Below are 55,177 nucleotides of genomic sequence, written 5' to 3' on the forward strand. Positions count from 1 at the left end.
GCGCGCGAACTCGCGGTCGATCGCGTAGTTGGTGTTCCCGCCGAGGAAGTAGTCGTAGACCCGGGCGGCGGACGGCCGGTCGAGGCTGCTTTCCACCGCGCGTAGCGCTTCGTCGTGGCCGATCAACTGGGGCCTCCTCCCGTGTTGATCTTGATCATAGCGTCAGCTCGGGGTGGGGACGGCGACCGGGCGCCGCCGGGCCCGTATCCGCGAGTAGGCCCAGATTCCGAGACCCACCACGGGAAGCACCGCGCCGAACAGGCTCGAACCCGCCCATCCGGCCGCGTCGTAGAGCAAGCCCGTGACGGCCGACGCGATCGCGCCGCCGACGAAGATGGTGGCCATGAACACCGTGTTGATCCGCGCCCGCGCGTCCGCCCGCAGACCGTAGATCTCCTGCTGGCTGAGCACCTGGTGCCCCTGCACCGCCAGGTCCAAGAGCACCCCGGCGATCGCGAGCACCACCAGGCTGTGCGCCCCGAGGTCCGCGACGACCATCGCGATCGCGCCCAGCGCGAGCGCCAGGCCGCTCCCAAGCTGCCCGTAGCCGCGGTCGCCGAGCCGCCCGGCCACCGGCGCGGCGGCCGCCCCCGCGGCACCGACGAGCGCGAACACCCCGATCCCGCTCTGGCTTAGCCCGTGCACCCGCGCGAGTTCGAACGCGACGGCCGTCCAGAACGCGCTGAAGGCGCCGAACATCAGCGCCTGGCACACCGCCCGCCGCCGCAGCGCGGGTTCCTCGCGGGCGAGGGTGACCACCGACCGCATCAGGTGCGGGTAACGCACGCGGTGCTCCGGATCGCGGCGGGGCAGCAGTTGCCGGATCGCGAACGCGACGACGATCATCAGCATCGCCGACACGAGGTAGATCGTGCGCCAGCCCCACGCGCTCGCGACGAAGCTGGACACCGTCCGCGCCAGGAGAATCCCCAGCAGCAGCCCGGTCATCACGGTCCCCACGAACCGCCCGCGCTGCTCCTCCGGCGCCAGATGCGCGGCGAACGGGATCAGGATCTGCGCGACCACCGAGGTCAGCCCGATCAGCACGGAAGCGCCGAGGAACAGCCCGAAATCGGGGGACAGGCCGGCGACGGCGAGCGCGACCGCGGTGAACACCAGCGTGCGCGTGGCGAGCTTGCGGTTCTCCAGCAGGTCGCCGAGCGGCATCAGCAGCACGATCCCGGCCGCGTAGCCGAGTTGCGTCAGCGTGACCACGAGCGCCGCGCTGCCCTGGCTCACCGAAAACGCGGAGGAGATCTCGCCGAGCAGCGGCTGCGGGTAGTACAGGTTCGCGACGGTCGCACCGCAGGAGAACGCGAGCACGACCATCACGAGCCGGAGACTCCGGCCCGGCTGAGCGTCGGACATGACCCTCCTCGAAACGTCGACGCCCAGTCAAAGTCTTCTGCGGCTACACCTCATTCCCGCACGGACACCCACCGTAACGCTCGTCACGCGGAAACCGGACCAACCGGGATCTACCGATCGGCGGTGACGATGCCGTACTCGTGGATCTTCCGGTAGATCGTGGCGCGTGAGATGCCCAGCAGCTTCGCGGCCCGCACCTTGTTGCCGTCGGCGTCTTCGAGGCTGCGCACGATCGCGTCCCGCTCGACGGTTTCGAACCGGTTGAGCGGGCGCCTGGTGAGCGCGTGGTACTCGGCGGGCAGATCGGTCGGCAGGATCGTGCCGGTGCGGCGGCGTGTGGTGATCTGCTTGAGCACGCGGTAAAGCTGCGTGACATTGCCCGGCCAGTTCGCGCGCATCAGCAGGTGCAGCGCCGCCGGCGAGCACGTCAGCTGCCCGCCGCCGGCCAGCCGGCTCAGCAGCAGCGGCACCAGTTCGGCCACGTCCTCGGGATGCCGCCGCAGCGGTGGCACGGTCAGCGTGCGCGGGAACAGCGCGAGCAGGCTCGGATCCGCCTCCGCGTCGGCAGGTATGGTCGCCGTGACCCAGGTCGTGCCGGCCGTGGCTTCGCGTAGGACCGACACCAGCGTGCGCACGTCCGCGCCCGCGAGGCGGTCGGCATGGCGGATCACGAGCGTGTCCACCGGGTCGTCGACCAGATCACGGTGCAGATCCTCGTGCCAGCCCGCGGTCATCCGCGCCGCGTCGAGCACCCGCAGCCGCCCCGCCGGATTGCGCCGCTGGTGCACCCCGCGCGCGAGGGTGTACTTGCCGGCGCCCGGTTCCCCGGCGAGCATGAGCCATTCGCGGCGGCTGAAGCTGGTGTCCACGTCGTGGCTCACCCGCAGCCACGGCGCCGCCGAACCGACGACTCCGGGCAGGAACATGGGCAGCATCGGGGACGCCGAGGGGCCGCGTTCGCCTTCATCGGGCTCGATCAGTTTCATCGACAGCACGCCGCCGGCGATATCTCCGTCGCGATGCCCCTTGACCTGGCGGCAGTGCACGCGCACCTTGCTGCCGCTGGAGAGCGTGACCGTCGTGGTCGCGCGGCGGTTGTCGGACAGTTCCTGCTTCGCCCGCGACAGCAGCACCGTCTGGTCGGCGGGGGCGAGCAGCTGGCGCGCGGTGTCGTTCATCATCACGATGTCCTCGTTGAAGGCCATCACGATGCCGGTCGTGCGGCGGCACGCCTGCAGGTAGGACTGGAACAGCACGAGCTCGCGCAGGTTGCTGTGGGTCAGCAGCGCCTGGCGTACCTGCTCGGCCGTGGTCCGCGCGAGCGCCACGAGCAGGCCGCCGGCGTCCTTGCGCCAGCAGGTCAGATCGACCGCGCCGATCGTCTTGCCGCTGATCGGATGCTGGATCGGCACGCCGGCGCAGGCGAGGTTCTCCAGGTGCTCGGCGTAGTGCTCGTGACCGAACACGTGCGTGGGGCGGCCGTCTTCGAGGGCGGTGCCGATGCCGTTGGTCCCGACGAACCGTTCGCCGTAGCTGTAGCCGGGAACGAGCTCGACGCGCTCGAGGTGGCGGTGCAGATCGGTGTCCCCGGTGTGCTGGCTGAGCACGACCCCCGCGGGATCGGTGAGGATGAGGCTGATCGGCTGCCCCTCGAGCTGTTCGCCGAGCCGCTCCAGGACCGGTGTGGCACCGCGGATGAGCGGGGTGTCGAGGTTCTGGTCGGTGGTGTAGGGCAGGTCGATCCGGTCGGCGGGGACCTGGAACTCGCGCGAGCGCCACCACGAGGCCAGGATCGCCTCGCGCACCTGGTCCGGTCCCACGGCCTCGGCTGTCAGGAATCGTTCGCGGGTGCGGGCCAGGCCCTCGTCGTCGGGCCGGATCGCTATCGCACGGTCCACCTGGGCCTCCCCGGCACATCGATGTGTCGCCAATCACAGCGTAGGCCAAACGGCCGCTTGACCGTGTCTCAAATTGAGACACTCACCTACCTCGCGGAAGCGGTCTCATGGACTCATGGCCGACGAGACGTACAACCCCTGGACCGTCGTCAACGTGGTCTTTCACCACTTGGTCGAGCAAGGGCTGCATCCCGAGCTCGGAGAGGGCGGCCATCCGGGTGACCCCGCCGCCGCGCTCCTGCGCGCGCTCGGCATCCAGCCACAGATCGAAGGCGACGAGCGCGCGCACGACCACGTGCGGGCACAGCTGGCGGAGCTGCGGGAGCGGATGTTCGGCGAACCCTGACCGGCGCCGGCTCGCACTGTCTCATATTGAGACCCGCGTCACGTCGCGGGGGCCTTGTAATCATCGGCGTAGGACGTGCGCCCACGCACCCTGAACGCGCCCGCACAGGGGTAAGGAGCCGATATGAGCCGCCAGAGCGTGGCGAAAGCCCACCAGAAAATCCAGGAACTCTCGTGGGAACCGGCCTATCACGAGCCGGTGTCCCAGTACGGGACCGACTACACCTTCCGCAAGGCCAAGAAGAAGGACCCGCTCAAGCAGGTCCTGCGGTCCTACTTCCCGATGCAGGAAGAGAAGGACCACCGCGTCTACGGAGCCGAGGACGGCGCGATCCGCGGCAACATGTTCCGGCAGGTGCAGGAGCGGTGGCTGGAATGGCAGAAGCTGTTCCTGTCCATCATCCCGCTGCCGGAGATCTCCGCGGCACGGGCGATGCCGCTGCTGTTCCGCACGGTGCCGAACCCGGAACTGCACAACGGCCAGGCGATCCAGATGATCGACGAGGTCCGCCACTCGACGATCCAGCAGAACCTCAAGCGCCTGTACATGAACAACTACATCGACCCCGCCGGGTTCAACTCGAGCCTGCGGAACTTCCACAACGACTACTGCGGCACCATCGGCCGCCAGTTCGCCGAAGGGTTCATCACCGGTGACGCGATCACCGCGGCGAGCATCTACCTGACCATCGTCGCGGAGACGGCGTTCACGAACACGCTGTTCGTGGCCATGCCGGCGGAGGCCGCGGCGAACGGCGACTACCTGCTGCCGACGGTGTTCCACTCGGTGCAGTCCGACGAGTCCCGCCACATCTCCAACGGATACGCGACGCTGCTGATGGCGCTGTCCGACGAGAGCAACCACCAGTTGCTCGGCCGCGACCTGCGCTACGCGTGGTGGAACAACCACGCCGTCGTCGACGCCGCGATCGGCACCTTCATCGAGTACGGCACGAAGGACCGCCGCAAGGACCGCGAGTCCTACGCGGAGATGTGGCGCCGCTGGATCTACGACGACTACTACCGCAGCTACCTGGTGCCACTGGAGAAGTACGGCCTGGAGATCCCGCACGACCTCATCGAGGAGGCATGGAACCGGATCTGGAACAAGGGTTACGTGCACGAGGTGGCGCAGTTCTTCGCCACCGGGTGGCTCGCCAACTACTGGCGTATCGACCCGATGACCGACGAGGACTTCGAGTGGTTCGAGTTCAAGTACCCCGGCTGGTACGACAAGTACGGCAAGTGGTGGGAGAACTACAACCGCCTGTCGACGCCGAACGGGCATCACCCGATCGTCGCCGAGAACGTGGACTACGTGTACCCGCACCGGTGCTGGACGTGCATGGTGCCGTGCCTCATCCGCGAGGACATGGTCATGGACAAGGTCGACGGTCAGTGGCGCACGTACTGCTCGGAGACCTGCCGGTGGACCGACGCCGAGGCGTTCCGGCCGACCTACCAGGGCCGCAACACCCCGAACATGGGCAAGCTCATCGGCGCCCGCGAGTGGGAGACCCTGTACCACGGCTGGAACTGGGCCGATGTGGTGAGCGACATGGGCTTCGTCCGCGACGACGGCAAGACCATGGTCGCGCAGCCGCATCTGAACCTCGACCCGAAGAAGATGTGGACGCTGGACCACCTGCGCCGCATGCCCGAGGTGCAGAGCCCGAACGTGCTGCTCAACCAGATGACCGACGAGGAGCGGGCCGCCTTCGCCGCCGACTACAACCGCCAGGGCCCGGCGGGACGCCCGGCTCCGGCGCAGAGCTGAGCAGGGCAGCGGCGGTGCCGTGAGGGACCCCCTCATGCCCATATCTGCCGTGAGGGACCCCCTCACGGCACCGCAGCGACGAAGGAGTCCGATGGCGGACAAGCACGTGGTCCGGTTCGAGCCGGTCGGCATCGAGATCGAGGTGGCCGAGGACCAGACGATCCTGAGGGCCGCGGCCGAGCAGGGTGTCATGCTCATGCACGGCTGCAAGGAGGGGCAGTGCGCCTCCTGCAAGTCCTTCATCCTCGAGGGCGAGGACGTCGAGCACGACCGGTACTCCACGTTCGCGCTGCCCGACTTCGAGAAGGACGAGGGCTACACCCTGCTGTGCCGGGCACACGCGTACGAGGACCTGACCATCGAACTGCTCAACTACGACGAGGAGATGATCCACTCCGGACTGCCGATCCAGGAGGCCGTCGTCGAGGTGGTCGCCAACGACCACGTCACGCACGACATGCGGCATCTGGTCGTACGGCTGGTGGAACCGGAGACGCTGAAGTTCTTCCCCGGCCAGTATCTCGACTTCGCGGTGCCTGGCACCGAGGAGACGCGCTCGTTCTCCATGGCCAACACCTCCAGCAAGGAGGGCGGGCGCCTCGAGTTCGTCATCAAGGTCTACCCCGACGGGCTGTTCTCGGAGTTCCTCGACACCCGGCTGGCCGTCGGGGACCGGCTCGAGGTGACCGGGCCGTTCGGGGTGTTTACCTTGCGGGACAACCCCGGCGCTCCGCTGGTCTTCGTCGGCGGGGGTGCCGGGATGGCGCCGATCCTGGCGCTGCTGCGCTCGATGGCCGAGCGGGGTATCGACCGCAAGACGACCTTCTACTACGGCGCGCGCCGCCGCAGGGACCTCTGCTTCGAAGAGGAGCTGCGCGCGCTCGAAGAGAAGCTGGCCGATTTCCGTTATGTGCCAGCGCTGTCCGAACCGGACGGTGAGGACTGGGACGGCGAGACCGGGCTGATCACCGACGTGCTGCGGCGGTCCGAAACCGGTCTCGACGGCGCCGACGCGTACGTGTGCGGTCCGCCGCCGATGGTGGAGGCCGCTCTTGAACTGCTGCCCGCTCTGGGTGTGGCGGAGAAACGCGTCTTCTACGACAAGTTCACGACGACGGGCGAAGGATAACGAAATGTCAGCTCCGACAACTGGGTCGACCACCACGCAGGTACGCAGCGTGCCGAAGCCTGTTTTCACCGACGCCGAAGCCGGCGCCAAGGAATTCCCGGACTCGCACCTGCGGCGGTTCAACTACTTCAACCCGGCCAAGCGCAAGCAGAGCCACTACGAGGACGTGACCGTCGAGGTCCAGCCCGACCCGCGGCACTACCTGTCGCAGGGCTGGCTGTACGGCTTCGCGAACGGCAAGGGCGGCTACCCGCTGGAGTGGACACAGCTGAAGGCCTGGGGCTCGGACCGGCCGATTCCCCAGCGGGGACCGGGTTCCGGCGGCAAGGGCTACGACTGGCCGGCGCTGGGCTGGCACGAGTTCCGTGACCCCAACGAGGAATGGGAGCTCACGCTCTACCGCTACAACGCCAACGTGGTCCGCCAGCTCAACCAGAACATCGATTCGGCGCGGCAGTCCAAGGCCTTCGACCAGTGGAACCGCAACTGGACGCATTTCGTGGCGCAGCACGTCGGCGCGTGGATGCACGTGGACCACGGGCTCGGGCTGTACCTGTTCGCCAACGCCAACCGGCGCGCCCCCACCAACATGCACAACAACGCGATCTCGGTGAACAGCATGCACCGGATCCGTGCGGCGCAGGACCTCGCGCTGTACAACCTGACGCTGACCGAGGAGATCAGCCACTTCGACGGCACCGCGCACATCGTGACGTGGAACGACGACCCGGCGTGGCAGGGCGTGCGGGAGCTCGCCGAGCAGCTGACCGGGATCGACGACTGGTGCGAGGCGATCTTCGCCGCGAACGTCGTGTTCGAACCGCTTGTGGGCGAGCTGTTCCGCAGCAACCTGGTCCAGCAGGCGGCACCGGCCAACGGCGACTTCGTCACGCCGACCCTGATCGGCGCGGAGGAGTTCGACTTCGCCGAGCGGGACCTGCGCTACACCCGCGCGATGTTCCAGTTGCTGGTGGGCGACAAGGAGTTCGCCGACCACAACCGGCAGCTGCTGCACCAGTGGCTGGTCGACTGGGTGCCGCGCTGCCTCCACGCCGCGCGGACGCTGCAACCGCTGTGGTCGCAGCCCGACGCCAAGCCCCCGCGCTTCGAAGACGGTCTCGACCGTGTGAAGAGCCGCTTCAGCGGCATCCTGTCCGACCTCGGCCTGCAGGCACCGAAGGAGCTGAACCAGTGACCACCACAAGCGCCCGGACGGCGGAGAGCCCGTTCAAGTCCGACAGCACCGCGTCCAACATGTGCGGCTTCACCCTGATGAACAACCAGGTCGGCGTGATCATCGCGGAGGTGCTCGAGCACCTGCCGAACGTCACCATCACGCACCTGCCGTCGATGATCCGGGTGGACGGCAAGAACCGGTTCGACGTCGTCTACTCCGACGTCGACGAGGCGGCCGGCGAAGAGGAGGGCTGGTTCAACTCCGCGGAGTTCGAGGAGAGCATGTCGACCCACTACGGCCGGATGGTGCACCAGGACGACCGCACGATCATGTTCGCCAACCCCGAGGACGCCGCCGAATACCTCGACTTCGACCTCAAGCCGATCCGCTAAGGGGACCGAGATGTACGAAAAGGACGGTGAGAAGTACTTCGTGGTCGACGGGCACACGCATTTCTGGGACGCGAGCCCGGAGAACTGGGTGCCGGGCCAGGAGGAGTTCGCCAAGGGCTGGATCGAATGCTTCCACGCCTACCAGGGCCTCGGCCCGGCGGAGACGCACTGGCCGATCGACCGGTTCCAGAAGTACTCCGAAGAGCTGATGATGCACGACCTGTTCGAGGTCGGGCATGTGGACAAGGCGATCTTCCAGCCCACGAACCTGCGGCAGTGGTACGTCAACGGGTTCAACACCACGGAGTCCGACGGCGCGATGGCCGAGCGGCATCCCGGGAAGTTCCTGGTGAACACCACGTTCGACCCGCGAGAGGGTGACGCGGGGATGCGGGCTTTCGAGGAGCGGGTGAAGCGGTTCGGCTGCAAGGGCGTCAAGCTCTACACGGCCGAATGGCGGGGCGACTCGCGGGGCTGGAGCCTGAAGGACCCGGAGTCCGCGCGGTACCTGGAGAAGTGTGAGGAACTGGGCGTCAAGAACATCCACGTCCACAAGGGACCGACGATCTGGCCGCTGGACAAGGACGCCTTCGACGTGTCCGATGTGGACTACGTGGCGACGAACTTCCAGGGGCTCAACTTCATCGTCGAGCACGTCGGGCTGCCGCGGATCGAGGACTTCTGCTTCATGGCGACGCAGGAGCGCAACGTGTACGCGGGCTTGGCGGTGGTGGTCGGCGGGCTGATGCACGCCAGGCCGAAGTTCTTCGCGAAGGTCATGGGCGAGCTGATGTTCTGGCTCGGCGAGGACAAGCTGATCTTCGGCGCCGACTACGCGATCTGGGAACCGAAGTGGCAGGTCGAGGGCTTCGTCGACTGGAACATGCCCGAAGACGAGGAGCTGAGCGACTTCCCGCCGCTGACCGTGGCACAGAAGAAGAAGATACTCGGGCTCAACGCGGCGCGGCTGTACGACATCGAAGTGCCCGAAGAGCTGCGGCTCGCGGCGCCGAAGGTGGCCGAACCGGTCGGCGTGCCGAACCCATGACGGCGATTCGTGCGACGGACGTCCGCGCCGGCCACGCTGCGGTGTGGTCGGCGCTGGGCACCGTACGGGATCCCGAACTGGACGAACCGCTGACCGATCTCGGCTTCGTCGCGCGGTGCGAGGTCGAGGCGGGGCGGGCGCGTGTCGAGCTGCGCCTGCCCACCTACTTCTGCGCGCCGAACTTCGCGTTCCTGATGGTCGCCGACGCCTTCGACGCCGTGGCCGCGGTGCCGGGCGTCGAGGCGGCGGAAGTGGTGCTGCAGGACCACTTCGCGGCCGAAGCCATCAACCGGGGCGTGGCGGCGCGCTCCGGTTTCGTCGCTTCGTTCGAGGGCGAGGCGGCCGCCGAACTCGACGACCTGCGCGCGGACTTCCTGCGCAAGGCGGTGCTCGCCGGCACCGACCGGGTGTGCCGCGCGCTGGTGTCCGCGGGGGTGGAAGCCGCTCGCCTGCCGGAGCTCACGCTCGGCGACGTTCCCGGCGGCGCTGACCGGGAACGGTTGCGCGCCCGCCGCCGTGAGCTCGGCCTGCCGGCAGGCGACGGGGATCCGCTGCTGATCGACCCCGACAGCGGCGGGCGGGTCGAGCCGGGGAACGTCAAGCGGCATCTGGCGTTCGCCCGGCTCACCCGTACCAGCATGGAGGCGAACTCAGGCGTGTGCCGCGGGATGTTGCGCGTGCGCTATCCGGAGACTTCAGGACAGGAGGGTGCGGGATGAAAGCCGTCCGGCTGCACGAGTACCACCGGCAGCCCGTGATCGAACAGGTGCCGGAGCCCACCGCGAAGGGCCCGTTCGACGTGGTCGTCAAGATCGGGGGCGCCGGGGTGTGCCGCACCGATCTGCACATCATCGAGGGCCAGTGGGCGGAGAAGTCCGGAGTGGGCCTGCCCTATACGATCGGGCACGAGAACGCGGGCTGGGTGCAGGAGGTCGGCTCCGCGGTGTCCAATGTGGAGGTCGGGGACACGGTCATCCTGCACCCGACGCCGACCTGCGGGCTGTGCCACGCCTGCCGTGCGGGCAACGACATGCACTGCGAGAACAGCGTGTTCCCCGGTATCGACTCCGACGGCGGGATGGCCGAGTACCTGCTGACGTCGGCGCGGGCGTGCATCAAGCTCGACCCGGCGACCCGGCCGGAAGACGTCGCCGCCCTCGCGGACGCGGGCATCACCGCCTACCACGCGGTGCGCAAGGCGGTGCCGCTGCTGTACCCGGGCACGGTGTGCGTCGTGAACGGGGCCGGGGGGCTGGGGCATATCGGCATCCAGTCGCTGAAAGCGCTTACCGCGACGAAGGTCGTGGTGGTGGACCGCAACGCGGAAGCCCTCAAGCTCGCCGAGGAGCTGGGCGCGGACGAGACGGTGCTGGCCGACGGCAAGCAGGTCGAGTCCGTGCTGGAGCTGACCGGCGGCAACGGCGCCGAGGTCGTGCTCGACTTCGTCGCCGAGCAGGGCGCGCAGCAGGACGCGTTCGCGATGACCCGCCGGAACGGCTCGCAGTTCGTGATCGGCTACGGCAGCAACATCGACATCCCCACCATCGACATCATCTCGACGGAGCGGAACGTGGTGGGGAACCTCGTCGGCACCTACAACGACCTCGTCGAGCTGATGGTGCTGGCACAGACCGGCCAGGTCACCCTGCACACGAAGAAGTACCCACTGGAAGCGGCGCTGGACGCGCTGGCCGATCTCGACGCCGGCCGTGTCCGCGGCCGCGCCATCCTGACCCCGTGAGCTTGAGGAGCACCTGATGGCCAAGGAACTGCGTTTCGGCTCTGACGCCCGCGAGATGCTGCTGTCCGGTGTGGACAAGCTCGCGGAGGCCGTCAAGTCCACGCTGGGCCCCAAGGGGCGCAACGTGATCATCGAGAAGATCACCGGCTCGCCCGTGGTGACCAACGACGGCGTCACCATCGCGCGCGAGATCCACCTGAAGAACCAGTTCGAGAACATGGGCGCGCAACTGGTCAAGGAAGCGGCGATCAAGACCAACGACGTGGTCGGCGACGGCACCACCACGGCGACGGTGATCGCGCAGGCCATCGTGCGTGAAGGGATGAAGGCGATCGGCCGCGGCGGAAACCCCGTACTCGTCAAGCGCGGCATCGACCACGCGGTCGGCAGGCTGGTGGAGTACCTGGAGAAGGCGGCGCATCCCGTGGTGTCCGAACAGGACTACGCGCGGGTCGCCGCGATCTCGGCCAACGACGACGACGCGGTCGGCGCGGTGATCGCCAAGGCGCTGCACACCGTCGGCGACGGCGGCGTGGTGACCGTCGAGGAGTCGCCACAGATCGGGATGACGGTCGATTTCGTGGAGGGCTTCGAGTTCGACAACGGCTACCTCTCGCCGTATCTGGTGACCGATCCGGGGCGGCTGGAGGCGGTGCTCGACGATCCGTACATCCTGATGTGCGCGGAGAAGGTGACGAACGTCCAGCAGCTGATGCCGGTCCTGGACAAGATCATGCGGTCGCCGCGGCCGCTGGTGCTCATCGCCGAGACCGTCGAGGGATCCGCGCTGAGCATGCTGGTGCACAACCAGGTCAACGGCACCTTCCGGTCGGTGGCGGTGCGCGCGCCCGGGTTCGGCGACCGGCGGCTGCACAAACTGGAAGACCTCGCGGCGGTCGTGGGCGGTTCGGTGCTGTCCCGGCAGTCCGGGTTCTCGCTGGAGACGATGACGCTCGAGCACCTCGGCCGCGCCAAGCAGGTCCGGGTGACCGAGAACATGACGACGATCGTCGGCGGCGCCGGATCGCAGGCGGACGTCGAGTTCCGGGTGAACCAGCTGCGCGCGGAACTGGAGCGGGCGCAGTTCGGGATCGACGAGGACGTGCTGACCGAGCGGATCGGCGCCCTGACCGGGAAGGTCGCGATGATCCGCGTCGGCGCCGCGACTCCCGCGGAGCTCAAGGAGCTGCAGCACCGCGTGGAGGACGCCCTCTCGGCGACCCGCGCGGCGATGGCGGAGGGCATCGTCGCGGGCGGCGGCGCGGCGCTGCTGCACGCGGAGAAGGTCCTCGAAGGCCTCGGTCTCGACGGCGACTACGCGACCGGCGCGGACATCGTGCGGCGCGCGCTGGCCGAGCCCGCGTTCCTCATCGCGAGCAATGCCGGGTATCCGGCGCACGAGATCGTCGAGCACGTCCGCGGCCTCGGCGACGACGACGGGTTCGACGCGCTGCTCGAGCGCTACGGGAACATGATCGACATGGGCATCATCGACCCGCTGCGCGTGTGCCGGTCGGCGCTCCAGAACGGCGCCTCGGTCGCCGGGCTCCTGCTCACGACGAACTCCCTGATCGCCGAGGAGCAGACCCCGTGGGGCGGCAGCCCCGCGCTGATGACCGAGTACGGGCCGCTCGACGAGGGCCTGCACCAGCCCTCACCCGACGCGAGCACACCGCAGTCGCTCGGGCTGGGGCCGTCGGTCGGCTGACCGGCGTGCGGCGTGCTGGCCTCGGGCGGGGTGAACCCGCATGATGGGGTGCATGTATCGCATGACGGTCGTCTACGACCACCCCGAGGATCCGGAGAAGTTCCTGAAGCACTATCGCGAAGTGCACGCGCCGCTGGTCGAGAAGCTGCCCGAGCTGCGGTCGTTCGGCTGGGGTGTGAGCGAGAGCCCCGGCGGGGAGAAGCCCGGCTTCTTCGTCGTGGCGGTGCTCGACTGGGAGTCGAAGGAGCATGCGCAGGCGGCGCTGGCGTCGGCGGCCGGGGGCGCGGCCGTCGGGGATGTAGCGAACTTCGCCCGGCCGGGCCAGTTCCACGTCCTGTTCGCCGAGGTGGAGAAGGTGGTCTAAGGCTGGGCTGTCGGCGTGGGCGCCGGCTGTGAACCGGCGGGGGGCAGCGCCTGCTGGCCTACCACGAGCACGATCGCGATGACGGCGGCCGCGGCCAGCAGCAGCCCCAGGCGGTCCGGCCAGGTGAGCCGGGGGTGGTCGGGCTCGACGTTCATGCCCGCACTCTAACCGGTGACGGCGCGAGCCGATGCCGGGTATCGGACGGTAGCCGCGGGGCGGGGGCCAGGTCGCGGCGACCGCCGCGCTCCTGGCCTCCGGCCTCGCCGGGGCGATCAACGTGACCAGCGGGATGTTCCCGAGCCGAGCAGGCCGCCCAGCGCGCGCCGGCCCGGTCCCGCGACCGCGATCAGCAGGAAGATCCAGGCGTAGAGGGCGGCAGGCTCGCCCATGTTCTGCAGCGGCAGCAGGCCCATCGGCTGGTGCACGGTGAAGTACGCGTAGGCCATCGTCCCCGAGCACAGCACGGCGGCGGCACGGGTCCCGAGGCCGGTGCACACGAGCGCGCCGGCCACCAGTTCGATGACGCTCGCCCACCAGCCGGGCCACATCCCGAACTGCACCCCGGTGCCCTGGCCGTCGATCCCGCCGAAGGCGCCGAAACCCTGCGCGCCGTGGCAGGCGAACAGGAATCCGGAAACGACGCGCAGCGCGGTGAGCACGTATTCGGCGGGCTTGACGGCGGGCTTGCGGGTCGCGGGGGCGGTCGTGGTGGTCATGGCGGTTCCTCTCTCCAGTGGTTGCCTTCACCCCCACGTCGAACCGGGCCCGCCCCGGATCGACACGAGTTTTCAAGATTTTTTTCGCGGACTTCACCGCGATCCTGGACTACCCGGACGTGTTCGCCCGGTACGCGGGGTGCACGGGAGCCGGCTATCTGTCCATTGTGGACACTTTACGGTCGCGCGACCGGCGGTCGGGCGGATAGGATTATGGCATTGTCCGACCAGAAGGCGAGGTGCACGATGGCAGGCAACAAAGGCGTGGCGTACGTCGGCAAGGGCACCGTCGAGATCCAGGACATCGCCTACCCGGAGTTCGTCCTGCGGGACGGGCCCGGCGTCAACAAGGCGAACGTGGGCCGCGAGACACCCCACGGCGTGATCCTGAAGAACGTCGCGACCAACATCTGCGGCAGTGACCAGCATATGGTCCGCGGCCGCACGACGGCGCCGGAAGGGCTCATCCTCGGCCACGAGATCACCGGCGAGGTGGTCGAGGTCGGCCGGGACGTCGAGTTCGTCAAGCGGGGCGACCTGGTCTCGGTGCCGTTCAACATCGCGTGCGGGCGGTGCCGCAACTGCAAGGAGGGCAAGACCGGGATCTGCCTCAACGTCAACCCGGACCGGCCCGGTTCCGCCTACGGGTACGTGGACATGGGCGGCTGGGTCGGCGGCCAGGCCGAGTACGTGCTGGTGCCGTACGCGGACTGGAACGTGCTGAAGTTCCCCGACCGGGACCAGGCGATGGAGAAGATCCTCGATCTCACGATGCTTTCGGACATCTTCCCGACCGGGTTCCACGGCTGCGTCACGGCCGGGGTCACGGTCGGCTCGACCGTGTACATCGCGGGCGCGGGCCCCGTCGGGCTCGCCGCCGCCGCGTCGGCGCAGCTGCTCGGCGCCGCGGTGGTCATCGTCGGTGACCTCAACGCCGACCGGCTCGCGCAGGCACGGTCGTTCGGCTGCGAAACCGTCGACGTGTCGCGGGGCGATCCGAAGGACCAGATCGTGGAGATCCTCGGCGTGCCGGAGGTCGACTGCGGCGTGGACGCGGTCGGGTTCGAAGCGCGGGGCCACGGCCACGACGCGGGAACGGAGAAACCGGCCACGGTGCTCAACTCGATGATGGATGTCACGCGAGCCGGTGGCGGCCTTGGCATTCCGGGCCTGTACGTCACCGGGGACCCGGGTGCGGCGGACGCGGCGGCCCGCGAGGGCTCCCTGTCGATCCGGATCGGGCTCGGCTGGGCGAAATCGCATACCTTCGCGACCGGCCAGTGCCCGGTGATGCGGTACCACCGGCGGTTGATGATGGCGATCCTGCACGACAGGGTCCAGATCGCGAAGGCGGTCAACGCGACGCCGATCGCGCTCGCCGACGCGCCGCGGGGTTACCAGGAGTTCGACAGCGGGGCGGCCCGCAAGTACGTGCTCGACCCGCACGGGCTGCTTTCGCACGCCTGACACGACCATCGGCATACTGGGTTCCGCTCGCCCTTTAGAGTGACGGGCGGAACTCGGCGTGCCGCCCGAACCAACCCGCCGGCAGCCGCGTGTGACAGTGCGGAGGTCGACTCGTGGACAACGGCGGAGCTCATCGCAACGTGCCCTCTCACGCGGCGAGACGGCCGGACCCCCGCCGCCGCAAGGTGTGGCGGCGGGTGCGCCGGTCGTTGTATGTGCTGGTGGGGTTGGGGATGTTCGTGCCGGTGGCGGCGTTCGTGATCGGGTATTTCCTGGTGGAGGTGCCCGATCCGAATGCGCTGGCGGCGAGCCTGAACCAGCCGGTGACGCTGTTCTACGCGGACGGCTCGACGCTGTACACGAAGTCGACGGAGGACAGCCACCGCCTGGTGACCTGGGATCAGATCCCGCAGACGATGCGGGACGCGCAGATGGCGGCCGAGGACGAGACGTTCATGTCGAACGCAGGCTTCGATCTCAAGGCGATTCTGCGGACGGTGTGGAACCGGTTGACCGGTGGTACGGGCGGCGGGTCGACGATCGGCCAGGAGTACGTGAAGAAGGCGACGGGCAACGACGAGGCGACGTTGTCCCGGAAGTTCGTGGAGATGGTGCAGTCGTACAAGATGACGCGCACCTATTCGAAGCAGGACATTCTGACCGCGTATCTGAACACGGTGTATTTCGGGCGCGGAGCGTACGGGGTCGCCGCGGCGGCGAAGGCCTACTACAACGAGGATGTCTCGAAGCTGTCCACGGAGCAGGCGGCTTTGCTCGCGGGGCTGGTGCAGCTGCCGGGGCAGGCGGACAGCACCGCGTACCAGCATCGCCGGTACTCGTATGTGATGGGCCGGTTGCTGGCGAATCACTGGGTTTCGCAGGCCGAGTATCAGGCGGCGCCGTTCCCGGCCCCGGTGCCGGTGGCGGCGAAGGACGGCGGGTCGGCGTTGGGGGACCGGCAATACATCGTGTCGCAGGCGTTCGCGGAGCTGGCCGCGAAGGGGTATTCGGAGCAGGCGCTGAGCGCGCGCGGGGCGAAGGTGTACTTGACGATCCAGCCGGCGGCGCAGCAGGCCGCCGAGCAGGCGGTGACAACGGTGATGGCCGCGGACAAGGAGTATCCGGACGAGGGCAGTGCGCTGGTGTCGGCCGACCCGCAGTCGGGGGAGATCCTGGCGTACTACGGGGGCGACGGGTCCACGTCGTATGACCTGGCGACCACGCCGCAGCAGCCGGGGTCCTCGTTCAAACCGTACGTGCTGGCGGCGGGGGTGCGGGCGCAACCGGACCGGATCGGGCTGAACACGGTCTACGACGGCAGCGACAACCAGACGATCGCCGGGCAGCTGGTGCACAACTCCGACGGGGAAGGCGCGCCACAGATCACCGTGAAGGACGCGATGACCAAGTCGGTGAACACGGTGTTCTACCGGATGGGGGCCGACGTCGGGGTGAGCGCGGTGCGGCAGGCCGCGTGGGACGCGGGCATCCCGAAAAAGATCACCACCTCGCTGGGGGCGTCGTTCGATTCGTTGCAGAACGACAACCCGGACGGGTCGGGGACGGGCACGACGGAACTGGGGATTTCGATCGGGCAGTACGCGGTGCGCCCGCTGGATCAGGCCCAGGGGTATGCCACGTTCGCCGCCGGCGGGCAGTATGTGCCGTTACATCTGGTGGCGCGGGTGACCGATGACAACGGCAGCCCGGTGTACGGGTTCACCACGGCCCCGAAACCAGCCTTCTCCAGCGATCCCGTGACGAATTCGGCGATCGCGTCGATCGTGACCCAGTCGATGACCTCGGTCGCCGACTCGTCCGGCGACGGGCTCGCGGGCGGGCGGCCGAACGCGGCCAAGACCGGCACCGCCCAGTTCCAGGACACCGGCCACAACTCCGAAGCCTGGATGGTCGGCTACACGCCCCACGTCGTTACCGCCGTCTGGTTCGGCAACAAGAAACAGCCCGCCCCCATCTACGGCAACTACCACAACGGCATCGGCAAGGAACACCACTACGACGTCTACGGCCGCGAAGAGCCCGGCTACATCTGGCAGGCGTACATGAACCAGTACCTCAACGGCAAACCCGCGGAGGCCTTCCCGCAGGCGCCGGACCTGACCACGCCCACCACCGTGCCCCCGCCCAGTACCGTCCCGCAGACGTCGATGCCCCCGTCGGAACCCCCGAGCCCGACCCTCCCGCGGCAGCGCCCGCCCAAGCACAGCCTTACTCCGCCGAGCTGCTTCCCGTACGGCTGCACCACCGGCACGACCACCCCGACGTCGAGTTCCCGGCATCGCCCGGCGCTGGGCTAGGAGCCGGAACCTAGCTCGCCGGCGTCGCCTGGTGCAGTGACAACTGGCCGTCCGGGGGGCCGCTGGCGGACCAGGCGCCGTCCGAGGCCGTCCAGGTGCGGCCGTCGAAGGTGACGCGGTCCACGGCGAACCGGTTCGCGTTCGCGACCAGCCAGGTGGCCAGCGCCCAGCCGCGGGTGGCGTCGTGCGGGCCGGTGAACACCGCCGTGCCCAGTTCGGCGTCCGCGGTCGTCACCAGGTCCGCCGCCGGCGCGCCTGGCACCAGATCGTGGCAGGTGAAGACGCCCGGGGTCTCACCGGTGAGCGCGCCCGCGAGCGCCCGGGCTTCGGACTCCCAGCGCGCGTACCCGTCCGGCGCGGCCGACCGCTGCACCAGCTGGGCCGCCTGCGTCACCGTCAGGTTCATCCAGTTCGGCTGGGCCCGCAGCCGCTCGTAGAACGCCGTCGCCGCGTGGATCGGGTCCGTGACCTGCTGGTAGGTGCCCCAGCCCTGGCTCGGCCGCTGCTGGAACAGGCCCGCCGAGTCCCGGTCGCCGCCGGTGAGGTTGCGCAGCTTCGACTCCTGCATCGCGGTCGCGAGCGCGACGGTCACCGCGTGGTCCGGCATCCCGAGCCGCATGCCGACCGCCGCGATCGTCGCGGCGTTCTGCGCCTGCTCCGGGGCGACGCTGTAGTCGGCGAACGAGCAGGCCGGGGGCGGCGGCTTCCGGGACGCGAGCACCAGCCACGTCACGCCGCCCGCGACCACGGCGAGGACGAGCACCAGACATCCCCACCGGCCGACCCGCACGATTACTTATAGCAAGGAAGGCCGGTCAGGTGGCGTCGGGCTGCCAGGTGAGCAGCCGCACGTGGCGGACCGTTTCGAGATGCGCGCGCATCGCACCGGCCGCGGCGGCCGGGTCACGCGCGCGGATCGCCTCGGCGATCTTCGTATGCTGCGCGAGCGACTGGGGCGGCCGGGCGGGTTGCCGCAGCGACTCCTGGCGGGTTTCCGCGATCTGGTCGGCGATCTTGGCCATGAAATCGGCCAGCAGTTCGCTGTGCGCGGCGGCGGTCACGGCGGCGTGGAAGCGGCGATCGCCGTCCTCGCCGAAGGCACCGCTCTCGATCTCGGCGCGCATCGCGGTGAGCGCGGCTTCGATCTCGTCGAGGTCGGCTTCGGTCCGCCGCGTCGCGGCGAGTTCGGCGAGTTTCGTCTCCATCGCCTCGCGGGCGTCGAGCACGTCGGGCAGGCGACGGCGGCGCTCGACCAGCTTCTCGACCGGCTCCGGATGCAGGCTGTCGGTGCGGAGATAGGTACCGCCGCCGTGGCGGATCTCCACGAGTCCCTGCACTTCGAGCACGACGATGGCCTGTTTCAGCGAGGCGCGGCTGACTCGCAGGCGTTCGGCGAGATCCCGTTCGGACGGCAGCCGGTCGCCGGTCCTGAGGCCGGCGGCGTCGGCGTACGCGCGTAGCTGGCTCACCACCTGTTCGTAGAGGCGGGGCCGCGCGACCGGGCGTAGCGGATCGGACACGCGCTTCAGCCTAGTGGATAGGTGGCTCAGCCAGCCGCCCGCGCAGGAAGGCCCGCTCCGCCGCGTTGTCCGTACGGGCGATGGCTTCTTCGTACGCTTCGGCGGCCTCGGTCTCGCGGCCGAGCCTCCGCAGCAGATCGGCCCGAATCGCGTGGAACAGGTGATAGTGCCCGAGATCCAGGCCCTCGACGAGGCGTAGGGCCGCGGCGGGCCCGTCGACCTCCGCGACCGCGACCGCGCGGTTGAGCGCCACCACCGGCGTGGGGCTCACGGTGAGGAGGTGGTCGTACAGCGCCACGATCTGCGGCCACTCGGTCTCGGCCGCGGACGGCGCGTCGCCGTGCACGGCGTTGATGGCCGCCTGGATCTGGTACGGCCCGGGCCGCCCGCGCCGCAGGCACCGCCGCACGAGCCCCTGCCCTTCGCTGATGAGTTCGCGATCCCACCGCGCGCGATCCTGCTCGGCCAGCGGGATCAGCTCACCGGCCGGACCGGTGCGGGCGCCGCGCCGTGACTCGGTCAGCAGCATCAGCGCGAGCAGGCCGAGCACCTCGGGTTCGTCGGGCATCAACTCGGCGAGTACCCGGCCCAGCCGGATCGCCTCGGCGCACAGGTCCTCCCGCACGAGCCGGCCGCCCGAACTCGCGGTGTGGCCCTCGGTGAAGATCAGGTACACGACCGCGAGCACGGCGCGCAGCCGGTCGGGCAGGTCGGCTTCGCGCGGCACCCGGTAGGGGATGCGAGCCTGCCGGATCTTGGCCTTGGCCCGCACGATCCGTTGCGCCATGGTGGTTTCCGGTACCAGGAACGCCCGCGCGATCTCGGCGGTGGTGAGCCCGCCGAGCAGCCGCAGGGTCAGCGCGACGCGCGCGGCCGGGGCGAGCGCCGGATGGCAGCAGGTGAAGATGAGACGCAGCCGTTCGTCACGCACCGGGCCCTCCGGTATCTCGTCGTCGCCCGCGTGCAGCAGCGCGGCCCGGGCGTGGCGGTCCTCCCTGGACGCCTCACGCCGCAGCCGGTCGATGGTGCGGTTGCGCGCGGTCGTGATGATCCAGCCGGCCGGGCTCGGCGGAAGCCCGGCCGACGGCCAGTTCGCGAGCGCGGCGGCGAAGGCGTCCTGGACCGCCTCTTCGGCGAGGTCGATGTCGCCGAAGACGCGGACCAGGACCGAGACCGCGCGCCCGTACTCGGCCCGGAAGATCTCCTCGATCCGGGTCTTCACGGCTCGTCGACGAAGGGGCGCACCTCGATGGGGAGCGTCGTCGCGAGGGCGGCCTTGCGGCCCCACTCGAGCGCGGCGTCCAGGTCCGGCGCGTCGATGATGCTGAGCCCGCCGATGTACTCCTTGCCTTCGGCGAACGGCCCGTCGGTCATCAGCGCTTCGCCGTCGCGCGGGCGCAGCACGGTCGCCGTGTCAGGCGCGTGGAGGCCGCCGCTGAAGACCCAGGCCCCGGCCTCCTGCACCTCTTCGCGCCAGGCCTCGACGTTCCTCATGATGCCGGCCAGCACGTCGGGCGCGGGGCGCTCGGCTCCGGCCGGCTGGACGACGCTGAGCAGGTACTTCGTCATCGGATTCTCCTTGTCTCGTCGTTCGCTTGGCACCACCTATACGAACGGCCCCGGCCCGGATTCGACAGTAGCCCCGGTGGTGTCTCAGATTGAGACGCGCGTCACAGTCTGGCTGGTCTCTAATCGGTCCGATAGGGACTGCCGACGGGGATAGGTGGATCGTCATGTCACAGCTGCAGAGCAATCAGGCTCCGGCCACTCCAACACATCACGAGGTCCGCGAGATGGTCGAGCGGCAGGGACCGACCGACATCGTGGTCGGCGCGGGCGGGGACCCGCTCATCGTCGGTCTGCCGATCTTCGCGGTCGGCTCGCTGGCGCTCGGCATGGCGCTGATCGGCGTCGTGCCGGCGACCGCGCTCGGCGCCGTCATCCCGATCGTGCTGCTCGGCACCGGGCTCTTCCTGACGATCGTGACGGTCTGGGCGGCGCTGCTGGCGCAGACCATGGTCGCGGGTATCACCGGGACGTTCGCCGGGTTCTGGCTCAGCTTCGGCGCGCTGCTGCTCGGGCTCGGCCACAACTGGTACGGGATCGGCGCCGCCGACGTGGCCGCGACCCAGACGCTGTTCTTCATCGCCTGGGGCTCCCTGTTCCTGTTCCTGCTGGTGCCGTGCCTGCGCCTGCCCATGGTCTACCCGGCGGTGGTGGCACTGGTGGTGGTGACGCTCGCGCTCGCCGCGGCCGGCGCGCGCACCGGTGACGCCAACCTGATGAAGACCGCCGGTTACGTCGTGCTGGTGTTCACGCTCCTCGGTTTCGGCGCGTTCGTGAACGTCGCGCTGACCGCGATGGGTGCCAAGCGGCCGTTCCCGCCGCTGGGCCGCCCATTGATCGGCTAACCGCGGAACGCGGTCAGCACGGCTCCGGCCGCGCGGTCGATGTCGGCTTCGGTGGTGCGCCAGCTGGACACCGAGATCCGCATGTACTCGCGGCCGTGGAAGGTCGTGCCGCCCATCCAGCATTCGCCGGAACGCTGCACGGCGGCCAGCACGTGCCGGGTGCGCTCGTCGTCGCCGAACGCGGCGAGCACCTGGTTGAGCACGACGTCGTTGCCGATCGTGACGCCGTTCCGGCGCAACTGGCCGGCGAACCGGCCGGCGAGCGCGCAGCACCGGTCGACGAGGTCGGCGAGCCCGGACCGGCCGAGCTCGCGCAGCGCCGCCCAGGTCGCGAACCCGCGGGCGCGGCGGGACGACTCGAGGGCGAACGCGCTGGGCGCGCGGAACCCGTCCTGGCCGGTGAGGTACGCGGCGGTCAGCGCGGTCGCGGCGGCGTGCGCTTCGGGGTGGGCGCAGAAGGCGTACCCGCTGTCATAGGGGACGTTGAGCCATTTGTGACCGTCGGTGGACCACGAGTCGGCGGCGGCGACCCCGGCCGTGAGATGGCGCAGGGCCGGGCTCGCCGCCGCCCACAGCCCGACCGCGCCGTCGACGTGCACCCAGGCGCCGTGCGCGTGCGCGGCTTCGATCGCGGCGGGGAAGTCGTCGAACGCCCCGGTGTTGACGTCCCCGGCCTGCAGGCACACGATCTTCGGGCCTTCGGCGTCGCGCAGCAGGGTGGCGAGCGCGGCGGTGTCGGCGCGGCCCTGGTCGTCGGTGGGCACGGGCAGCGTCGCGGCGGTGCCCAGTCCGAGCAGGCGCAGCGCGCGGTCGATCGTCGCGTGGCGGTCTTCGCTCACGACCACCCGGACCGGCGGGGCGCCCTGGAGCCCGAAACGCTCGACGTCCCAGCCGGCGCGGGCGAGCACGTGGTGCCGCGCGGCGGCGAGGCACACGGTGTTGGCCGCCTGCCCGCCGGTCACGAATCCGGACGACGCGTGCGGCGGCAGGCCCAGCAGCTCCTTGAGCCAGGAGGCGGCGACGTCCTCGACGGCCGCGGCGGCGGGGGAGGTGACCGCGTTGAACCCGTTCTGGTCCCAGCCGGAGGCCAGGATGTCGGCCGCGGTCGCCGCGTCGAGGGAGCCGCCGGTCACGAACCCGAAGTACCGCGGACCGGTGCTGGCGACGAGCGCCGGCTCGGCGGCCTTCACCAGCTCGTCGACGACGTCCGCCGCGGGAGACGGATCCTCCGGCAGGGCGCCGAGGGCGTCTCGCACCGATTCCGGGCTGGTGTCGGGGAAAACACGGCTCTCGGCGGCTCGCTCGCGGTAGTCGGCGGCGCGGGCGGCGGCGGTGACGAGTAACTCGCGTAGCTCCATGACTAGACCCTAACCAGCGGTAATCTCGGCCGGGTGAGCGTTTCGGTGCTGGAACTGGTGCGCGCACGGGCGGCGGACGGCAGCGTCCCGGGGGCGCGCCATGACCCGTACCGGCTCGCACTGGCGATCGAGGGCGGCGGCAGCCGGGGGACCTATTCGAGCGGGATGGCCGTGGAGCTGGAGCGGCGCGGCCTGACGCAGGTGTTCGACGACGTGTACGGCTCGTCGATGGGGGCGATCACCGGGGCGTGGCTGCTGTCGGGGAAGGCCCAGCACGGCGCGTCGTTCTGGTGGCATCCCGACGTCATGCCCACCGTCATCCGGCCGCGCGCCGCGTTGCGCCGCAAACCGGTGGTGGATCTGGAGTTCCTGATGAACGAGGTCTACCAGCGCTGGGCCGGGCTCGACTTCGACGGGGTGCTCGCCGGCCCTGGCCGCCTGCACCCCATCGCCACGGACGCCGACACCGGTGAGGTCGTCGATCTCGCGGAGTACCTCACCGGCGCCGAGTCCCTCAAGCTCGCGTTGCGGGGTTCGGCGGGGCTGCCGCTGCTCGCGGGGCCGCTGATCCGGCTCGGCGGCCGGCGGCTGCTCGACGGCGGGCTGACCGAGACGATCCCCTTCCACTCGGCGCTCCGCGACGGCTGCACGCATGTGCTGGTCCTGCGCTCCCGCCGGGTGGACGAGCGCCCCCTGCCCCCGCCGCGGGTGGAGAACCTCGCGGTGACCGCGTTCCTGCGCCGTACCGCGCCCGCCACGCTCGGCGCGTGGCGCGGTCGCACGGAACGCCGCCGCGCCGACGACGAACGGCTGGCCGCCGCCGGTGGGCTCGCGCAGGTCCTCGTCCCGCCCGGGTCGCCGGAGGTCTCACGGCTCGCGGTCGATCCGGCGTTGCTGCGCCGCGCGTTCGATCTCGGCGCCGAAGCCATGGCCACGGCCTTGGACATCGGAGTGTAGTTACCTGCTGTCAGCGGGTTTCGCCGAGCTTGCGAATCGGGCATTCTGGGCGGTCCGGGGAAGGCACGGGAGGGCGCGATGCGAGTCGTCATCATCGGCGCGGGGATCGGCGGGCTGTTCACCGCGCTGAGACTGCACAACGACGGGATCGACTGCGAGGTCCACGAGCAGAGCGACCTCGTCCACGAACTGGGCGTGGGCATCAACGCACTCCCGCACGCGGTCAAGGAGATGGCCGAACTGGGGCTGCTCGACCGGCTCGACGAGGTCGCGATCCGGACCCACGAGCTGGTCTACGCGCACCGGCTCGGCCAGGAGATCATGCGGCGGCCGTGCGGTCTCGCCGCCGGGTTCACGTTGCCGCAGTTCAGCGTGCATCGCGGGCGGTTGCAGGGAGTCCTGTTGCGGGCGGTGCGGGAACGCCTTGGTCCGGACGCGGTCCGGACGGGGCACCGGATGGCCGGGTTCGAGCAGGACGCCGACGGGGTCGAGGCGCGGTTCGCGGGCGGGGACTCGGCCCGCGGCGACGTGCTCGTGGGCGCCGACGGCATTCACTCGACGGTGCGGGCGGCGCTGTTCCCGGACGAGGGCCCGCCGCGCTGGAACGGCGTGATGATGTGGCGTGGCGCGGCGGAATGGCCGCGGTACGGCGACGGGCATCAGATGGTCATCGCGGGCGGGAACACCGCGAAGCTCGTGCTCTACCCGATCGCGCCCGGGCGGACCCCGGACACGCGCCTGACGAACTGGGCGATCTGCCTGCAGACCGGGAACCCCGGCGATCCGCCGCCGCAGCGCCAGGACTGGTCGCGCCGCGTCGATCCGGCTCAGCTGGCCGGGCACGTGGCCCGGTTCACGATGCCGCTCACCGACCACGCCGGGCTCGTCGCCGCGACCGGGGACGTCTTCGAGTTCCCGATGTGCGACCGGGATCCGCTGCCGTACTGGACCCAGGGGCGGGTGACCCTGCTCGGCGACGCGGCGCATCCGATGTACCCGATGGGCTCGAACGGCGCCGGCCAGGCCATGCTGGACGCGAAGAGCCTGAGCGGCCACCTGGCACGGCACGACGATCCGGTGCGCGCGCTGACGGCGTACCAGGACGAGCGCCTGCCGATGACCGCCGAAGTGGTGCTGAGGAACCGCGCCGGCGGGCCGGAACAGGTCATCGACGAGGTCGAGCGCCGTGCCCCGGAAGGGTTTTCGCGCCTGGAGGACGTGATCGACCCGGCGGACCTCGAGGCGATGGTCGCCGGGTACGCGAAGGCGGCGGGGGCCTCGCGCGAGCAGGTCAACCGCTGAGACTCAGGCTCCTTCGACCGAGCCGGGCGGCAGGAACTCGACGTCGCATTCGGCCGACAGGCGCACGACCTCGTCGGGGTCGGTGAGGTTGTGCAGCTTGTCGAACAGCTCCGCGAGCCGGCCCGCCGGGCTGACCCAGAACAGCCCGCGCGAAGGCGCCTCGCCGCGGTTGTAGTAGGCGTGCGGCAGCCCCCGCGGCATGCGCACGGTGTCCCCGGGGCCGGCGGTTTCCCACTGGCCGTCGAGGTAGAGGGTGAACACGCCCTCGAGGATGTAGATGTGCTCGTCCTGGGTCGGGTGCACATGCGGCGGGACGCCGGTGCCCGGTGGGTCGTAGGTCTCGAACGCGAAACTCGACTCGCTGGCCGCCTTCATGTAGTAGGTGTGACCCAGTACGTTCCAGGTCCGCTTGAGCATGCCCTCGCCCGCGAGCGTGATCCCCTTCGGGAGCGGGCCCAGCACGATTTCGTCCGGCTTCATGGCACCTCCGCGTCCGGTTGTCAGCGCGAAGACTTTACCCCGGGCAGCGCGCGTAGCAAGGATCCGAAATTGACGAGTAACCCGATGGCCGAACCCACGATGCCGACGACGAGCCCGATCCGGATCAGCATCGCCCAGTTGAACGACCCGGCGGCGAAGGCGACCGGGAACACCTGCCAGAACCGCACGAGCGCGGCGAGCCCGAGCCCGGTGGTGGCCAGCCCGCCGAGCGCGGTGAACCACGGCGGGTCGATGAACAGCCAGATCAGGTTGAGGGCGATCCCGACGAGGATGGAGGCGTTCACGAGCGGCAGCACCGCGGACGTCTCCGGGGTGAGGAACGGCAGCACCTCCCAGCCGGGGGCCACGTTGATCAGGTAGGCCAGCGCGCCACCGAGCACGATCGCGATGACGTACCCGGCCCGGCGCGAGCGGGTGGACGGGCGCACTTTGGTGTTCATGGCCCATGCCTAGCCGCGACGGCGGCCCCGCGGTGAGGGGCGAAGGCCACCGGACGGGCAGCCCTTCGCCCTTACCGCGACTACGTAATCGTGGCGGTAGAGTCGCGTCCCATGGCAACAACCTTCGCTGACTCGAGGCTCGGGTGCGCGGCCTGGAATCACGGGCGCAACGCACCGAGGAAGACGTGACGGCGATCATCACGACCGTGGTCGACACTCGCGAAGACGTGAAGTGGCTCAAGCGAGCGGTCGAGGCTCTCCTGTCGGATCGCGGTATCGCCCTCGACGACGAGCCGGACGAGTAGCACCCGGCCCCGACCGGAGGGGCGAAGGCCATCCGCCGGGCCGCCGTTCGGCTCTAGCCTCGATGTCGGTGGCGTGGGCGAATCGGGGCATGACCAGTACAGCACAGATCTGGCGCGAGATCGAAAGATGCTCCTTCGCGGTCGTCAGCCATGTCACCCCCGACGGCGCGCCGCGTTCGAGCGGGGTCAGCTACGCCGCCGAAGGCGGGCGGCTCTACAGCATCGTGGCAGGTGACGGGTGGAAGGCGCGGCACCTCGCGCTCGACGGCCGGGTCGCGGTGACCGTGCCCGTTCACCGTGGCGGCATCCTCGCGCTGCTGATGCCGATCCCGCCCGCGACGATCAGTTTCCACGGCACCGCGACCGTGCGCACCGACGGCCATGTCCCGCCCAAGCTGGAATCCTTGCTGCGCAACGTGAAGCACGGGGCGAGCGCGATCATCGAGATCGAGCCGTCCGGACGCTTCCTGACCTACGGCATCGGCGTGCCGCTGCTGAAGATGCGGGACGCGGCCGCGGCCAGGGGCGTCGCGCCGATCGGTCAGAGGTCGTTGCCCGCGTAGGACAGGTTGAAGCTCTTGTTGGTCAGCGGGAAGTCCGGCACGATCGTGTCGGCGAGCGCGACCGGCAGCGCCGGCCAGTTGAAGAAGCTCGGATCGACCACCTTCACCCGGGTCAGCACCCCGTCCCGGTCGAGTTCGACGCGGTGCACGATCGTGCCGCGCCAGCCTTCGGCGATGCCCACCCCCGACCGCGCCTGTCCGGCGGGCCCGGTGTAAGCGGACAGGTCGCGGAGCCCTGCGGACAGTTCGGTGATCCGCGTGATCGAGTCCGCGATCTCCTCGGCACGGACGCTGAACCGGGACAGCACGTCGCCGTTCGTCGTGCCGTGCCGTACGCGCGCGCCCGGGACCGCGGGGAACGGGTGATCGGCGCGCGCGTCGGTGACGAGGCCGCTGGCGCGCGCGACATAGCCGAGCGTGCCGAGGTCCGAAGCCTGCTCGCGGGTCAGCACGGCGGTGCCGGTGAACCGGTCGACGACGACGCTGTTGGCGAGCGCGAGCGCGACCACCTCGGCGATGTCGTCACCGAGATCGCTCAGCACGTCCGGATCCGGCGCGTGGTCGAGGCGCGCCCCGCCGGGCCGGATGCAGCCTCGCAGCAGCCGGTCCCCGCTGACCTGCTCGTTCAGGCGCAGCAACCGTTCCCGGATGCGCTGGGCGTGGTTGTTGAGGATGCCGTACCCGACGTCATTGCACAGCGCGCCGAGATCGGTCACGTGGTTGTAGATGCGCTCCAGCTCCAGCAGGATCGCCCGGATCCGCTGCGCGTCCTCGGGCACGGCGATCCACTGTGCCTCCTCCACGGCGAGGCAGAACGCGAGCGAGTGGCCGACCGCGGTGTCCCCGCTGATGCGTTCGGACAGTGCGAGCGCGTCCTCGGGGCGGCGGCCTTCGAAGAGCCGTTCGAGTCCTTTGTGGACGAACCAGAGGCGGGCCTTGAGGTTGAGGATCGTCTCGCCGACCACGGAGAACCGGAAATGCCCCGGTTCGATCATGCCGGCGTGCACCGGGCCGACCGGGATCTCGTACACGCCGTCGCCTTCGACGGTGCGGAACGGGTAGGGGCCGTCGACGTCGCCGAACTCCGGCGGGCTCCCGGCGTCGGCGCGCATCGGGTACCAGCCCCGGGGCCAGTGGAAATGCCGGACCAGGCGGCGCGGCAGCGGATGATGTTCGGGCACGATGCCGAACAGGTCGCGCATCTCGCGTTCGAACCGCCCGGCGGGGAACGAGATGCCCGCGAGCGTCGGCACGGCCGGGTGGCCGCGGTCGAGGCGGACGTGCAACTCGGTGCGGCGGTCGGGCGCGGCGGCGGTGAACAGGTACACCGCGCGCAAGGCGTCGCCGTCGTCGTGCCCGGCGATCAGGGCGACGCGGAAACCCTCGTCCAGCAACGCTTTCGCTTCGATGGGCAGTTCGGCGGGGGAGATCATGGTGCCGTCCTCGAGATCGTGCCGGCGGCGAGGTGCAGGAGGGTGCCGAGCGGTCCGGCGGTGACGCCGAGCGCGGCACACGCGGCGAGCGCGCCGACCAGGCTGATCGTGGCGCTGACCGGCAGCCGCCGCGGGGCGGTCGCGGCGCCGGGCCCCTCGGGCGCGGCACCGAACAGCATCCGGCTGGTGTGGTTGACCAGCGCGCCGGCGATCACGACCAGCAGCACGAGCGCGACGGCGGTCGCCCAGCCGAGACCGCCCGCGAACCCGGCGCGCACGATGCCCAGTTCGCTCGCGAACAGGCTGAACGGGGGGAGCCCGAGCAGTGCGAGCACGCCCAGCCCGACACTGCCCGCGAGCACCGGCGCGCGGGAGGCCAGCGCCCGTACGCCCGCGATCGCGCTGGTTCCGGTGGTCTGCAGGATCCGGCCCGCGCCGAGGAAGAGCACGCTCTTCGCGAGCCCGTGACCGAGTACGTGCAGCAGCAGCGCGGCGAGCGCGAGCGGGCTGCCGATCGCCGCGCCCAGCGCGATGAGCCCGAGATGTTCGATGCTGGAGTAGGCGAACATGCGCTTGTAATCCCGTTGCGCCAGCAGAAGCGAAGCGGCGAGCGTGAGCGACGCCAGCGCCAGCACGGTCAGCACCGCACGCAGGAACCCCGGGCCGAGCGCGCCGTCGGCGATCACCTTGACCCGCAGGATCGCGTAGAACGCGACCGACAGCAGCACCCCGGACATCAGCGCCGACACCGGTGCGGGTGCCTGCGAATGCGCGTCGGGGAGCCACGCGTGCAGCGGGGCGAGCCCGGCTTTCGCGCCGAAACCCAGCACCAGCAACACGACCGCGATCCTCGTGACGCCGGGGTCGAGCGCCTGGGCGTGCGCGGCGAGCGTGGCCAGATCCAGGCTCATACCGGCGTGGGCCGAGGCGTAGCTGAGCACGAGGGTGCCCAGCAGTGCGAGCGCGATCCCGGTCGAGCAGATCACGACGTACTTCCACGCGGCCTCGATCGCGGTGCGGGTACGGCGCTGGCCGACGAGCAGCGCGGTGAAGATCGTGGTGGCCTCGACCGCCACCCACACCACGCCGAGGTTCGCCGCGAGCACCGCGAGCGCCATCGCGGCCAGGAACAGTTGCACGAGCAGGCTGTGCCGGGCGGCGGTGCGGGAGGACGCCCGCTTCGCCGCCATCTCGGCGCGCAGGTACGCCGGGGTCGCGGTCGCCGCGACGAGCGCGACCGCGCCGATCACGATGAGCATGAACGCCGAAAGCGCGTCGGTCCGCAGCAGCCCGCCGACCGCGACCTGCGGTCCATGGCGGGTCACGTCGACGGCCGTGGTGATCGCGGCGGCGAGGACGAGGCCCGCGCTGATCGTGCCGGTCCACGCGGTCGCGCGCCGCCAGCCGAGCCCGGCGTGCACGATCGCGCCGAGCAGGGGCACGGCCACCGGGGCGAGCAGGAGGATCGTGGTCATCAGTCGCGCAGCTCCCGCAGTTCGTCGAGATCGGTACCGCCGAAGGCCTCCCGCATGCGCACCGCGAGGATCTGCAGGACGAGCACGACGAGCAGCAGATCCAGGGAGACGCCGAGCTCGACGACCAGGCCGACGCTCGTCACGGTGAGGAAGCCGACCGCGGTGATCCCGTTGTCCAGCAACAGGAACCCGGCCAGCTGGGACAGCGCGCGCCGCCGGGTGACGAGCACGAACAGCCCGATCAGCACGACCGTGAGCCCGACCGGGATCGCCTCCGTCGTCGCCGAAGGCGCGAGCTGGACCAGCGGCTGGGAGACCGCGTACGCCAGCAGGGTCAGCACGGCGGCGGTCAGCAGCGAGGAGGCGACGTTGACCAGCGGCCTGCTGTCGCGCCGAGCCGCGCCCGCCCGCGCCAGCGCGCGGCGCAACAGCCAGGGCAGGACGCCCACGCGCAGCACGAGCACGCCCGCCGCGATGATGCCCAGTTCGGCGTCGCGATGGTGGACGGCGATCACCGCGACGATGGCGGTCAACGCCAGGCCCTGCAAGGCGAACAGGCCGATGACGACGGACAGTTCGCGGCGCCACAGGACAAGCACCGCGGACAGCAGCAGGGCACCGCAGAAGAGGTCGAGCAGTTGTACGTAGAGTGTTTCGTTCATCGCCACCTCCTCAGGCCAGGAAGAACGAGGACGCGACGGCCAGCAGGGACAGCAGGAACGAACCGGCGAGCAACTCCGGCACGCGGAACAGCCGCAGCTTCGCCAGGAACACTTCGCCGACCGCGAGCGCGACACCGAGCAGGCCTACCTTCAGCACGATCGCGCCGGTCCCGATCAGCAGGGACAGCGGATCGGGCGAGGTCGCGACGCCCCAGGGCAGGAACAGGTTCGCCAGCAGGCCGAGGAACACGCTCAACCGCATCGCGGAGGCCAGTTCGACGAGCGCCAGGTCCGGCCCGGCGTATTCGAGGATCATCGCCTCGTGCACCATCGTCAGTTCGAGGTGGGTCGACGGGTTGTCCACCGGCAGCCGCCCGGTCTCGGCGATGATCACCACGACCAGCGCGACCGCGGCCAGCAGGCTGGCGGGGGAGATCACCCGCGACGGATCATGCACGGTCGAGGAGACGATCGAGGACAGGTTCGTCGATCCGACCCGCACCGAGAGCGCGAAGATCGCCACCAGCAGGGTCGGCTCGACGAGCGCCACGATCGTCATCTCGCGGCTCGCGCCCATCCCGCCGAACGCGGTACCGGTGTCCAGGCCCGCGAGCGCCAGCGCGACGGTGCCCAGGGTCAGCAGCGCCACGACGGCGAACAGGTCGGCCGCCGGCGGGATGGCCGATCCGGTGGTGACGAACGGGACGACGACCGCCACCACGAGCGAGGTGGCCACCAGCACCAGCGGGGCGATCCGGAACACCTCGCTCGTGCCGCGCGGGCGCACGGTTTCCTTGTGCAGGAACTGTTTCCGCAGATCCCGCCACGGCTGGGCGATCCCCGCGCCCGCGCGGCCCTCCAGCCGCGCGCGCACCTGCCGCATGAGCCCGGTCAGCAGCGGTGCCCCGCCGATCACCAGCAGCGCCTGCACGGCGCCGGCCACCGCGTTCACCGCGTCACCGCCAGGGCGATGAGCGCGGCGACCACCGTGTAGAAGCCGTAACCGAGGTACCGGTGCACGCTGCCGTTCGCGAGCTTGCGGCCCGCACGGCCCCACGCGGCGACGGCGGCGAGCACGGGCGCGTAGAACCGGCGCTCGATCCGGTCCGGCACCCCGCGCCGGTAGGCGACGGCCGCGACGAGATACGCGGACTCTTCGTGATGGGTCACGTTCACATCGGTCTCCGGCCGTACGACGTCGTCGAAAACCCGTTGCAGTGGTTCGGCGAACGACGTCGCGGTGTACTCCATGCGCGGCGTGAGCGGGCCCGCGCCGCAGTCCCACAGCCGCGCGTCACGACGGGCACGGCGGAGGCTCAGTGCCCGCAGCACGCCGACGATCAACACCGTCCCCGCGAGCAGCGCGAGCGTCAGCAGCAGGGGCGAAAGAGAGCCCGCGACCGCGGTCAGGCGGACGGTCGCCGCCTCGGTCGTCACCGCGTCGCCGAAGCCCGCGGCCTTCGCGACGGCGGGCAGGACCAGCGTCGGAAGCAGCGCGAGGACAGCGGAAACGGCGGCGGCGAGGCCCATCCCGGTGAGCATGCTCGGCGGGCTTTCGTGGGCGGCCGCCGCGCCGCGCGGCCGGGCGAGGAACCCGACACCGAACGCCTTGACGAAGGTCGCCACGGCGAGGCCCGCGGTGAGCGCCACAGCCGCGACCGACAGCGGCATCGCGATCGCCGTCGCGACCCCGGAGGCGGGCAGACCGTGCACGAGTGCCTGCAACAGCAGCCATTCGGACACAAACGCGGTGCCCGGCGGCAGCGCGGACGCGGCCAGCGCCCCGGCGCCGAACAGCGCGGTCGTCACCGGCATGGTGCGCCGCAGCCCGCCGAGGGCGTCGAGATCGCGCGTCCCGGTCGCGTGCAGTACCGAACCGGCGGACAGGAACAGCAGTGTCTTGAACGCGGCGTGCCCGAGCACGTGCAGCAGCGCCGCCGACAGCGCGAGCGCGGCGAGATCCCGGTGCCCGGTCGAGGCGAACAGCCCGGCCGCGCCGGTGCCGATCAGCACCAGGCCCATGTTCTCGGTGGTGGAGCTGCCCAGGAGCCGTTTGAGGTCGGTGCTCATCGCGGCCTGCAGGATCCCGTAGACGGCGGAGACCGCCCCGAGCGCGAGCACCGCGAGCCACCACCAGCGGGGCCCGCCGCCGAGCAGGTCGAATCCGAACCGGACGATCCCGTACACGCCGAGGTTGACCATCGCGGCGGACATCAGCGCCGACACGTGGCTGGGCGCCTCCGGATGCGCGCGCGGCAGCCAGGCGTGCAGCGGCAGGATCCCGGCCTTCGAGGAGAACCCGGTCAGCGTCAGCAGGAACACGAGATCGCGGGTAACGGAGGACAGGTGCGCTTCTCTGAGCGCGGCAAAGGAGTCCCCGCCCGCGTGGCCGGCGAACACGAGCAGGCCCGCCAGGATCGTGACGAACCCGAGATGCGTCATCACCGCGTACCAGCGGCCCGCGGAGGCGACCTGGCGGCGCCGCCGGTGCTCGGTGACCACGAGCAGCAGCGAGGTGAGCGCCATCAGCTCCCAGCACACCAGGAAGGTCCCGATCCCGGCGGCGACCGGTACCAGCAGCATGGCGACCACGAACAGCGGCAGGATCGCTTGCGGAGGACGGGAATCGTGGCGCGTGTAGCCGATCGCGTATATCCCGGTGGCGATCGCGACCCCACCGGTGACGGCGAGGAACAGCCCGCCGAGCGGATCCACGGAGACGGCGAACCCGGACAGCGGCAGCAGCCCGGACCACGTCGCCGAAAACGCCTCCCCGGACAGCGCGGCGACACCCGCGACGATGGCGGCGACGCCCGTCAGCGCGGTCCCCGCGCCGCTCACCACAGAGCGCAGCGAGCGCGGAATGACCACAGTGGACAGTGCGGTAAGCGCGCCCGCGACCACCGCGGTGAGCAGGCTCGCGGCGATCACCGGCCCGTCAGCTTTCGCAGCCCCTCGACGATCGCCTCCGGCCGGGGCGGGCAGCCGGGGATCTCCAGATCCACCGGTACGACGTCGGAAACGGCGCCGACCACTCCGTAGGCCCCGGCGAACACCCCGCAGTTACGCGCGCAGTCACCGACCGCCACGACGGCCTTCGGTCCCGGCACGGCGTCGTGCGTGCGCCGCAACGGCTCGGCCATGTTGCGTGTCACCGCGCCGGTCACCAGCAGCGCGTCGGCGTGCCGCGGCGACGCGACGAGCCGCGCCCCGTACCGCTCGGCGTCGTACACGGGGCCGAACGCCGACGCGATCTCCACCTCGCACCCGTTGCAGGAACCGGCATCGACGTGGCGTACCTGCACCGAGCCGCCGAAGGGGAACCGCTCCGCGGCCGGCCGCGGCGGCGCGGGCTCGGCGACCCGCCCGGTCCGGAGGATCTTGCGCCACAGGCTCGCCATTACTCGCCCCGCTCCGTGTTCGTGGGCACAGCCAGGTTCGCGAGCAGTTCGACCTGCCCGGTCAGCACCGTGCCGAGGATCCGCCGCGCGACCGCCAGCAGTTCGGCGATCGACGGATCGGTGATCGAGTAGAAGACCGCCGAGCCCTCCTTGCGGGACACGACCAGCCCGGCCCGCCGCAGCACCGCGAGCTGCTGGGACAGGTTCGTCGCCTCGATCCCGACCTTGGGCAGCAGTTCGGCGACGGCGTGCTCGCGTGTGCTGAGCAGTTCGAGCACCCGGATGCGCGCCGGATGGCCGAGTGTCTTGAAGAACTCCGCCTTCAGCTGATACAGGGGCTTGGTCACTTGAAGAATTTATCAACTGTTGATTACAAGGATTCAGCACCCCTGGAACAAGGACCGCGGCGAGGGGGTTACGGTTGCCATGACGAAGCTTGGTCCGATCGGCGCCGCCACCCGCTCCACCGAGCCGGCGGTCTTCGCCGAGGTGGAGGCGCTCGGGTACGACACGCTCTGGCTGCCCGGCGAACTCGCGCAGGTCGCCGGCGCCGTCCGCGCCACCAGCACGATCACCGTGACGACCGGCATCGTGTCGGTCGACCAGGTGCCCGCGGCCGAGGTCGCGGCAGCGTACACCGCGCACGGCGGGCGGTACCTGCCGGGTATCGGCGGTGCGCACGGAGCGAAACCGCTGACGACGCTGAACGCGTATCTGGACGACCTGGACCCGGTGGTGCCCGCCTCGGACCGGATCCTGTCCGCGCTCGGCCCGAAGGCGCTGAAGCTCGCCCACGACCGGGCCTTCGCGGCGTACCCGTTCCTGGTCACCCCGGACTACGTCGCAGCCGCGCGTGAGATCGCCGGACCGGACACGGATCTGGCCGTCCTGCTGATGGTGGTGCCGGAGACCGATCCGGAGAGCGCGCGCGAAAAGGCGCGCGGTGGCGGATTGCGGTTCCTGTCCGGACTGCCCGGATACGCCGCCAGCTTCCGGCGCATGGGCTTTTCCGACGACGAGATCACCGGCGTGGCGGACCGGCTCGTCGACGGGGTCACCGTCTGGGGTGGTCTGGACGCGGTGACGGCGCGGCTGCGCGAATACCAGGCCGCCGGCGCCGATCAGCTCGTCGTCCAAATTGACGGATTACCGGCGAATTGGCGGGTCGCGCTCGCCCGGGCCTTCGGTAACGTCGCCGCGGTCAACGGCGACGAGCATTGAGAAAGCCGCTCCAGACCCCGGCGGTGTCCAATTTGCCCGGACGAGTCGGGGTGCGCGCATGGGCAGAAAAGACCGGATCGTCCCGTCGGTCGAAGACGGATTGGTGAGCTCCGCCGTGGCCGGTGACCGCGGAGCCGTCGGTGAACTCGTGCGGTGGCTGGAACCGTTGGTGCTGCGGCATTGCCGGCACAAGGTGCTGCCCGGCGAGCGCTGGCGTGTCGATGTGGACGACCTCGCCCAGGAGGTCGTGCTGGCCGTGCTCAAGGCGTTGCCGCGCTACCCCTACGACGCGGAGGTGTTCCTGCCCTACGTGCTGACGATCGCGAACCGCAAGCTGTCGGAGTCCCGGCGTACGGCGCGGTACCGGTACGCGGTGCCGGTGGGCGAGTTCGGCGACGACGAGTGGAGGCTGAGCGACACCTCGCCCGATCCCGGGGACGAGGTCGAGCGTAGCGATCTCGGCCGCCGCCTCGGGCACCTGATGTGCACGCTGCCGCCGCGGACGAGGCGGATCCTCCAGCTCCGGGTGCTCGACGGGCTCTCGGCGCAGGAGACCGCCGACGCCCTGGGCATCGCGAGCGCCGGCGCGGTCCGGGTCACCCAGCACCGGGCGCTGGCGCATCTGCGCAAGGGCGCCATGGCCGACGCCCGGTTCCCGGCGCGGTAACCCGGCGAAGGACCTTGGGACCGGGCAGGAGGGGCCAAAGGCCCATGGTCGCCACCGGGGCAGGCGGATCAAGCTGATCCCAGCCCGATCCGTCGATCGCCGGGGAGTTGAGCGCCATGCCGGAGGAGGCCGGCCCGCGGGTTCGTGAGCTCTTCGCCCGCCGCGACGCGCCGGTCCTCGACCTGGCCGCGCAGGCGGGCGAGGTGGCGCTCGCGTGCCACGCCATGGCGGTCCGGTTCCACCGCGGCGGCAAGCTCGTGGTGTTCGGCAACGGCGGCCAGAGCACCGACGCGCAGCACGTGGCCGTCGAGTTCGTCCATCCGGCGATCGTCGGGAAACGGGCGCTGCCAGCGGTTTCGCTCAGCGCCGACATGGCGACGCTCACCGGGGTCGCCGGCCGCGCGGGGCTGGACGAGGTGTTCGCGCACCAGATCCGGATCCTCGGCGAACCGGCGGACATCGCACTCGGGATCTCGGCGGACGGCGAGTGCGGCAACGTCCTGCGCGGCCTGACCGCGGCGGACCGGCTTGGGATGCTCACGGTCGCCCTCACCGGCGGCGACGGTGGCCGGATCGCGCGCGCACCGCAGGCGCACCACGTGCTGACCGCGCGGTCGGCCGACCCGCGCGTGGTGAAGGAAGTGCACGTCACGACCTACCACGTGCTGTGGGAACTGGTGCACGTCTTCCTCGACCAACCGGAGCTGATCATGAACGCACGCCCGCACGACGCGAGTGAGCTGGCTTCGCTGTATCCGTTCCTCTACACCAGGGCAGGCGATCTGGACGCCGTGCTGGCCGGGGTCCGGCAGTCCACAGTGGACAAGACCGGCGAGATCGCGGCCTTGCGGGCCCAGGTGCTCGAGGCCGACGGCGCGCGGATCGAGGAGTGCGCGCGGCGGATGGCTGACGCGTTCTCCGGCGGCGGCCGGCTGTTCGCCTTCGGCAACGGCGGCAGTTCGACCGACGCGCAGGACCTGGCGGGCCTGTTCCTCGAACCCGGCGGCGACGCTCGGCCGCTGCCCGCCTTCGGGCTGACCAACGACATCGCCGTGGTGACCGCCCTGTCCAACGACATCGGGTTCGACGTCGTGTTCGCCCGCCAGATCGGCGCGTTCGGCCGCGCCGGCGACATCGCGGTCGGGCTGTCCACGAGCGGCAACTCGGAGAACCTGCTCCGCGGCTTCGACGAGGCAGCCCGGCGCGGCATGCTCACCATCGGGATCGCGGGCTACGACGGCGGGAAGATGGCCGAACTCGGCTCGATCGACTACCTGTTCGTCGTGCCCTCGCCGTCGGTGCACCGCATCCAGGAGGCACAGACGACGATCTACCACGCGCTGTGGGAGCTCACCGTGGACGGGGTCGGCCGGTGATGCGCTTCGTCGACGAGTTCCGGGACGCCGAGCAGGCACGGGCGCTTTCGGAGAAGATCGCCAAGCTGTGCGAGCCGGGACGTGAGTACCGGTTCATGGAGGTGTGCGGCGGGCACACCCACGCGATCTACAAGCACGGGCTGGAGGACTACCTGCCGCCCGAGATCACCCTGGTGCACGGACCGGGCTGCCCGGTGTGCGTGATCCCGATGGGCCGGGTGGACGACGCGATCCACGTCGCGCGGCAGCCGGATGTGCTGATGACCTCGTTCGGGGACATGATGCGCGTGCCCGGCAGCGGCGGGAGCTTCTTCGACGCCAATGCCGAGGGCACCGACATCCGCATGGTGTACTCGCCGCTCGACGCGCTGAAGGTCGCGCGGCGGCATCCGGACCGGCAGGTCGTGTTCATGGCGATCGGGTTCGAGACCACGGCGCCGTCCACCGCGATGACCGTGCTGCGGGCCGCGCGGGAGGGCATCGGGAACTTCTCGGTCTTCTGCAACCACGTGATGATCATCCCGGCGATCAAGGCCATCCTGGACTCGCCGGACCTCCGGCTGGACGGGTTCATCGGACCGGGACACGTGTCGACGGTGATCGGCTGCCGCCCGTACGAGTTCATCGCCCGCGAGCACGGCAAACCCGTGGTGGTGTCCGGATTCGAGCCGCTGGACCTGCTGCAGTCGATCTACCTGCTGCTCCGGCAGCTGTCGCGGGGGCGCTCGGCGGTGGAGAACCAGTACACCCGCGTGGTGCCGTGGGACGGGAACCTGGCGGCGCTGCGCGCGATCGGCGAGGTGATGCGGCCGCGGCCGTACTTCGAATGGCGCGGTCTCGGGTTCATCTCGCATTCCGCGATGCGCGTGCGGGACGAGTTCGCCGCGTTCGACGCCGAGCGGATCTTCGGGGTGCCGGGTGTGCGGGTCGCGGACCCGAAGGCCTGCCAGTGCGGTGAGGTGCTCAAGGGAGTGCTGAAACCGTGGGAGTGCAAGGTGTTCGGCACCGCGTGCACCCCGGAGACCCCGATCGGCACGTGCATGGTCTCCTCGGAAGGGGCCTGCGCGGCCTACTACAACTTCGGCCGGTTCACGCGGAGCCGGATGCGGGAGGCGAGCCGGGCATGACGGAAGAGCAGGTGCTGGCGCGGATCGAACGGGCGCGGCGCCGCAAGGCCCGGGTCCGGGAGGAGCGGATCACCCTGTCGCACGGATCCGGCGGCAGGGCGATGCACACGCTGATCGAGGCGGTCTTCCTCGACGCCTTCCGCAACCCGCTCCTGGAACCGCTGGACGACGCGGCGTCCCTGCGGATCGGGGAGACGGGCCTGGCGCTGACGACGGACTCCTTCGTCGTGTCGCCGCTGTTCTTCCCGGGCGGGGACATCGGCGATCTCGCGGTGAACGGGACGGTGAACGATCTCGCCGTCTCCGGTGCCCGGCCGCTGTACCTGACCGCGGGCTTCATCCTCGAAGAGGGCTTTCCGGTGGCGGACCTGATGCGGATCGTCGAGTCGATGCGTGCCGCGGCCGAGCGCGCCGGGGTGCAGATCGTCACCGGGGACACGAAGGTCGTGCAGCGCGGCAAGGCCGACGGCTGCTACGTCAACACCGCCGGGGTGGGGCTGCTCGAGCACCACGGGCTCGGCATCGCACACGCCCGTCCCGGCGACGCGGTGCTGGTGTCGGGCCCGATCGGGGAGCACGGGATCACCGTCCTGCTCGCGCGCGGTGAGCTGGACATCGAGGCGGACCTCGAATCGGACACCGCGCCGGTGCACGAACTCGTGCGCGGGCTCCTGGCGGTGCCGGGCGTGCGGGGGCTGCGGGACGCGACACGCGGTGGCGTCGCGACGATCCTGAACGAGGTGGCCAAGGCCGCCGGCGTCGCGGTGATCGTCGACGAGGACGCGGTCCCGGTGCGTGAAGAGGTGCGGGGTGCTTCGGAACTGCTGGGCATCGACCCGCTGTACGTGGCGTGTGAAGGCCGGATCGTCGCGATCGCCGACGGCGCGAGCGCCGGCGAAGCCCTGGCCGCCATGCGGGCGCATCCGCTCGGCGCCGGCGCCGCGATCATCGGGCGCATCGGCGACGATCCGCCGGGCCTCGTCCTGCTGAACACCGCTTTCGGCGGGACCCGGATCGTGGACCTGCTCGCGGGGGACCCGTTGCCCCGGATCTGCTGATCAGCGGTCACGCGCCGCGGCGACCACGGCCTGCCCGAGGCTGATCCCGCCGTCGTTGGCGGGTACCCGGGAATGCGTCAGCACCCGGAACCCGGCCCGCTCCAGCTTGGCCACGGCGCGCTCGAGCAGCAGCAGGTTCTGGAACACGCCGCCGGACAGGGCGACCGTGGCGACCCCGGTCCGCTCTCGCAGTACGGCACACGCGCGGGCGATCGCCGCCGCCACGCCGTTGTGGAAGCGCCCGGCGATCACCGGCACCGGCACCCCGGCCCGCAGGTCGTCCACAATGGACAAGACGAGATCGGTGCCCGCGATGGTCAGCGGCGTGCCGACGATCGTGGCCGGGTAGGTCCCGTGCTCGGCCGGATCGGCCAGCTGTTCCAGTTCGATCGCCGCCTGGCCCTCGTAGGTGATCACGTCGCGGGTGCCGAGTATCGCCGCCGCCGCGTCGAACAGGCGGCCCGCGCTCGAAGTCGGCGGCGCGTTGACGGAGCGGTGCGCCAGCGAAACCACGCTGGTCCAGCGGGATTCGTTGCGCCGCACCACGTCGAGGCCGGGCACGCGTGCACCGCAGGCGGCGTCGAGGTAGGCGGCCGCCATCCGCCAGGGCTGCTTGATCGCCGCCGTCCCGCCCGGCATCGGCACCGGCGCGAGATGTCCCACCCTGGTGAACTCCGCGCGGCCGGCGAGCAGGAACTCGCCACCCCAGATCGTGCCGTCCGTCCCGTACCCGAGCCCGTCGAACGCCACGCCGAGCACGGGGCCGTCCTCGCCGTTGTCGGCCAGGCACGACGCGATATGCGCGTGATGGTGCTGCACCCCGGCCAGTTCGACGCCGTCCCGTTCGAGGGCGTACTTCGTGGACAGGTACTCCGGGTGCAGATCGTGCGCGACGAGCGCGGGGTGCACGTCGAACAGCCGCTGGAAATGCTCGATGCCCTCGGTGAACGACCGCAGCGTCTCGTAGTTCTCCAGATCCCCGATATGGTGCGACAGGAACGCGCGCCGGTCCTTGGCGAGGCAGAAGGTGTTCTTCAGTTCCGCCCCGCAGGCCAGGATGTGCCGGGGGAACTCGCCGCGCACCGGCTCGGGCACGAACCCGCGTGAGCGCCGCATCAGCTGCCGGCGGGCGCGGAAGGGGCGGACCACGGAGTCGTCGGTGCGGATGTGGATCGCGCGGTCGTGCACCAGGAACGCGTCGGCGATCCGCCCCAGCCGCGCCCGCACCTCGTCGTCCCGGTACGCGATCGGCTCGTCGGAGACGTTGCCGCTGGTCAGCACGATCGGGCGGGAGATGCCGGCCAGCAGGAGATGGTGCAGCGGAGTGAAGGGCAGCATCACCCCCAGCCGCCGGTTGCCCGGCGCGACCGAATCCGCGACGTCCGCGCCCGGACGCCGGGGCAGCAGTACGATCGGCCGCCGCCGGTCGGTCAGCAGCCGTTCCGCGAGTGCGTCCACTTCGCACAGTGCGGCCGCCGCCGCGAGATCGGGCACCATGACCGCGAAAGGCTTGTCCTCGCGGTGTTTCCGGGATCGCAGGCGCCGGGCGGCCGCCTCGTTCGTCGCGTCCACCGCCAGGTGGTACCCGCCGAGCCCCTTGACCGCGACCACCTGCCCGGCGCGCAACATGTCCACAGTGGACGATATCGGCTCCCCGGCGGCGCCGAGCAGGCGCAGTGTGGGGCCGCACGCGGGGCAGCACACCGGCTGCGCGTGGAACCGGCGGTCGGCCGGGTCGTGGTACTCGCGCGCGCAGTCCTCGCACATCGGGAACGGCGCCATCGTCGTCGACGGCCGGTCGTAGGGCACCGACTCGACGATGGTGAACCGCGGCCCGCAGTTCGTGCAGTTGACGAACGGGTACCGGAAGCGCCGGTCGCCGGGGTCACGCAGTTCACGCAGGCAGTCCTCGCACGTCGCGCTGTCCGCGGAGACCAGCGTCCGCGCGCCGTCACCGGGCAGGCTCGGCACGATCCGGAACCCGGTCTCGCCGAGCCGGGTGATCTCCCGCGCGCTCACCCGCTCGACGACGGCGAGCCGGGGCGCCTGCTCGCGCATCGCGACCAGGAAGTCCGCGACCGCCTGCCGCCCGCCCTCGATCTCGGCGAAAACGCCGGCGGCGTCGTTGCCGACATGCCCGGCGAGCCCGAACCGGCCGGCGAGCGTCTGCACGAAGGGCCGGAACCCGACCCCCTGCACGACCCCGTCGACGCGGACGGCGACACGGACGCTGTCACTCACATCCCGAGTCTGCCCCGGGCCGTTCGTCCCGTCGAGCGACGGTGTTTGGGCAGGGGACCAGGAGCGTCTTGCGGCGAGGACATCGCGTCGGCGACCCTGGTGAGCTGGAAAGGGGACGCGATGAACTCGGCGCGGATGGCTCTGCATGCCGTGCGGCTGCTGGCTTCGCGCGGCACCCTCACCGTCACCGAACTCGCCCGCGAGCTGGGCGTCGCCCCCTCGACCGCGCACCGGGTGCTGGCCAACTGCGTGGTCTCGGGGTTCGCGCGGCAGGAGCACGGCGGCGGCCCGTACCTCCCGGCGGAGGCGATGCACGAGATCACGCTCAGCATCACCTCGGCGGTGACCCTGCGCGACGCGGCCGGCGTCCAGCTCGCCGAGCTTCGCGAGCGGACCGGGCTCACCACCAGCGTGATGGTGCTCGAAGGCTCGGGTGCCCGCTTCGTGCAGTCGCTGGAGGGTTCGGGTCCCCGGCGCGCCACGGCCCGGCTGGGCCGCGTCCTGCCCGCGCACTGCACCTCCGGTGGCAAGGCGATGCTCGCGTTCTGCTCGGCCGGGGATCTCGACCGGCGGTTCCCCGGGCACCGGCTGGCGGGCGTCACCGGCCGCTCGATCACCGACTGGGAGTGCCTGCTGCGCGAGTTCGCCCGGATCCGGCTGCGTGGCTGGGCCGCGAACATCGGCGAGAGCGACCGCGCGGTCACGGGCATCGGCGCGCCGATCCTGCTCGGCAGCGGCGAACCCGCCGCCGCGGTCACCCTGGCCGCGTCCGCGAGCCACGTCCGCACCCGCGCCGAGATCGAACCGTTCCTCGAACCCCTGCTGGACGCCGCGACCACGATCCAGACGCTGCTGCGTGGCAGCCGGACCGTGCGGCCTTCCGCATAGCGGAACGACCTCCGGCGCCGCTTGCCTGTCCGGGCGGCCCGCGCTGTTGTTCGAGGTGAGGTGGCACCGAATCGAAGGAGATCCCGTGTCGAGCACCGAGGAGCTGGCGAAGACGGTGGCCGAGCTGGCGGACCGGGTCCGGTCGCTGGAGGCGGCGGCCGAGATCCGCGCCCTGCACCACAAGTACGGCTACTACCTGGACAAGTGCCTCTACGAGGAGGTCGTCGACCTGTACAGCGCGGACGGCGAAGTGGTGTTCATCGGCGGGGTGTACCGCGGCCGCGCAGGCGTGGAGCGGCTGTACCTGGGGCGGTTCCGGCAGCGGTTCACCCGCGGGCACAACGGGCCGGTCCGCGGGTTCCTGCTCGACCACATCATGATGCAGGACGTGGTGACCGTGGCGCCGGACGGGCGCACGGCAAAGGCCCGCATCCGCACGCTGATGCAGGCCGGAGTCCACGAATCCGCGCCCGAGCTGCGTGAGCGCGTGTCGTTCGAGCAGTGGTGGGAGGGCGGGGTCTACGAGAACGAGTACGTGCTCGAAGGCGGCGTCTGGAAGATCAAGCGGCTGGGCTACCACCCGTTCTGGCACGCCGACTACGAGCTGGGCTGGGCGCGTACCGCCCCGATGTCGCATCTGATCCCGAAGAAGACCTACCCGGAGGACCCGCTCGGCCCCGACGAGCTGATCGAGGGCTTCGAGTTCTTCCCCGGCACCGACGTCGTGCCGTTCCACTACCCGCATCCCACCCGGCCATGACCCCGCCCACCCGTTTCCCCGACGACCCGCTGTTCGCCGGGTTCAACGCGCCGGTCCGCGTCGAGGCCGACATCTACGATCTCGAGGTCTCGCAAGGACAGGTGCCCGAACAGCTCGACGGCACCTACTACCGGGTGGTCGCGGACCGGCAGTGGCCGCCGAAGGTGGACCACGACATCGGGTTCAACGCCGACGGCATGGTGATGTCGTTCCGGTTCACCCGCGGCCACGTGGACTTCAAGAGCCGGTACGTGCGCACGCCGCGGTTCGAAGCCGAGCGCACGGCGCGGCGGGCGCTGTTCGGCGCGTACCGCAACGCGTTCACCGACGATCCCTCGGTGCTCGGGGTGAACCGGACCCTGGCCAACACCAACGTGTTCTGGCACGGCGGGAAGCTATTGGCGTCCAAAGAGGACGGACCGCCGATCCGGATCGACCCGGACACGCTGGAAACCGCCGGGGTGCACACCTTCGACGGGGCGCTGAGCTCGCCGACCTCGACCGCGCACCCGAAGTTCGACCCCCGCACCGGCGAAATGGTCTTCTTCGGCTACGCCGCGAAAGGCGAAGGCACGCCCGACATCGTCTACTACGAGGCCGACCGCGCCGGGAACCTGATTCATGAAACCTGGTTCCAGGCCCCGTATTCGAGTATGGTGCACGATTTCGCGGTGACCCAGAACTTCGTGGTGTTCCCGATCATCCCGCTCACCGGCGACCTCGACCGCATCCGCAGGGGGCAGCCGCTGTTCGCGTGGGATCCGGGCAAGGACGTCTATCTCGGCGTGCTGCCGCGCAAGGGCCGGGTCGAGGATCTGCGCTGGTACCGCGGGGGTACGCGGTTCGCCAGCCACATCCTCGGCGCGTTCGACGACGGCAGGCACATCCACCTCGACACCCCGGTGTCGGAGACGAACTACTTCCCGTTCTTCCCGGACCTCTCCGGCGCGCCTGTCGATCCGGAGAAGACCAAGGGTTACCTGTCCCGGTGGACGATCGACACCCAGGGTGAGTCGACCATGTTCACCGAAGAGCGGCTCACCGGGCACGCGGGCGAGTTCCCGAGGATGGACGACCGGTTCGAGACACTGCCGTACTCGTGGGGCGTGCTGGGCATGTACGACGTGCCGGGGGAGCGCAGGCCCGGTCGCGGGTTCCGCTGGGTGGGCACCGTCGACCTCGCGCGCAAGCGCACGGCCACGCATTACGTCGGCGACGCCTCGTCGGCCGGGGAGCCCCTGTTCGTTCCGGCGCACGACGAGGCCGGGCACGGCGAGGGCTATGTGATGGTGGTGGTCGGGCGGCACGACGAGATGCGCAGCGACCTGCTCATCCTCGACGCCGCCCGCATCGGCGCGCCACCGGTCGCGACGGTGAAGCTGCCGATCCGGATCGCCTACGGCCTGCACGGCAACTGGGTGCCACGCACCGAGCTCGAGCGTGCCTGATCCCGGACCGCGCGGGTGCCCGAGCAGGCCGAAGCGTGGTCATCACCTCGATCGCCTCGGGGAAGTTCTCCCCGGTGACCTTGTGGCGGTTGTTGAGCACGCCGACGCCGAGCGGTTTGGTCAGCGAAAGCGGCTGCCCGGCACGCCCGGAGTCGTTGCGCGCAAGCGGTCGTGATGCGGCCGTCCGGCCCTTCCGTCGCTGCGCCGGACGGGTGACTGGAGGAGCGCCCGCGGCCGAATGGCACCATGCGGCGCATGCGCGTGCGCCGGCTCCTCACGACCCTGGCCGTCGTGCCGGTGGTGGCCGCCTGCACGGCAGGCGTCGAGCAGGCACCGGCGCCGGCCCCGCCGACCGCGGCCGGTGCCGCCGCCGATCCCGGATTTACCGTCGTGGCGAGCGGGGACGTGCTGATCCATCCCGAACTCACCGCGCAAGCCACCGAGGACGGCCACGGGCGGCGCGACTACCAGCCGATGCTCGCCGGGATCCGCGATGTCGTCAGCCGGGCCGATCTCGCCATCTGCCACCTCGAGACCCCGCTGGCGCCCGAGAACGGGCCGTTCAAGGGTTATCCGGACTTCAGCGCTCCGCCGGAGATCGCGACCGCGATCGCCGCCACCGGCTACGACGACTGCTCCACCGCGTCGAACCACACCCTCGACCAGGGTACGGGCGGGATCGACCGCACCCTGGACGATCTCGACGCGGCGGGCATCCGGCACACCGGTTCGGCCCGCTCGGCGCCGGAAGCGCACACACCGCTGATCCTCGACGTGCACGGCGTGAAGGTCGGGCACGTTTCGTTCAGCTTCGGGTTCAACGGCCGGATACCGTCAGCGCCCTGGCTCGCGAACACCCTTGACGTGAGCGCCGTCCTCGACGCCGCGAGAGCCGCACGCGCCGCCGGGGCCCAGGTCGTGATCGTGAGCCTGCACTGGGGGGTGGAGTACCAGCAGACCGCGACGGCCGACCAGCGGCGCATCGCGCGGCAGGTGCTCGCCGACCCGGCCGTCGACCTGATCATCGGGCACCATGCGCATGTCGTGCAGCCCTTCGAGAAGATCGACGGCAAGTGGGTCGCCTACGGTCTCGGCAATTCGATCGCGCGCCATTCGGAGCCGCGCGGCACGACCGAGGAAGGCGTCATCGCCCGCTTTCATTTCGCGCCGTCGGGATCCGGCTGGACCGTCGACCGCGCCGAGTACGTGCCCACCGTCATCGACCTGGGCCCGCCGGTCCGGCTGCGCACCGCGAGCAGCCCGGAACTGGACCGCGCTCGGGCGGCGAAAGCGTTGCAGGACACCGACTCCGTCGTGCTCAGCCGGGGCGCCGGGCAGGCCGGTCTCACCCGCGCCGCGGGCTGACTACCCGGACTGGCGTTCGCAGTGGCGCTTGAGCCCCGCGCCCTCCATCTCGACATACCGCCGGGAGCGGGCACCGGTGAGCAGGGACAGCACGGGCGCGAGCAGCCCGGCCATCTCGAGCGTCAGCGACACGCGGCAGCCTTCGCCGGTTCAGCCCATCGACTTCGCGCCGTCCAGTGACTCGCGGATGATGTCGGCGTGGCCGGCGTGCTGGGCGGTCTCGGCGATGATGTGCAGCAGGGCGCGGCGGGCGGACCACTCGGCGCTGGGCTCGAACCACGGCGCCTTCGGCAGCGGGTGCGCGGCATCGAGGTCCGGCAGGGTCGCCACCAGCTCATCGGTGCGCCGGGCCACCTCGGCGTACTCGGCCAGCACGCCGGCGAGGGTTTCCCCGGGCAGCATCCGGAACTCGTTCGCGCGTGCCGCGAAGTCCGCCTCGGTCATGGCGCTGAAGTCGGGCATCGCGGACGGGCCCTCGACGATGAACCGTGCCCAGCCCCGCTCCACCGACGCGACGTGCTTGATCAGGCCGCCGAGACACAGTTCGCTCACCGTGGTGCGCCGCCCGGCCTCTTCGTCGGTCAGGTCGCGGGTGGTGAACCGCAGGAAATGCCGCTGCTTGGCCAGCGCCTCCAGCAGGTCGGCGCGCTCGCCGGTGAGGGTCTCCGTGCTGGTCATGGTCTTCACCTTTCGTCGTGCTGTGCCGTCGAAGACCACGTTAACGATCATTGCGGCCACTTTCTGACCGCAATGGGGGGAGAATCGGCAATATGGCCAACACCAGTTCCCGCACGCTGCGGCTGCTGTCTCTGCTGCAGACGCACCGCTACTGGCCGGGTACCGAACTCGCCGACCGGCTCGGGGTTTCCGCGAGGACGCTGCGCCGGGACGTGGACCGGTTGCGGGAGCTGGGCTATCCCGTCGAGGCGCGGCGTGGGATCGACGGCGGCTACCAGCTGGCCGCGGGCGCCGCGTTACCGCCGCTGGTGATCGACGACGAGGAGGCGGTCGCGCTGACGGTGTGCCTGCAGGCGGCGACACAAGGCGCGGTCGAGGGGATCGCGGAGTCCTCGGTGAAGGTGCTGGCGAAGGTCGCGCAGGTGCTGCCGGTGCGGTTGCGGCGCCGCGTCGAAGCCCTGCGGGCGATGACCGTGCGGGCCGGCTGGGACGGCGCGCCGGCGACGGGCGTCGATCCGGGGCTGCTCACCGACATCGCGCTGGCCTGCCGGGACGCCGAGCGCCTCCGGTTCGCCTACACCGCCGCGAACGGGCGGCGCACCGACCGTGAGGTCGAACCGCACCGGCTGGTTTCGCTCGGGCGCCGGTGGTACCTCGTCGCCTACGACCTGACCCGGCACGACTGGCGCAGCTTCCGGCTGGACCGGCTCACCGGTCCGGCCGGTACGGGCGCGAGGTTCCGGCCGCGGGACCTGCCGGGCGGCGACGCCGCGGCGTTCGTCCGGGCCGGCATCGGGAACCTGCCCATGCCGTACCAGGTGGAGGCTGTGATCGCCGCGCCCGAGGAAACGGTCCGGGCCCGGATCGGCCGGTGGAGCACCGTGGAGGCGATCGACGAGACACATACGCGGGTCCGCGTCACCACGGACTCACTGGAGTGGCCCCTCATGGCGCTGGGTGTGGTGGACGCCGAGTTCCGCGTGGTGTCGCCGCCCGAACTGCGCGACCGCGTCCGGGACTGGGGCGCGCGGTTCGGCCGCGCCGCGGCCGAGGCGCCGGTCAGCCGGTGACGGCGTTGTCCGCCCCACAGCCAGCCGCGCGAACGCCGACGTGACACCCCAGGTGCCACCCGAGACCAGCACCACCGCGGCCGCGAGCGTGAAAGGGATCGCCGGCTGGCCGCCGCCGACCGCGAAGGGCGTCCCGGACGCGCACGCGCCGCCGAACTGCAGGCACCGGACGATCTTGCCGCCAATCCGCCTCACTCTGGGAGCCTTGCCGGATGGCGGCCCGCGGGCCATGCTGGCTCGCGGGGGTGGCGCCGTGGACGAGGACCTGGTGGCCCAGGCGGGTGAGCTGGCGGACGTGTTCGCGGAGCGCGCGGCCGAGTACGACCGCGAGAACGCCTTCCCGTTCCGCAATTTCGAGGATCTGCGCGAAGCCGGGTTCCTCCGCATGCCGGTCCCGGTCGAGCTGGGTGGCCTCGGTGCGGGATTGGCCGAGATCGTGCCGGTGCTGGAACGGCTCGCGATGGGCGACGGGGCCACGGCGCTGGCCGTGACCATGCACATCTCACCGCTCGGGCAGTGGGCGAGCGTCTGGCGGCGCACGCGGAACCCGCGCCTGGAAGACCTGCTGCGCAGGGCCGCGGCCGGCAAGCTGATCTGGGCGTCGGTCACCAGCGAGAAGGGCGTGCCCAACGACCTCACGGACGCGCGCACCAGGGCCGTCGCCGTACCGGGCGGGTTCCGCGTCACCGGCCGGAAGAGCTTCGCCACCAACACCGCCGTCGCCACGCACTGCTCCATCACCGCCCGGCACGAGGAAGCCGAGGGCGGGCCGCGGCTGCTGCTGTGCCAGATCGCGCTCGATCAGCCCGGGGTGCGCATCCACCAGACCTGGGACACGCTCGGCATGCGCGCGACCCAGAGCAACGACCTGGAGCTCGAGGGCGTGTTCGTCGACGACCACCGGGTGGTGCACTCGCTCCCGGTGGGTCACCTCGACGCGCGGGTGCTGGAAACGGTATGGGCGTGGGCGATGCCGGCCTTCGCCGCGGTGTACATCGGGATCGCCGCCGCCGCGCTGGAGTGGGCGGTGGGGCAGGTGACCGGGCGCGGTAAGGCCGCCGACCCCGTCGTGCAGGACGTGCTCGGGGAGTGCCGGATCCTGCTGGAGTCGGCCAGGGCGCTGGTGTTCCGGCATATCGACGAGGTGCGCACCGGCAGGCTGTTCGAACTCGGCGTCCAGGAGGGCGTCTCGCGGTGCGCGCTGGTGAAGTACGTGGCCAGCAACAACGCCGCCGGGGTCGTGCAACGGCTGGTCGACGTGATCGGCGGCGCGTCGTACACGCGGGCGCTCCCGTTCGAGCGGCTGTGGCGGGACGTGCAGGCCGGGACGTTCATGCCGATGGCCAATCTGGCGGCCCGCCGCCTCATTGGCGCCAGCACCCTGGGTGTGCAGATGCTGCCCGAGGTGCGGTGAGACGCGCCCCGGCGGGCGTGCCTCAGCCTCCGTACGGGCGGGTGATGATCTCCAGCCGGTGCCCGTTCGGGTCCAGCCAGTAGACGCCCCGGCCGCCGTCGTTGTGGTTGATCCGCCCCGGTTCGTGGCCGAACGGGTCCGCCCAGTACTCCAGGCCCCGCGCGGTGATCCGGCCGAAGATCTCGTCGAACTCCGTTTCGGAGACCAGGAAAGCGTAGTGCTGCGGATGGACGGGCCCATCGACGTCGAGGACGTCGAGGGAGACGTCGTTGGCGACCTGGACCACCGCGAACGGGCCGTAGCCCACCGGTTCGGGCAGGCCGAGGACGCCCGCCAGGAACGTCGCGGTCTCCTTCCGGTCGCGCGCTTCGACGATCGTGTGGTTCAGCTGTACCGGCATCTTCGCCTCCTCTTCATCGTGCGAACGCGGGCTTCTCGCCGGGCGCGAGCAACGGGCCGGACAGCTGGACCTGCGCGATCCGCCACTCGTCCCCGGCGCGGACGGCCACCAGCCCGAGCCGGAACGAACCGCTGGTGTCGTTCCCGCGCGCGGTGGTCCGCTGGCGCTGCACACCTTCCACGATGGCCGTGTTCCCGAAAAAGCGCACGTGTGGTTCGAGGACCTCGAACTCGTGGTTCTCCAGCCCGCCCTGATGCCGGGCGGCCCACTGGTCCCGGTCGAGGACGACCCCGACCGGCCCGATGCCGGTGAACCGCGCGTCGAGCAGCGCGGGATACGCGGCGATGTCGCCGGTCAGTTCCGCATGCGCCCACCGGTCCACGAGATCGAGGACTTCCTTCTCCTGTGTCATCTCTCTGCTCCCGTCAACTTTGGAGTTACTCTAAAATTAGAGTGACACCAAGTCAAGTGCTACTCTCGGGGCATGAAGACCGAGCCAGGGCTGCGGGAGCGCAAGAAGCAGCAGACACGCCGGCGGATCAGCGACACCGCGATCGCACTGTTCGCCGAGCGTGGGTTCGACCAGGTGCCGGTCGCGGAGATCGCGCGCCGGGCCGAGGTGTCCGAGGCGACGGTCTTCAACTACTTCCCGGCCAAGGAGGACCTCGTCTACGCCGGGATGGCGACCTTCGAGAACGCCCTGATCGAGGCCGTGCGTGCTCGCGAGCCGGGCGTTTCGGTGCTCGACGCGTTCCGTGACTTCCTCGTCCGTCCCCGCGGAGCGCTCGCCGATCGTGATCCCGAAGCGATGGCACGGGTCGCGACCGTCGCCAGGGTGGCGGCCGGGAGCGCCGCGTTGCGCGCGCGCGAACGGCAGAACTTCGATCAGTTCACGTCCGCGCTCGCGGAACTCCTCGCGGCCGAATCAGGCGCCCCGCCGGACGATATGCGCGCCTGGGTGGTGGCCAACGCGCTCATGGGGGTGAACCGGGCGATGCAGGAGGCCGTGCACCGGGCCGCGCTCGACGGGCGGACCGGCAAGCGGGTGGCCGACCGGATCCTCGCGGACGGGCACCGCGCGCTCGACCTGCTCGAACGGGGGCTCGGGACGCGGCCTTAGCGGGCTCGCGTGGCCAGCACGAGGTACCGGTCCTCGCCGTCGTCGACCGAGTCGCAGTGCCAGCCGGTTGCCGCCAGCGCGGCGCGGATGTTCGGCTCGGCGCGCAGGTCGTCCGCGGACAGCTCGCGCCCCTGCCGGCGGGCCAGCGCGGCGCGGCCGATCGGGTGGAAGACGGCGAGCCGCCCGCCGGGCCGGCATACGCGGGCGAGTTCGGCCAGCCCGGCGCGCGGATCGGCCAGATGCGCGAGCAGCCCGGCGGCGAACAGGGCGTCGAGCCGGGCCGTGGGGAAGGGGAGCCGCATCGCGTCCGCGAGCACCAGCGTCGCGAGCTTGTCGCGGCCGCGCGCGGCGGCTTCGGCGAGCATCTCGACGGTCACGTCGATCCCGAAGACTGCCCCGCCCGGGCCGACGGCGTCGCGTAGCTCGGGCAGCGCTCGCCCGGTCCCGCAGGCGATATCGGCGACGGCACCGCCCACCGGCGGGGCCAGCTCGGCGACCGCCTGCCGGTAACGCGGGGCGTCGTCAGGGAACTTGATCTCCCACTCCGCGGCCCTCGGGCCGAAGAACGCACGTGTCGCGGCGAGATCGGTGCTCATACCTCCTGGAGTCTAGCCGGGAGCGGCCAGGAGGTCGTGCATGAACGTGGTCAGCCAGTGCTGGGCGGGGGTGCGCGCGTGCGCGTGGCGCGCGTAGATCGACACCTGCGCCGGTTCGATGTCCATCGGCAGCTCGAGTAGCCGCACCCGGTGCTCACTGGCGAAGATCCTCGCGACGAGCCGCGGCACCATCGCCACCAGCTCGCTGTCCTGCACCGGCCGGACCGGCCCGCGCGATCTGCTCGGGCCGCGGTTCCGGCGGGTCAGCATCGCGGTGTGGACCGGTTCGTTCATGGGGCTGCTGCTGGTCTACGGGCTCAACACCTGGCTGCCCCAGTTGATGCGCGGCGCGGGCTACCCGATCTCGACCTCGGTCGGGCTGCTGCTGGTGCTCAACATCGGCGCGGTGCTTGGCCTCGTGCTCGCCGGGATGATCGCTGACCGGCGCGGGATCCCGCCCATCGTGCGGCTGTGGTTCGGCGCCGGGGCGGTGCTGCTCGCGGTGCTGAGCCTGCGTATCGGCAGCAGCGTGCTGCTCAACGCGCTCGTGCTGCTGACCGGCGTGTTCGTGTTCTCCGCGCAGGTGCTGATCTTCGGCTACGTCACGCAGGCGTTTCCCGCGCGGGCACGTGGCACCGCGCTCGGGCTGACCTCGGCGGTGGGCCGGCTCGGCTCGATCGTCGGACCGTTCATCACGGGCGCACTGGTCACCGCCGGCGTCGCCAACCCGTGGGGCTTCTGGTTCTTCGCGGTGGTCGCCGCGCTCGGTCTGGGCGCCGTGTCGCTGCTGCGCCGGCTCCCCGCGGACAGTACGGCGGACGCGCCCGCGCTGCGGTGACGCGGGTCATGGTGCCGCGGCACGGCCTGAGGACTAACTTCGGGAATTAGCGAAATACCGAAGGACGGCGCGTGCTCGGCGAGTGCAAGGCCCTGGCCAACGAGACGCGGCTGCGGATCCTCGACTGGCTCAAGGACCCGGCCGCGCATTTCCCCTGCGGCGGCGACGCGGTCGAACTGGGCGTGTGCGCCGGGCTCCTGCAGCACAAGGCGGGCACCTCCGCGTCGACCATGTCCGCGCATCTGGCGATCCTGCAGCGCGCCGGGTTCCTCCTGGCCACCCGGCGCGGTCAGTGGATCTACTACCGGCGCGACGAGGACCGCATCCGCGCGTTCACCGAAAAGCTCCAGCAGGCTCTGTAGAAAGGCAGCAGACCATGCCCCTCGCTCTGTCGATCCTCGACCTGGCGCCGATCGCCCCCGGGCAGACCGCGCGTGACAGCTTCGCCGCGAGCGTCGCACTCGCCCAGGCCGCCGAACGCAGTGGCTACAGGCGGGTCTGGTACGCCGAGCACCACAACATGGCCACCATCGCCTCCAGCGCGACGAGTGTCCTGATCGGTCACATCGCCGAGCACACCGAAACGATCCGGCTCGGCTCGGGCGGGGTCATGCTGCCCAACCACTCACCGCTGGTGATCGCCGAGCAGTTCGGCACCCTCGAATCGCTGTTCCCCGGGCGGATCGACCTCGGCCTCGGCCGGGCGCCCGGCACCGACCAGAACACGATGCTCGCGATGCGGCGCGACCACCTGTCCGCGGACTCGTTCCCGCAGGATGTGCTGGAACTGCAGGGATATCTGCGCGGCCGGTCGCGGGTGTCCGGGGTGCAGGCGGTGCCGCATGCCGAGAGCGAGGTGCCGCTGTACATCCTGGGTTCGTCGCTGTTCGGGGCACAACTGTCCGCGCAGCTGGGCCTGCCGTACGGCTTCGCGTCGCATTTCGCGCCCGACGCGCTGCACCAGGCCGTCGCCGTCTACCGGGAGAACTTCCAGCCTTCGGACCAGTTGGCCGAGCCGTACGTCATCGCGGGCGTCAACGTGTTCGCGGCCGAGGACCACGACGAAGCCGTGCGGCAGCAGACGATCTCCTACCGGCACCGCACGCGGTCGTTCGTCACGCGCGGCTCCGGCGGCCGGAACTTCACCGACGCCGAGATCGACGCGTTCCTCGACTCGCCGAACGGCCGCCACCTCGCGAACATGACCAAGTACACCGCGACCGGAACGCCGGAGGAGGTCCGCGCGTACCTCGATGAGTTCGCCGCGTCGTGCCAGGCCGACGAGCTCATCACCGCCCACCATGCCCAGGGGATCGACGACCGGATCCGCTCGGTGGAGCTGACCGCGAAGGCCACCGTGTCTCAAAACTGAGACGGGGCAGGGCGCATCCGGCCGTAGCGTAAGCCCGGTGGAAACCCATGTGGTGGACCGGGTTCGCGTACCGATGCGGGATGGTGCGCGGCTGGCCGCGCTGCTGCATCGCCCGCTGGGGCCGGCCCGGCCGGTGCTGCTCGTGCGGACCCCGTACGCGGAGCCGATTTCGCGTTCGCTGCCCGTGCTTCCGGCGCTCGAAGCGGGTTTCTCGGTGCTGGTACAGGATTGCCGCGGCACCGGCGGTTCGGACGGGCGGCTGCGGACCTTCGAGAACGAGACCGAGGACGGGCTCGACACGCTGGCCTGGCTCCGGGACCAGCCGTGGTGTGACGGCAGGATCGCCATGTTCGGGATGTCCTATCTCGGCATGGTCCAGCTTGCGGTCAGCGGCCACCGCCCGGAGGGACTTCTCGCGCTCGCGCCCACGGTGACCCCGGACGACTACCGCGACGGGCTCGTCTACCGCCAGGGCGCCTTTCAGCTCGGGCAGGCACTCGCCTGGCACCTGCTCGAAGCGGCGCGGCTGGGCAGCCCGGTCTTCGGGCCGGAGGCCGCTTACGACACGCTGCCGCTGGCGGACCGGCCGAGCCTGACGAAGGTCCTGCCGAGCTGGACCACCTGGCTCGGCATGGAGAACGAACCGCGGTACTGGCAGGGCATCAGCTACGCCCCGCGGCGCGCCGCGAGCACCGTCCCCGCGCTGCACGTCGGCGGCTGGTTCGACCTGTTCCTGCGCGGCACGCTGGACAACTACGCGACGATGCGGCACGGCCACCTGATCGTCGGGCCGTGGTCACACACCGATCGCACCGGCGTCGTCGGCGAGGTGGTCTACCCGGGTGGTGCCGAGCAGGCGGTGCGGCTCGAACGGCAACAGCTGACGTTCCTCACCGAAAGCGCCGACGGCGTGCCGTCCTCGCTGCCGCCCGTGCAGATCTATGTGATGGGTTCGGGCTGGCGCACCGAAAACGAGTGGCCACTGGCCAGAACCGACTGGCAGAACTGGTATCTCGGGCCGGGCGGCACGCTCGGCCGGGCACTTTCCGAGGCGGGCACGGCGGAGTACGTGCACGATCCGGCCGATCCGGTGCCCACCGTCGGCGGCGCGATCGTGATGACCGGCGGCATCGGCCACCAGCCCGGCTCGCGGGACCAGCGGGTGCTCGATAGCCGCACGGACATCCTGCGGTTCACCGGCCCGGTGCTCGACCACGACGTCGAGATCACCGGTCCGGTCACGGTGACCCTGCACGCGGCGACTTCCGCCGCCGACGCCGATTTCACCGCGAAGCTCGTCGACGTGCACCCCGACGGGCGCGCGATGGGCGTCACCGACGGGATCGTGCGCGCCCGCTACCGGTCCGGAATGGACAGTCCGGAACCCGTGGTGCCCGGCGACGTCTACGAGTACACGATCGACGTCGGCGCGACGAGCCAGGTTTTCGCGAGCGGGCACCGGATCCGCGTCGACATCGCCAGCTCGAACTACCCGTGTTACGACCGCAACCCCGGCACCGGAACGCCCGCGGGTGAGGTCACCGAAGCGGATTTCGTCCAGGCCACCCACCGTGTCTTTTTCGGCGAGCCGTATCCGAGCGCGATCCGGCTCCCCGTCATTCCCACCTGATAAGGGAGGATCGTGATGCTGAGCATCGGCATGAACCTCGGCTTCGGCAAGCTGAACCCGGAGCTGACCGACGAGCAGATGTACCGCGGCGAACTCGAGGTGGCGCTCGAAGCCGAACGTCTGGGCTACGAC

60 protein-coding genes and 1 pseudogene (2 of these 61 running past the window's edge) are annotated in these 55,177 nt (G+C 70.6%); 35 read left to right on the forward strand and 26 right to left on the reverse strand.

The genetic code is table 11. The annotated features are described in order from the left end of the window. From FG385_RS16510 to FG385_RS16520, 3 genes are all read right to left on the reverse strand, one after another. On the reverse strand, window positions 1–126 hold the 5' end (the start) of the coding sequence (locus tag FG385_RS16510) for an SAM-dependent methyltransferase (protein ID WP_139097636.1). 738 nt of this gene lie to the left of the window's left edge; 126 of the gene's 864 nt are visible here — the first part of the coding sequence; the start codon lies at window positions 124–126; its stop codon lies beyond the left edge, outside the window. Between the two features lie 36 nt (window positions 127–162). Beyond that, a complete protein-coding gene (locus FG385_RS16515; RefSeq protein WP_139097637.1) occupies window positions 163–1,368 on the reverse strand; it encodes an MFS transporter in 1,206 nt (401 codons plus the stop codon). A 110-nt stretch (window positions 1,369–1,478) separates the two neighbouring features. Beyond that, the gene (locus FG385_RS16520) at window positions 1,479–3,266 is read right to left on the reverse strand and encodes a sigma-54-dependent Fis family transcriptional regulator (RefSeq protein WP_139097638.1); all 1,788 of its coding nucleotides are present in this window, start codon (window positions 3,264–3,266) and stop codon (window positions 1,479–1,481) included. A gap of 115 nt (window positions 3,267–3,381) precedes the next feature. On the opposite strand from FG385_RS16520, the gene FG385_RS16525 reads away from it, so the two are divergent. The 10 genes from FG385_RS16525 to FG385_RS16570 all read left to right on the forward strand — a co-directional run bounded on the left by FG385_RS16525 (window position 3,382) and on the right by FG385_RS16570 (window position 12,947). Beyond that, window positions 3,382–3,612 (forward strand): hypothetical protein, encoded by a 231-nt coding sequence (locus FG385_RS16525; RefSeq protein WP_139097639.1) that lies wholly within the window; start codon window positions 3,382–3,384, stop codon window positions 3,610–3,612. 123 nt (window positions 3,613–3,735) lie between these two features. Continuing rightward, a complete protein-coding gene (locus FG385_RS16530; RefSeq protein WP_139097640.1) occupies window positions 3,736–5,388 on the forward strand; it encodes a ferritin family protein in 1,653 nt (550 codons plus the stop codon). A gap of 91 nt (window positions 5,389–5,479) precedes the next feature. After that, window positions 5,480–6,517, forward strand: coding sequence for an FAD-binding oxidoreductase (locus FG385_RS16535; RefSeq protein ID WP_139097641.1), 1,038 nt, complete (start codon window positions 5,480–5,482; stop codon window positions 6,515–6,517). Between the two features lie 4 nt (window positions 6,518–6,521). Further along, window positions 6,522–7,712: a ferritin family protein gene (locus tag FG385_RS16540; protein ID WP_139097642.1), complete on the forward strand. Its 1,191-nt coding sequence runs from the start codon at window positions 6,522–6,524 to the stop codon at window positions 7,710–7,712. Next, window positions 7,709–8,086, forward strand: coding sequence for a propane 2-monooxygenase effector subunit MimD (mimD, locus tag FG385_RS16545; RefSeq protein ID WP_407645500.1), 378 nt, complete (start codon window positions 7,709–7,711; stop codon window positions 8,084–8,086). Before FG385_RS16540 ends, mimD begins: the two co-directional genes overlap by 4 nt. A gap of 10 nt (window positions 8,087–8,096) precedes the next feature. Continuing rightward, window positions 8,097–9,134, forward strand: coding sequence for an amidohydrolase family protein (locus FG385_RS16550; RefSeq protein ID WP_139097643.1), 1,038 nt, complete (start codon window positions 8,097–8,099; stop codon window positions 9,132–9,134). After that, on the forward strand, window positions 9,131–9,853 hold the full coding sequence (locus FG385_RS16555; protein WP_139097644.1) for an iron-sulfur cluster assembly protein: 723 nt from the start codon (window positions 9,131–9,133) through the stop codon (window positions 9,851–9,853). The genes FG385_RS16550 and FG385_RS16555 overlap by 4 nt, the downstream gene beginning before the upstream one ends. Continuing rightward, on the forward strand, window positions 9,850–10,875 hold the full coding sequence (locus tag FG385_RS16560; protein ID WP_139097645.1) for an NAD(P)-dependent alcohol dehydrogenase: 1,026 nt from the start codon (window positions 9,850–9,852) through the stop codon (window positions 10,873–10,875). The genes FG385_RS16555 and FG385_RS16560 overlap by 4 nt, the downstream gene beginning before the upstream one ends. A gap of 16 nt (window positions 10,876–10,891) precedes the next feature. Continuing rightward, window positions 10,892–12,583: a chaperonin GroEL gene (gene groL, locus FG385_RS16565; protein ID WP_139097646.1), complete on the forward strand. Its 1,692-nt coding sequence runs from the start codon at window positions 10,892–10,894 to the stop codon at window positions 12,581–12,583. Window positions 12,584–12,635: 52 nt separating this feature from the next. Beyond that, complete coding sequence (locus FG385_RS16570) at window positions 12,636–12,947, forward strand: EthD family reductase (RefSeq protein ID WP_139097647.1); 312 nt, start codon at window positions 12,636–12,638, stop codon at window positions 12,945–12,947. Here FG385_RS16570 and FG385_RS33955 read toward each other — a convergent pair. Together FG385_RS33955 and FG385_RS16575 are read right to left on the reverse strand one after the other, a co-directional pair. Further along, window positions 12,944–13,102: a hypothetical protein gene (locus tag FG385_RS33955; RefSeq protein ID WP_160148829.1), complete on the reverse strand. Its 159-nt coding sequence runs from the start codon at window positions 13,100–13,102 to the stop codon at window positions 12,944–12,946. The genes FG385_RS16570 and FG385_RS33955 overlap by 4 nt on opposite strands. Before the next feature lie 117 nt (window positions 13,103–13,219). Further along, on the reverse strand, window positions 13,220–13,663 hold the full coding sequence (locus tag FG385_RS16575; protein ID WP_139097648.1) for a DoxX family protein: 444 nt from the start codon (window positions 13,661–13,663) through the stop codon (window positions 13,220–13,222). A gap of 246 nt (window positions 13,664–13,909) precedes the next feature. Between FG385_RS16575 and fdhA the strand changes: the two genes are divergently transcribed. Together fdhA and FG385_RS16585 are read left to right on the forward strand one after the other, a co-directional pair. Next, entirely contained in the window at window positions 13,910–15,130 is a 1,221-nt protein-coding gene (fdhA, locus tag FG385_RS16580) for a formaldehyde dehydrogenase, glutathione-independent (RefSeq protein ID WP_139097649.1), read from the forward strand. A 197-nt stretch (window positions 15,131–15,327) separates the two neighbouring features. Continuing rightward, window positions 15,328–17,448 (forward strand): transglycosylase domain-containing protein, encoded by a 2,121-nt coding sequence (locus FG385_RS16585; protein WP_139097650.1) that lies wholly within the window; start codon window positions 15,328–15,330, stop codon window positions 17,446–17,448. Between the two features lie 10 nt (window positions 17,449–17,458). Here the strand turns inward: FG385_RS16585 and FG385_RS16590 are convergent, their stop codons facing one another. Genes FG385_RS16590 through FG385_RS16605 form a run of 4 tightly spaced genes read right to left on the reverse strand, consistent with a single transcriptional unit; the run spans window position 17,459 to window position 20,537 of the window. After that, window positions 17,459–18,211 carry a hypothetical protein gene (locus FG385_RS16590; protein WP_235022601.1) on the reverse strand — a complete coding sequence of 251 codons (753 nt, stop codon included), beginning with the start codon at window positions 18,209–18,211 and terminating at the stop codon, window positions 17,459–17,461. Between the two features lie 52 nt (window positions 18,212–18,263). Further along, window positions 18,264–18,968, reverse strand: a complete 705-nt coding sequence (locus FG385_RS16595) for a FadR/GntR family transcriptional regulator (protein WP_139097652.1) — start codon at window positions 18,966–18,968, stop codon at window positions 18,264–18,266. Between the two features lie 10 nt (window positions 18,969–18,978). Continuing rightward, window positions 18,979–20,190 carry an RNA polymerase sigma factor gene (locus tag FG385_RS16600; RefSeq protein WP_235022602.1) on the reverse strand — a complete coding sequence of 404 codons (1,212 nt, stop codon included), beginning with the start codon at window positions 20,188–20,190 and terminating at the stop codon, window positions 18,979–18,981. Next, complete coding sequence (locus tag FG385_RS16605; protein WP_139097653.1) at window positions 20,187–20,537, reverse strand: YciI family protein; 351 nt, start codon at window positions 20,535–20,537, stop codon at window positions 20,187–20,189. The genes FG385_RS16600 and FG385_RS16605 overlap by 4 nt, the downstream gene beginning before the upstream one ends. A 164-nt stretch (window positions 20,538–20,701) precedes the next feature. On the opposite strand from FG385_RS16605, the gene FG385_RS16610 reads away from it, so the two are divergent. Further along, window positions 20,702–21,379, forward strand: coding sequence for a GPR1/FUN34/YaaH family transporter (locus FG385_RS16610; RefSeq protein WP_139097654.1), 678 nt, complete (start codon window positions 20,702–20,704; stop codon window positions 21,377–21,379). Here FG385_RS16610 and FG385_RS16615 read toward each other — a convergent pair. Further along, window positions 21,376–22,737, reverse strand: coding sequence for a pyridoxal phosphate-dependent decarboxylase family protein (locus FG385_RS16615; RefSeq protein WP_139097655.1), 1,362 nt, complete (start codon window positions 22,735–22,737; stop codon window positions 21,376–21,378). The genes FG385_RS16610 and FG385_RS16615 overlap by 4 nt on opposite strands. Window positions 22,738–22,770: 33 nt before the next feature. On the opposite strand from FG385_RS16615, the gene FG385_RS16620 reads away from it, so the two are divergent. Then, a complete protein-coding gene (locus FG385_RS16620) occupies window positions 22,771–23,694 on the forward strand; it encodes a patatin-like phospholipase family protein (protein WP_235022604.1) in 924 nt (307 codons plus the stop codon). A gap of 78 nt (window positions 23,695–23,772) precedes the next feature. Beyond that, complete coding sequence (locus FG385_RS16625; RefSeq protein ID WP_139097656.1) at window positions 23,773–24,996, forward strand: flavin-dependent oxidoreductase; 1,224 nt, start codon at window positions 23,773–23,775, stop codon at window positions 24,994–24,996. A gap of 3 nt (window positions 24,997–24,999) precedes the next feature. Here the strand turns inward: FG385_RS16625 and FG385_RS16630 are convergent, their stop codons facing one another. Further along, window positions 25,000–25,476 carry a cupin domain-containing protein gene (locus FG385_RS16630; RefSeq protein WP_139097657.1) on the reverse strand — a complete coding sequence of 159 codons (477 nt, stop codon included), beginning with the start codon at window positions 25,474–25,476 and terminating at the stop codon, window positions 25,000–25,002. A 20-nt stretch (window positions 25,477–25,496) separates the two neighbouring features. Further along, window positions 25,497–25,937 (reverse strand): hypothetical protein, encoded by a 441-nt coding sequence (locus tag FG385_RS16635; RefSeq protein WP_139097658.1) that lies wholly within the window; start codon window positions 25,935–25,937, stop codon window positions 25,497–25,499. A gap of 143 nt (window positions 25,938–26,080) precedes the next feature. Here FG385_RS16635 and FG385_RS33960 point away from each other — a divergent pair, with 143 nt between their 5' ends. Both FG385_RS33960 and FG385_RS16640 read left to right on the forward strand, forming a co-directional pair. Then, entirely contained in the window at window positions 26,081–26,242 is a 162-nt protein-coding gene (locus tag FG385_RS33960; RefSeq protein ID WP_160148830.1) for a hypothetical protein, read from the forward strand. 89 nt (window positions 26,243–26,331) lie between these two features. After that, window positions 26,332–26,805 (forward strand): pyridoxamine 5'-phosphate oxidase family protein, encoded by a 474-nt coding sequence (locus tag FG385_RS16640; RefSeq protein WP_160148831.1) that lies wholly within the window; start codon window positions 26,332–26,334, stop codon window positions 26,803–26,805. On the opposite strand, the gene FG385_RS16645 is transcribed toward FG385_RS16640, so the two are convergent. Genes FG385_RS16645 through FG385_RS16675 form a run of 7 tightly spaced genes read right to left on the reverse strand, consistent with a single transcriptional unit; the run spans window position 26,784 to window position 34,123 of the window. Further along, entirely contained in the window at window positions 26,784–28,238 is a 1,455-nt protein-coding gene (locus FG385_RS16645) for a hydrogenase large subunit (RefSeq protein ID WP_139097660.1), read from the reverse strand. The genes FG385_RS16640 and FG385_RS16645 overlap by 22 nt on opposite strands. Continuing rightward, a complete protein-coding gene (locus FG385_RS16650) occupies window positions 28,235–29,713 on the reverse strand; it encodes a proton-conducting transporter transmembrane domain-containing protein (RefSeq protein WP_139097661.1) in 1,479 nt (492 codons plus the stop codon). The genes FG385_RS16645 and FG385_RS16650 overlap by 4 nt, the downstream gene beginning before the upstream one ends. Then, window positions 29,713–30,375: a hypothetical protein gene (locus FG385_RS16655; RefSeq protein WP_139097662.1), complete on the reverse strand. Its 663-nt coding sequence runs from the start codon at window positions 30,373–30,375 to the stop codon at window positions 29,713–29,715. Before FG385_RS16655 ends, FG385_RS16650 begins: the two co-directional genes overlap by 1 nt. A gap of 10 nt (window positions 30,376–30,385) precedes the next feature. Next, window positions 30,386–31,327 (reverse strand): respiratory chain complex I subunit 1 family protein, encoded by a 942-nt coding sequence (locus FG385_RS16660; protein ID WP_139097663.1) that lies wholly within the window; start codon window positions 31,325–31,327, stop codon window positions 30,386–30,388. Next, a complete protein-coding gene (locus FG385_RS16665; RefSeq protein WP_139097664.1) occupies window positions 31,324–33,306 on the reverse strand; it encodes a proton-conducting transporter transmembrane domain-containing protein in 1,983 nt (660 codons plus the stop codon). Before FG385_RS16665 ends, FG385_RS16660 begins: the two co-directional genes overlap by 4 nt. Next, window positions 33,303–33,776, reverse strand: a complete 474-nt coding sequence (locus FG385_RS16670) for an NADH-quinone oxidoreductase subunit B family protein (RefSeq protein WP_139097665.1) — start codon at window positions 33,774–33,776, stop codon at window positions 33,303–33,305. The genes FG385_RS16665 and FG385_RS16670 overlap by 4 nt, the downstream gene beginning before the upstream one ends. Beyond that, window positions 33,776–34,123, reverse strand: a complete 348-nt coding sequence (locus FG385_RS16675) for an ArsR/SmtB family transcription factor (protein WP_139097666.1) — start codon at window positions 34,121–34,123, stop codon at window positions 33,776–33,778. Before FG385_RS16675 ends, FG385_RS16670 begins: the two co-directional genes overlap by 1 nt. A gap of 79 nt (window positions 34,124–34,202) precedes the next feature. On the opposite strand from FG385_RS16675, the gene FG385_RS16680 reads away from it, so the two are divergent. The 6 genes and pseudogenes from FG385_RS16680 to hypE all read left to right on the forward strand — a co-directional run bounded on the left by FG385_RS16680 (window position 34,203) and on the right by hypE (window position 39,225). Next, window positions 34,203–34,997, forward strand: a complete 795-nt coding sequence (locus FG385_RS16680) for a TIGR03620 family F420-dependent LLM class oxidoreductase (RefSeq protein ID WP_139097667.1) — start codon at window positions 34,203–34,205, stop codon at window positions 34,995–34,997. 58 nt (window positions 34,998–35,055) lie between these two features. Then, a complete protein-coding gene (locus tag FG385_RS16685; RefSeq protein WP_139097668.1) occupies window positions 35,056–35,664 on the forward strand; it encodes a sigma-70 family RNA polymerase sigma factor in 609 nt (202 codons plus the stop codon). Between the two features lie 116 nt (window positions 35,665–35,780). After that, window positions 35,781–36,374: pseudogene (locus FG385_RS16690) on the forward strand (D-sedoheptulose-7-phosphate isomerase); the annotation flags it as partial. Then, entirely contained in the window at window positions 36,375–37,040 is a 666-nt protein-coding gene (locus FG385_RS16695; RefSeq protein WP_139097732.1) for a D-sedoheptulose-7-phosphate isomerase, read from the forward strand. Beyond that, a complete protein-coding gene (gene hypD, locus FG385_RS16700) occupies window positions 37,040–38,167 on the forward strand; it encodes a hydrogenase formation protein HypD (RefSeq protein ID WP_139097733.1) in 1,128 nt (375 codons plus the stop codon). The genes FG385_RS16695 and hypD overlap by 1 nt, the downstream gene beginning before the upstream one ends. Next, complete coding sequence (hypE, locus tag FG385_RS16705; protein ID WP_139097669.1) at window positions 38,164–39,225, forward strand: hydrogenase expression/formation protein HypE; 1,062 nt, start codon at window positions 38,164–38,166, stop codon at window positions 39,223–39,225. Before hypD ends, hypE begins: the two co-directional genes overlap by 4 nt. Here hypE and hypF read toward each other — a convergent pair whose 3' ends face one another. After that, complete coding sequence (hypF, locus tag FG385_RS16710) at window positions 39,226–41,466, reverse strand: carbamoyltransferase HypF (RefSeq protein ID WP_235022605.1); 2,241 nt, start codon at window positions 41,464–41,466, stop codon at window positions 39,226–39,228. Between the two features lie 120 nt (window positions 41,467–41,586). On the opposite strand from hypF, the gene FG385_RS16715 reads away from it, so the two are divergent. The 4 genes from FG385_RS16715 to FG385_RS16735 all read left to right on the forward strand — a co-directional run bounded on the left by FG385_RS16715 (window position 41,587) and on the right by FG385_RS16735 (window position 45,927). Continuing rightward, window positions 41,587–42,354, forward strand: a complete 768-nt coding sequence (locus FG385_RS16715; protein ID WP_160148832.1) for an IclR family transcriptional regulator — start codon at window positions 41,587–41,589, stop codon at window positions 42,352–42,354. Window positions 42,355–42,439: 85 nt separating this feature from the next. Further along, window positions 42,440–43,114, forward strand: coding sequence for a nuclear transport factor 2 family protein (locus tag FG385_RS16720; protein WP_160148833.1), 675 nt, complete (start codon window positions 42,440–42,442; stop codon window positions 43,112–43,114). Further along, window positions 43,111–44,562: a carotenoid oxygenase family protein gene (locus tag FG385_RS16725; protein WP_139097673.1), complete on the forward strand. Its 1,452-nt coding sequence runs from the start codon at window positions 43,111–43,113 to the stop codon at window positions 44,560–44,562. The genes FG385_RS16720 and FG385_RS16725 overlap by 4 nt, the downstream gene beginning before the upstream one ends. 255 nt (window positions 44,563–44,817) lie before the next feature. Further along, window positions 44,818–45,927 carry a CapA family protein gene (locus tag FG385_RS16735; protein ID WP_139097674.1) on the forward strand — a complete coding sequence of 370 codons (1,110 nt, stop codon included), beginning with the start codon at window positions 44,818–44,820 and terminating at the stop codon, window positions 45,925–45,927. Here FG385_RS16735 and FG385_RS35320 read toward each other — a convergent pair whose 3' ends face one another. After that, a complete protein-coding gene (locus FG385_RS35320; protein WP_268815931.1) occupies window positions 45,928–46,059 on the reverse strand; it encodes an SRPBCC family protein in 132 nt (43 codons plus the stop codon). Window positions 46,060–46,077: 18 nt separating this feature from the next. Further along, the gene (locus FG385_RS16740; protein WP_139097675.1) at window positions 46,078–46,605 is read right to left on the reverse strand and encodes a DinB family protein; all 528 of its coding nucleotides are present in this window, start codon (window positions 46,603–46,605) and stop codon (window positions 46,078–46,080) included. Window positions 46,606–46,697: 92 nt separating this feature from the next. Between FG385_RS16740 and FG385_RS16745 the strand changes: the two genes are divergently transcribed. Both FG385_RS16745 and FG385_RS16750 read left to right on the forward strand, forming a co-directional pair. Next, complete coding sequence (locus tag FG385_RS16745) at window positions 46,698–47,675, forward strand: helix-turn-helix transcriptional regulator (protein WP_139097676.1); 978 nt, start codon at window positions 46,698–46,700, stop codon at window positions 47,673–47,675. Between the two features lie 52 nt (window positions 47,676–47,727). Next, window positions 47,728–49,089, forward strand: a complete 1,362-nt coding sequence (locus FG385_RS16750) for an acyl-CoA dehydrogenase family protein (protein ID WP_235022606.1) — start codon at window positions 47,728–47,730, stop codon at window positions 49,087–49,089. A 22-nt stretch (window positions 49,090–49,111) separates the two neighbouring features. Here the strand turns inward: FG385_RS16750 and FG385_RS16755 are convergent, their stop codons facing one another. Together FG385_RS16755 and FG385_RS16760 are read right to left on the reverse strand one after the other, a co-directional pair. Further along, window positions 49,112–49,489 carry a VOC family protein gene (locus tag FG385_RS16755; RefSeq protein ID WP_139097677.1) on the reverse strand — a complete coding sequence of 126 codons (378 nt, stop codon included), beginning with the start codon at window positions 49,487–49,489 and terminating at the stop codon, window positions 49,112–49,114. A 13-nt stretch (window positions 49,490–49,502) separates the two neighbouring features. Continuing rightward, the gene (locus FG385_RS16760) at window positions 49,503–49,901 is read right to left on the reverse strand and encodes a nuclear transport factor 2 family protein (protein ID WP_139097678.1); all 399 of its coding nucleotides are present in this window, start codon (window positions 49,899–49,901) and stop codon (window positions 49,503–49,505) included. Window positions 49,902–49,973: 72 nt separating this feature from the next. On the opposite strand from FG385_RS16760, the gene FG385_RS16765 reads away from it, so the two are divergent. Further along, window positions 49,974–50,609 carry a TetR family transcriptional regulator gene (locus FG385_RS16765; protein WP_139097679.1) on the forward strand — a complete coding sequence of 212 codons (636 nt, stop codon included), beginning with the start codon at window positions 49,974–49,976 and terminating at the stop codon, window positions 50,607–50,609. On the opposite strand, the gene FG385_RS16770 is transcribed toward FG385_RS16765, so the two are convergent. Continuing rightward, on the reverse strand, window positions 50,606–51,205 hold the full coding sequence (locus FG385_RS16770) for a class I SAM-dependent methyltransferase (protein WP_139097680.1): 600 nt from the start codon (window positions 51,203–51,205) through the stop codon (window positions 50,606–50,608). The genes FG385_RS16765 and FG385_RS16770 overlap by 4 nt on opposite strands. Before the next feature lie 12 nt (window positions 51,206–51,217). Continuing rightward, a complete protein-coding gene (locus FG385_RS16775; protein WP_235022607.1) occupies window positions 51,218–51,499 on the reverse strand; it encodes a type 2 periplasmic-binding domain-containing protein in 282 nt (93 codons plus the stop codon). On the opposite strand from FG385_RS16775, the gene FG385_RS16780 reads away from it, so the two are divergent. From FG385_RS16780 to FG385_RS16800, 5 genes are all read left to right on the forward strand, one after another. Beyond that, window positions 51,498–52,043: an MFS transporter gene (locus FG385_RS16780; RefSeq protein WP_235022608.1), complete on the forward strand. Its 546-nt coding sequence runs from the start codon at window positions 51,498–51,500 to the stop codon at window positions 52,041–52,043. The two genes, FG385_RS16775 and FG385_RS16780, sit on opposite strands and share 2 nt — an antisense overlap. Before the next feature lie 71 nt (window positions 52,044–52,114). Then, window positions 52,115–52,405, forward strand: a complete 291-nt coding sequence (locus FG385_RS16785; RefSeq protein ID WP_139097681.1) for an ArsR/SmtB family transcription factor — start codon at window positions 52,115–52,117, stop codon at window positions 52,403–52,405. 14 nt (window positions 52,406–52,419) lie between these two features. Beyond that, a complete protein-coding gene (locus tag FG385_RS16790) occupies window positions 52,420–53,415 on the forward strand; it encodes an LLM class flavin-dependent oxidoreductase (RefSeq protein WP_139097682.1) in 996 nt (331 codons plus the stop codon). A gap of 37 nt (window positions 53,416–53,452) precedes the next feature. Then, window positions 53,453–55,045, forward strand: a complete 1,593-nt coding sequence (locus tag FG385_RS16795; RefSeq protein WP_139097683.1) for a CocE/NonD family hydrolase — start codon at window positions 53,453–53,455, stop codon at window positions 55,043–55,045. 15 nt (window positions 55,046–55,060) lie between these two features. After that, a protein-coding gene (locus FG385_RS16800; protein ID WP_139097684.1) for an LLM class flavin-dependent oxidoreductase crosses the window boundary here: on the forward strand, window positions 55,061–55,177 show its 5' portion. The gene runs 975 nt beyond the window's last position; the window shows 117 of its 1,092 coding nt (coding positions 1–117); its start codon is at window positions 55,061–55,063; its stop codon lies beyond the right edge, outside the window.

Source organism: Amycolatopsis alkalitolerans (genome assembly GCF_006152065.1).
Taxonomy (GTDB): domain Bacteria; phylum Actinomycetota; class Actinomycetes; order Mycobacteriales; family Pseudonocardiaceae; genus Amycolatopsis_E; species Amycolatopsis_E alkalitolerans.

Coding starts and splice junctions, on each gene's coding strand:
- FG385_RS16515 (WP_139097637.1), bottom strand. CDS start 1,368: ATGTCCGACGCTCAGCCGGGCCGGAGTCTCCGGCTCGTGATGGTCGTG.
- FG385_RS16525 (WP_139097639.1), top strand. CDS start 3,382: ATGGCCGACGAGACGTACAACCCCTGGACCGTCGTCAACGTGGTCTTT.
- FG385_RS16530 (WP_139097640.1), top strand. CDS start 3,736: ATGAGCCGCCAGAGCGTGGCGAAAGCCCACCAGAAAATCCAGGAACTC.
- FG385_RS16535 (WP_139097641.1), top strand. CDS start 5,480: ATGGCGGACAAGCACGTGGTCCGGTTCGAGCCGGTCGGCATCGAGATC.
- FG385_RS16540 (WP_139097642.1), top strand. CDS start 6,522: ATGTCAGCTCCGACAACTGGGTCGACCACCACGCAGGTACGCAGCGTG.
- FG385_RS16550 (WP_139097643.1), top strand. CDS start 8,097: ATGTACGAAAAGGACGGTGAGAAGTACTTCGTGGTCGACGGGCACACG.
- FG385_RS16555 (WP_139097644.1), top strand. CDS start 9,131: ATGACGGCGATTCGTGCGACGGACGTCCGCGCCGGCCACGCTGCGGTG.
- FG385_RS16560 (WP_139097645.1), top strand. CDS start 9,850: ATGAAAGCCGTCCGGCTGCACGAGTACCACCGGCAGCCCGTGATCGAA.
- groL (WP_139097646.1), top strand. CDS start 10,892: ATGGCCAAGGAACTGCGTTTCGGCTCTGACGCCCGCGAGATGCTGCTG.
- FG385_RS16570 (WP_139097647.1), top strand. CDS start 12,636: ATGTATCGCATGACGGTCGTCTACGACCACCCCGAGGATCCGGAGAAG.
- FG385_RS33955 (WP_160148829.1), bottom strand. CDS start 13,102: ATGAACGTCGAGCCCGACCACCCCCGGCTCACCTGGCCGGACCGCCTG.
- FG385_RS16575 (WP_139097648.1), bottom strand. CDS start 13,663: ATGACCACCACGACCGCCCCCGCGACCCGCAAGCCCGCCGTCAAGCCC.
- fdhA (WP_139097649.1), top strand. CDS start 13,910: ATGGCAGGCAACAAAGGCGTGGCGTACGTCGGCAAGGGCACCGTCGAG.
- FG385_RS16605 (WP_139097653.1), bottom strand. CDS start 20,537: ATGACGAAGTACCTGCTCAGCGTCGTCCAGCCGGCCGGAGCCGAGCGC.
- FG385_RS16610 (WP_139097654.1), top strand. CDS start 20,702: ATGTCACAGCTGCAGAGCAATCAGGCTCCGGCCACTCCAACACATCAC.
- FG385_RS16615 (WP_139097655.1), bottom strand. CDS start 22,737: ATGGAGCTACGCGAGTTACTCGTCACCGCCGCCGCCCGCGCCGCCGAC.
- FG385_RS16625 (WP_139097656.1), top strand. CDS start 23,773: ATGCGAGTCGTCATCATCGGCGCGGGGATCGGCGGGCTGTTCACCGCG.
- FG385_RS16630 (WP_139097657.1), bottom strand. CDS start 25,476: ATGAAGCCGGACGAAATCGTGCTGGGCCCGCTCCCGAAGGGGATCACG.
- FG385_RS16635 (WP_139097658.1), bottom strand. CDS start 25,937: ATGAACACCAAAGTGCGCCCGTCCACCCGCTCGCGCCGGGCCGGGTAC.
- FG385_RS16640 (WP_160148831.1), top strand. CDS start 26,332: ATGACCAGTACAGCACAGATCTGGCGCGAGATCGAAAGATGCTCCTTC.
- FG385_RS16645 (WP_139097660.1), bottom strand. CDS start 28,238: ATGATCTCCCCCGCCGAACTGCCCATCGAAGCGAAAGCGTTGCTGGAC.
- FG385_RS16650 (WP_139097661.1), bottom strand. CDS start 29,713: ATGACCACGATCCTCCTGCTCGCCCCGGTGGCCGTGCCCCTGCTCGGC.
- FG385_RS16655 (WP_139097662.1), bottom strand. CDS start 30,375: ATGAACGAAACACTCTACGTACAACTGCTCGACCTCTTCTGCGGTGCC.
- FG385_RS16670 (WP_139097665.1), bottom strand. CDS start 33,776: ATGGCGAGCCTGTGGCGCAAGATCCTCCGGACCGGGCGGGTCGCCGAG.
- FG385_RS16680 (WP_139097667.1), top strand. CDS start 34,203: ATGACGAAGCTTGGTCCGATCGGCGCCGCCACCCGCTCCACCGAGCCG.
- FG385_RS16685 (WP_139097668.1), top strand. CDS start 35,056: ATGGGCAGAAAAGACCGGATCGTCCCGTCGGTCGAAGACGGATTGGTG.
- FG385_RS16695 (WP_139097732.1), top strand. CDS start 36,375: ATGAACGCACGCCCGCACGACGCGAGTGAGCTGGCTTCGCTGTATCCG.
- hypD (WP_139097733.1), top strand. CDS start 37,040: ATGCGCTTCGTCGACGAGTTCCGGGACGCCGAGCAGGCACGGGCGCTT.
- hypE (WP_139097669.1), top strand. CDS start 38,164: ATGACGGAAGAGCAGGTGCTGGCGCGGATCGAACGGGCGCGGCGCCGC.
- FG385_RS16715 (WP_160148832.1), top strand. CDS start 41,587: ATGAACTCGGCGCGGATGGCTCTGCATGCCGTGCGGCTGCTGGCTTCG.
- FG385_RS16725 (WP_139097673.1), top strand. CDS start 43,111: ATGACCCCGCCCACCCGTTTCCCCGACGACCCGCTGTTCGCCGGGTTC.
- FG385_RS16735 (WP_139097674.1), top strand. CDS start 44,818: ATGCGCGTGCGCCGGCTCCTCACGACCCTGGCCGTCGTGCCGGTGGTG.
- FG385_RS16740 (WP_139097675.1), bottom strand. CDS start 46,605: ATGACCAGCACGGAGACCCTCACCGGCGAGCGCGCCGACCTGCTGGAG.
- FG385_RS16745 (WP_139097676.1), top strand. CDS start 46,698: ATGGCCAACACCAGTTCCCGCACGCTGCGGCTGCTGTCTCTGCTGCAG.
- FG385_RS16755 (WP_139097677.1), bottom strand. CDS start 49,489: ATGCCGGTACAGCTGAACCACACGATCGTCGAAGCGCGCGACCGGAAG.
- FG385_RS16760 (WP_139097678.1), bottom strand. CDS start 49,901: ATGACACAGGAGAAGGAAGTCCTCGATCTCGTGGACCGGTGGGCGCAT.
- FG385_RS16765 (WP_139097679.1), top strand. CDS start 49,974: ATGAAGACCGAGCCAGGGCTGCGGGAGCGCAAGAAGCAGCAGACACGC.
- FG385_RS16770 (WP_139097680.1), bottom strand. CDS start 51,205: ATGAGCACCGATCTCGCCGCGACACGTGCGTTCTTCGGCCCGAGGGCC.
- FG385_RS16780 (WP_235022608.1), top strand. CDS start 51,498: ATGGGGCTGCTGCTGGTCTACGGGCTCAACACCTGGCTGCCCCAGTTG.
- FG385_RS16775 (WP_235022607.1), bottom strand. CDS start 51,499: ATGAACGAACCGGTCCACACCGCGATGCTGACCCGCCGGAACCGCGGC.
- FG385_RS16790 (WP_139097682.1), top strand. CDS start 52,420: ATGCCCCTCGCTCTGTCGATCCTCGACCTGGCGCCGATCGCCCCCGGG.